The organism is Amycolatopsis sp. NPDC006131, from assembly GCF_040614175.1.
GTDB classification, from domain to species: Bacteria; Actinomycetota; Actinomycetes; order Mycobacteriales; family Pseudonocardiaceae; genus Amycolatopsis_E; species Amycolatopsis_E tucumanensis.
The window spans coordinates 1-55,736 of record NZ_JBEXTX010000014.1 but is presented as its reverse complement, the minus strand read 5'-3'; the positions used below and the strand labels follow the sequence as shown (position 1 = coordinate 55,736).

The window sequence follows — 55,736 nt, the reverse complement described above, 5'->3', positions numbered from 1 at the left end:
CTCCGGGAACCCGTGCAGCAGCAGGACCGGCGGGGCGTCGCGCGGGCCGTCGGCCAGCACGTGGAAGTCCAGCCCGTTCGCGGCGACCCGCAGGTGCTCAACCACGGTCGTCCTCCGGGAAGAACCGCTGCCCGCTCGGTTCCACGTGCTTGACCGCGTTCATGTCCTGCCGCAGTCGCGACAGCTGCTGGTAGACCTCCCGCCGCGCCCGGTTCTGGCTGCCCAGCGGCCGGTGCTCGGCGATGGTGTGCCACGGGTTGATCGACAGGCTGTCCGCCCGCGCGCGCTGCTCCCCCGGGTCGAGTTCCTGCCGGTCCAGCACCAGCGTCGCGACCCGCACCGGCGGCGACAACCGCTCCGGCCACACGATCGAGGCGTCCTCGACCGGCATCCGCCGCGGCTCGGTCTGCACCTGCAGGCACAGGTCGAACCCGGCCTGGCGCCGCGCGAGCGTGGCCCGCAGCGCCTCGGACAGGTAGTCGTCGGACGGGTTCCACGGCGCCCGCCCGCGCGCGCCCCGCGGCACGAACCGGTACTGCATCGCCCGTCCCCGGCCGAGCAGGTACGCCGCGCAGCTCCAGTACGGCGTGTCCAGCGGGCTGCTGTGCGTGCGGGCGTAGAGCCCCTGCATCACCAGGTCGGCGAGGTGGCTGTCCCGCGGGTTCACGAAGTACCACAGCGGCGAGTCGTTCCCGATCCGCCGCTGCAGCTTCGCGTTCTCCACCACGTCCGGTGTGGTGAACGTGGGCGCGCTGATGCCGGTGAGGTCCAGCGTGTGCCGCTCGTCGTCGAGCAGTTTCGGCCCCGGCACCCCGACGAGCTTGACACCGATGCTGAGCACCCCGTTGTCCTTCAGGTCGGGCGGGGCGAACGGCCCGGGACCGGCGAAGCGCACCCAGGCCGGGTAGGTCGCCGGGCGCGCGAACAGCCCGTGCCGCACCGGGAACGGCAGGCCGTCGTGGATCCGCAGCGAGCCGTGCACCACGCCGTAGGTCTTCGTGTTGCCTGCCCGCAGCGCGTGCCCGTGCGCGTAGTGCCGGTGCAGGAACCGGCTCATCAGGTCGACGATCTCGTCGGTGGCGGCGGCCTCCCCGGGCAGCGGCGTCTCCTCGGCGGGCACCGGCGAGCCGGGCACCCGGCCGCGGACCAGCGCGGCCTGCACGAGCGCCTGGACCGGCGGCCGGACCACGGCGTCGAAGGCCGGCCGCACCCACGGGTCGACCCGCCGCTCCGACGCGACCAGCCCGAGCACCGCGTCGTTGAGCAGTTTCAGCCAGTTCATCACGCCGCCAGGTACCGCAGTGCCGCCACGCCCGGCAGGAAGAAGTAGGCGCCGCCGCGGACCTGCACGAAGGACGGCAGCCCGCTGTGCCGCCGCCGCACCGGCGTGGCCTGCTCGGTGAACCGCGCGCCCCGCCCGTTCTTCGGCGCGACCAGCGGGTCGGCGTCGTCGTGCAGGCCGTTGAAGACCGGGCTGTTGATCCAGGTGTGCTGCACGAACTCGTACTGCCGGGCCAGGTTGGCGCTCAGGCACAGGAAGTGCAGCCCGCGTTCGTCCGGGCCGGAGCCGTCCGCGCCGGCGATGGTGTAGCTGCGGCCGCGGCGCAGCAGCCGGTGCCGGTTGTTGACCGCCACCGACTTCGGCGAGCCCGGGCCGGGGTCGAGCGAGTCGCGCGGGTTCGCGCGGCGCACGTGCGCGCCCAGCGGGCAGGACAGGCCGTGCGGATCCTCGGCGTGGTAGGCGAAGTCCTCTTCGGCGAGCGCGGGTTCGTCCCGCTCCGGGGCGAGGACGAGCGGCGCGCCGCTGGGCCACCGCCCCACCATCTTCGCCGCGAGCCGCCGGGCAGGCTGCTCGCCACCCGCCCGCTCGCGCAGGTGCGCCCAGAACCCGCCGACGTCCTGGCGCAACTGGCGGAACACCAGGTAGCTTCCGTCGCGGCCGAGGTCGGCGGCGCCGTCGGCGGTGCGCGGCAGCAGGCCACGCGGGTCGGCGTCGGCGGGCAGCAGCGGCCGCTCGGTGAGCCGCCCGTAGGCGTTGCGGTAGCCCAGGACGAACTCGCCGAGCTCGACGTCGCCGGGCGCGGCCTCCTCCCCCAGGCCGGACAGCTTCGGCTGGGACAGGCCGTCGCGGAAGCCGAACGGCTCGGTCGGGGTGAGCGGGTCGGTGGGCAGCGCGACGGTCAGGGACAGTCCCTCGCTTTCCCGTTTGATCTGGGCCACCCGCCGCCGCAGCGCGGTCGCGGTCGTCGCGTACACCAGGACCAGCAGGTGCACCGGCGCGGTGGACGGCCCGCCCCACGCCCACCGCCGCGGGTCGGCGTCGCCGGAGTCGCCGAGCAGGCGGCTGCGGTGCTCGGTGGTCATGCCCTCGGCGAAGGGCGCCGAGAACGAGTCGACGACCTCCGCGGGGACGCCGAGCGCGCGCATCCCGGCGGCGGTGAGGGCCACGTTGACCGCGGCCTCGGCCGGCTTGGCCGCCGCCGTGGACACCTGGGCGGCCAGGTTCCGCAGCGTCGCGCGTGCCGCCCGCTCGCCGGTGACCGCGAACAGCAGGAACGTGGCGTGCCGCAGCCCGCCGTAGCCGCGGACGAGCAGGCCCTGGGTGTCGCTGAAGTCGAGGGTCATCGCCGCCACCTCACAGCAGGGCCAGCCAGGACCGGGCCGCCTCCGCGTCGAGGTCGCGGGTGAGGCCGTCCCGGAGTGCGGAGTTGTCGTCGATGTTGCGTGCCGTCAGGTCGCCGTAGGCGGAGTACCAGACGGCGGGCAGCTGGTGGGCGCGCAGGTAGGACTTGAAGGCCTGCTCGTCCCGCGCCCCGCCCCACAGCAGCCACCGCGTGCGCGGGTAGCCGACGCCGTTGCTGAACACCGCGTTGAGCCCGGCGGACAGCTTGTCGATGAAGTCGTCCATGTAGCTTTCCAGGCTGCCGTCGTAGTTGCTGGCGAAGACGAGCCTGCGGCCGCCGTCGAGGTAGACCCACCGGGCGAAGTGGATGGTCCGCACCCCGGCCAGGCTGTCGGTGGCGTAGACGTGCCGGTTGAACCAGTCCAGTCCGAACAGGACGGTGCGCAGGGTGAAGTGCCGCACCGGCCCCGGTTTGACGTAGCCGGTGGCGGTGAACGGGTTCTGCACCCGGGTGTCCTCCTGCTGCGTCAGCTCCGCGAGCCGCGCCCGGGACACGGTCGCGCGTTCGGGTTCGTCGCGCAGCTCCTTGAGGCGGATCAGCACGGCCAGCGCCGGGACGACCGGCAGCAGCAGCGGCGCGACCGCGGGAACCGCGACCAGGTGCGCGGCCTCGCGCAGGCGGTGCCCCACCGCGGTGGGTGCCGCGGGCCGCAGCGCCCACGACAGGTCCGGTTGCTGCGCGACGAAGTCCCGGATCGCGCGGTGCACCGCCACCTCGCCGGTGCCCGTCCACTCCGGTTTCTCGTCGAGGAACTGCTCGATGCGTTCCCGCAGCCTCGCCTCGTCGCGGATCCGGGCCAGGCTCCGCCCGGTGCGGTGCACGTAGGTGGCGGCGGGCGGGATCTCGTGGTCGCGCAGCCACCGCACCCGGCCGCCCGCGGTGCGGGTTTCCGGGTACTCCTCGCACAGCCCGAGCAACGCGGACAGCGCGTCGCCGCGGGCGGCGGCGAGGTCGTGCAGGTGGGCCAGCACGGGCGTGTCCAGCTCGGCCATGTAGACCAGCGACTCGCGGCCGTCGCCGTCGGGCGGCAGCACGAACACCCGCGCGAAGTGCACCCCGGCCATGTCGCGGAACGGGCCGCCGTCGGAGTCGACGCCCTTGCGCAGCTCGTCGAGCAGCCCGGGCACGTCGCCCTCGTGGCCCTGCCGCAGCGGCGCCCGGATGGTGAGCGGGACCTGGTGCGGCGACGGGCGGGCCGCGGCGCCGGTGCCGGGCCTGCGCAGCAGGAACCAGCCGACCCGGCGCCGCCACAGCCACACCACGCCGAGGTAGAGGTCCTTGGCCACCAGCCGGATCTCGTCCCGCACCCCGCGGGCCACCAGCGAGGTCTTGGAGTAGTCGATGACGACGCACTCCCGGCCGTCCACCCAGCTGTGCCCGGGCGCGACGGCCGCCTTGATCGCGGTCACGCCGACCGGGCCGACGCGGTTCGCCAGGGTCCGGCCCGCGGGGTCGAAGACCTTGCCGCGCCAGGCGACCGAGCGGGCGAGGGCGGCGACCAGCCGGTTGACCGGCGTGCCCGGCGCGAGCACCGCGGTGCCGTCCATCGGCCCGTGCGGCACTTCGCCGGGCGGGCTGGCCCGGAACAGCCGGTCCAGCTCGTCGTGGGTCGCGCGCAGCAGCGCGGCCTCGTCCACGACGGTCATGTCCGCACCTCCCACGCGGCGAACGCGTTGTCCACCGTCGCGAGCACCGGCCGCAGGCCCGGGTAGTGCCGGGTGAGGACGGTGGCCATCGAGTTGTCCCGGATCCACGCCAGCCCGGCGTCGGAGTAGACCTGCGGCGTGTAGTACTCGGTGAAGAACCGGTCGCTGTTGAGCCGCCGCGACGCCATCAGGACGAAGATGCGGAACGCCGTGTCGCTGAACGCGAAGCCCTCCGGGCGGCGCTCGGCGAACATGCCGACCGTCAGGTCGACCTGCTCGATGTCGCCGTCGTAGGCGCGGCGGATCTCCTCGGCCCACTCCGGGTCGGCGGTCAGGTCGCGGAAGTCCCGCGCCGGCGGCAGGTGCAGCAGGCGGCGGAACTCGTTGTACCGCGGCACGCCGAGCTCCCGCGAGCGCAGGATGTCGGTGGCGGCGAGGTCCTGCAGGTGCCCGTCCGGGCGCTGGAACTGCTGCAGGTGCTTGGGGAAGTTGTGCAGCGTGACCAGGCCCGGCGGCAGGGTGCCGAAGGAGTACAGCAGATCGGTCATGCCGATGCTGTTGAGGACCTTGAGCGCGTTGGCGCCGGAGATGTCGGGGAACTCGCAGTCCAGGATCGTGGCGTCGTCCCCGGCCGAGCGCAGGCTCCAGGTGTCGCGCACCAGCGGGTGCATCCGGTACACCGCGACGAACTCCTCGGTCAGCGCGAACGGCACCCCGTAGTGGTCGGTCGCGCCGCCCGGGATCCCGCTGACCACCTCGCTGCCGCTGATGCGGCCGAACAGCCGGTGCACCCGCTCCCCTGCCAGGCCGAACCAGTTGGCCCGCAGCGCGGCCTTCGTGGTCGGGTGGCTGATCACCGCGGGCGTCCACTCCACGGTGTGGATCTTCGCCAGCAGCGCCGAGGTGACCAGGCGCGCGCGCTGGAACAGCTCCTCGTCCGGCCACGACGGGTACTCGGCGTGCAGCCGGTCGCAGATCGCGTTGTGCTCCAACGTGAACAGCGTGCGCAGCATCTCGGTGCCGAGCCAGAAGCCGGGGACCAGCGCGGGGTCGCGGGACGGGTCGTCGGGAATCGGCAGCAGGCCGTTGTCGAGCACCCGCAGCTTGCCCTGCTCGCCGCTGCGCAGCCAGCCCTGCTCCTCGCCGGTGACGCCGTAGATCTGCGAGCCGTCCCACCAGTGGGTGAGCACGTTGACGCGGGTCTGGGGCATCGACGCGCCCGGCGGGCGGGTCGGGTCGTCGGGCGTGCGCATGATGCGCATGGGCTTGTCCGGCCAGGTGTCGTCGTCGGCCAGCGGCACCACCCACGGGTTCTCCTTCGGGCTGGTGCCGTGGCTGAACCAGTCGCGGATCATGAACTGCAGCCACGCGGCCACCAGCGAGTTCACCGACGTGGCAGGCACGAACGTGGTGCGGGTCAGCAGTTTCCGGCTGATCTCGCGCGGGCTCGGCTTCAGCACGGCGTCCTCGGTGGCCGGGGTGATCTCGTCGAGCGGGATGTTGCGGCCGAACCGCGCGCCGGCCATGCCCATCGCGGGCTCGGTCAGGTCGTTGTGGCTGCCGTCGACGGACCGGCTCACCAGGTGATCGGGCGTGAGCGGCGGCACCGGCGGCGTGCCCATCGCCGGCAGGCGGCTCGTGTCGTGCAGGTTCTCCTGGCGCAGCCTGGTGCGCAGGCCGATCAGGTCGAGCAGGCCGAGCGGGACCGGCAGCCGGTCCCAGCCCACCACCCGGTCGACCATTCCGGTGATCATGGTGAAGGCCCGCCAGGGCAGGCTGGTGCGATATGTCCGGGTGGTGTTTTCTTGATCGGCCATCGCGGGTTCCCCCGTATTCGTCGGTTGCGCGAATGGACGTGCGAAGATCGGCGCCTTGCCTGCCAGCGTGCGTCGCGAAACGCCCAGCGTGGCACCGGATCACGCGCCCTGTCCAGTACCCGGATGGCCCAAGTGCGCGGGGCCGCTGCGAGAATTTCACCAACACCGGCGGCCGGGCGATCGCACATTTCCCGGGTAGCCTGAAAAAGGCCGGAATCGAATCTCCGCGGAATTGTCGTCGCCGGAGGTGGAAATGATGTCCACGACCACCGTCCCCGCCCGCGCCGCAGTTCCCCGCGCGGCCCTGCCCGACGCGCTGGCGGTCGGCGCGCTGGTGCTGGCGCCGAACCTGGCGCAGGGGCTGTTCGCGCGCAGGCCCGCCGTGGTCCGGGCGGCGGCGGCCGCCGGGGTGGACGGCGCGGCGGTGCGGCAGCTGTCGGCGATGGCCAGCCGGAGCACGCGGCCGGTGCGCGTCGGCGGGACCGTGCTGCTGCTCGACCCGCGCGACGCCGACCGGGTGCTCGAGGGGCCGGTCGACGTCTACGCGGGCGATCCGGATCCGAAACGCCGTGGCATGGCGCACTTCCAGCCCGGCGCGGTGACGATTTCGCGGGGCGAGGCGTGGCGGGAGCGGCGCCGGTTCACCGACGCGGTGCTCGCGTCGGCGCCCGCCCTCGCGCCGCGCGTGGCGGAGTGCGTGGCGGAGGAGATCGCCCGGCTGCCCGCGCGGACCGGGTGGCGGCCGTGGAACCGGGCGTTCCAGCGGATCGCACGCCGGATCGTGCTGGGCGACGAGGCCGCCGGCGACGACGCGCTGTCGGTGACGCTGGAGGGGATGATGGCCGAGGCGAACCGGTTGCCGCGCCGGCCGTCCCGGCGCCTGCCGGCCTTCCGCGCGAGCGTCGAGGGCCACCTGGAACGGGCCGAGCCGGGCAGTCTGGCCGCGGCGATCGCCGACACGCCGGCCGGTCCGGACACCGAGCCGTGCGCGCAGGTGACGCACTGGTTGTTCGCGCTCGGCGACACGCTGGCGGCCAACGCGCTGCGGGCGCTCGCGGTGCTCGGCCAGCGCCCGGCGGACGCCGAACGAGCCCTGGCGGAGGCGGACCACGCGGCGGCGTGCCTGCAGGAGACGATGCGGTTGTGGCCGACCACGCCGATGCTGTCCAGGGAGACGCGCGCCGAGGTGGTGTGGGACGACGGGACGGTCCTGCCTGCCGGGACGCGGATCCTGGTGGTGAACACGTTCTTCCACCGCGACCCGGCGCACGTGCCCGACGCGGACGCCTTCGTGCCGGAGCGGTGGCTGGAGGGCACGCCGGCGGGGGTGAACCACTTCAGCCGCGGCCCCCAACGCTGCGCCGGAGCAGACCTGGCTGTGCTCACCGGCCGCGAAGCGCTCCGGGCGGCGTTGATGCGGACCCTGACCATCCGCACCCCGCGGCTACCCCCGGAGCCGCCGATGCCGTACGCGCTCGACCACTTCCGCATCGAAGCCGTCCTCGCGTAGAGCCGCGTCACCGTCAGCCGGCCCGGGGGCGGTGGTTCGACAGCCCCAGGGTGAACCAGTTCAGCCGCGGCCCCCAGCGCCGCCCGCCGCGACCGGCTCGCCGCTCGGACCGAGAAGCTACAGCCGCGTCACGGTCAGGCGCACCGCGCCGGAGTTGCGGCCGTAGAAGCCCCACGCGTCGTTGGCGAAGGCGTAGAAGTACCCGGGCTCGGTGACCTCGTGGGCGGTGCCCGTGCCGATCGCGATCCGTTCGTGCTCCGGGTCCGCTCCGCTGCGGTCGCTGTCGTTGGCGACGTAGCCGACGAGGAACAGCCACGGCAGGTCCACCTCGCGCGGCGCCAGCGGGGCGTGCGCGCCGCGGGCGCCGCGCACGAGCCGGTACAGCCCGACCGCCTCGCCGACCGCGGTGCCCGCGAGCCGGCGCAGGCTCAGCCCCCGCAGCAGCGGGGTCCCGCGCGGCCCGCACCAGTCCACCCCGTCCGACCACTGCCCCGCCGCGGCGAAGGTGTACCGGCCGGGCTCCAGGTAGAGCCCGGTGTCGGTCCACAGCTCCTCCGCCGCGACCTCGACCGTCGCCTGCTGGCCGCTGCCCAGGATGCGCGTCCGCCGGTACGGGCCGCCCGTGATCGGCTGCGCCTGCTGCCGTTCGAGCGCCGACGGGTCCAGCGCCCCGCCAGGGCCGCCGGGCACGACGGCGGGCACCGCACGCGGCCGGTGGTGCAGGCCGACCTCCAGCAGCGGCTGCAGCAGCGGGTCCACCAGCGGCGGCGCGACCCCGAACACGCCGCGGTCGTCGTCGTGCAGCACGCCGGCCGGGTCCGGCGCGAGGCGGGCCAGCGCGGGCGGGTGGAAGGCGATGCCCGCGCACTTGGCCGCCTCGTCGGTCATCCACTGCAGCGAGATGTCGCTCAGCCCGGTCTCCCGGTGCCCGCCGCCGACGTCCATGTGGCTGCCGGGGAACCAGCGTTCCGCCATGTCGGTGCTGCCGTTGGGCGTCCACCGCGTCGGGGTGAAGGGCCGTCGCCACTCGTCCAGGGCCAGCGCGTGCCGCGCGTACGGGATGTGCGGGTTCAGCTCGACGTCGTGGAACCGGTAGCGCGAGCCCGGGGTCAGTTCGCTGAGCCCGGCGAAGTAGCCGGGCACGCCGAGCGCGCCCACGGTGTCCCACACGCCGATGAAGTCGATCGGGATGTCCGCGGCCCGCTCCGGGTCGAAGTGGAACCGCAGGCCGGCGCGCCACGTGTCGCCGGGCGAGCGGGTGCGGTAGTGCCGGTAGGCGCGGGCGGCCAGCAGCCCGCTGGTGCGCGAGTCGACCTCGCGCAGGTCGAGCAGGCCCGACTCCTTCACCAGCCCGGCGAGGCTGCGGGCGGTGAAGGCGCCGCGGCTGAACCCGAACAACGCGATCTGGTCGCCGGGGCGGTAGGTGGTGCACAGCCACAGGTAGGCGGACACGATGTCCTTCGGCAGACCGGCGCCGATCGCGCCCGCGGCGAGCCTGCTCAGCAGCCCGCCCCGCGTGCCGACCCCGCGCCGGTAGCTCGACAACTGCTCGCGGCCGCTGCTGTCGGCGGCGGCGAGCGCGTTGTGCAGGCGGCGCACGTTGGTGACCGCGTCCAGTTCGGGGTCGCACCAGGTGCCGTCGCAGCACACGATCAGCCTTCGGGACATGACCGTCCTCCCCGTCGAGGGCCTCCGCAGCGGTATAGCCAACCGCGGCCTAGGCCGCCTAGAGCCGAAGGTCACGATCTGCGCGCGGACCCTTGACCAGGCGCGCGCCGAGGTGCTTACTGCCCGGAAAGTCCGTATCGGGCTCGGAGGTGGTCATGGTCGGCGCATCCGGAAGGCCGGTACCCCCGGCCGCGGTCGGTGAGCACCATATCGGCGTCAGCAGGCCCCCGCTCACGGTGGACGACCTGCCGGAGCCGGAGGAGGTGTTCCGGGTCCGCCGGCTGGGGCCGGCGCAGGTCGTCCAGTTCGTGATCGGGCCGAGCCTGATCGCGCTGGGCATTTCCGTCGGCAGCGGCGAGTGGCTGCTGGGGCCGCAGGCGGTGGGCACGTTCGGGTTCGTCGGGGTCGGCTGGGTCATCACGGTCTCCGCGCTGTTGCAGACCTTCTACAACGTCGAGGTCTCCCGCTACGTGGTGGCCACCGGCGAGGTGCCGATCGTCGGGTTCGGGCGGGTGCCGCCGGGGGCCAAGCTGTGGATCCCGTTCTCCTTGCTGGTGCTGTACTTCGCGTTCATCTTCGGCGGCTGGGCGGCCGGCGCCGGCCAGGGGCTGTTCGCGCTCATCGCGGGCCGCCCGCACCGCTCCGGCGAACTGGAGTACGTCCGCCTGCTCGGCATCGGGCTGCTGCTGGTGGTCTTCCTGATCACGGTGCTGGCGCGCAAGATCTCCCGCAGCCTGGAGCTCGCGAACTGGCTGATGGTCGGCGCGATCATCGTCATCCTGCTGGTCGTGACGCTGGCGATCGTGCCGGGATCGGTGTGGTGGGACGGGATCCGCGGCCTCGTCACGCCCGCCGCACCGCCGGAGGGCATCACCGCGACCCAGCTGGGCGGGCTGGCCGGGTTCACCGCGCTGGCGTCCGGGCTGAACTGGTACGTGATGAACCACTACCGCGACAAGGGTTACGGCATGGGCTACCGCGTCGGGTTCATCGCGGGCCTGCGCGGGGAACGCAGCCAGCTCCGGCACGTCGGCGTCACCTTCCCCGACGACGCGGCGAACACGAGCCGCTGGCGGCGGTGGTACCGGCTGCTGCTGGTGGACCAGTGGGCGGTGTTCTTCGTCGGCGCGATGATCGGCATGCTGCTGCCGACGGTGCTGATGTCGCACATCGTGGCGACCAGCGGGCAGCGGCCGACGACGGCGAACGTCCCGACGTTCACCGCGACGCAGCTCGGCGCCGAGTACGGGACGTGGATGTTCTACCTGATGCTCGTCGTCGGCGTGCTGATCCTGTTCTCCACGCAGCTGGGCATCTTCGAAGCGCTGGTGCGCAACTTCACCGACGCCACGCACGCGTCGAGCCCGCGCATCCGCCGCCTGATCGAGGGCGACCCGCGCCGGTTCTACTTCCCGTTCATGCTGCTCGTGCTGGCGGTGATCGCCGGCGCGATGCACCTGGCGCTGCCTACGGACCTGGTCCAGACCTCGGCGAACATGTCGAACCTGGGCGCGCTGATCTTCCCGTTCGCGTTGATGTACCTCAACTCGCGGCTGCCGAAGGCGGCGCGGCCCCGGCCGTGGCACTACGTGATCCTGGTGCTGAACTTCCTGTTCTTCGGGTTCTTCTTCGTCAACTTCGTGTACGAGCTGTTCACCGGAGGCGCCCTGGTCAAGTTCTAGCGCGACGCCAGGCGGACCACCGTGATGTCGGGCGGGGCGCCGACCCGCACCGGTGGTCCCCACGCCCCCGCGCCGCGGGTGACGTAGAGCTGCGTGCCGCCGTGGCGGGTCAGCCCGGCCAGGGTGTGCTGGATGCCGGACACCACCAGGTGCCCCGGCCAGAACTGCCCGCCGTGCGTGTGGCCGGACAGCTGGAGGTCCACCCCGTGCGCCACCGCCTCACCGATCAGGATCGGCTGGTGCGCCAGCAACAGCGTGGTCCGCGCGGGATCCCGGCCGCCGAGCGCCTTCGCGAAGTCCGGGCCCTCGCCCTCGTCTGCGCTCACGTCGTTGACGCCGGCCAGGTCGAACCCGGGCAGCTCGACGCGCTCGTTGGCCAGCAGCCGCATGCCGAGGTTCCGCACGTGGTCCACCCACTGCCCGGCGCCGGAGATGTACTCGTGGTTGCCGGTCACGAAGAAGGTGCCGTGCCGCGAGCGCAGCCCGGCCAGCGGCGCCACCGCGGGCGCGAGGTCCTCCACGTCGCCGTCGACCAGGTCGCCCACGACGGCCACCAGGTCCGGCGCGGTCGCGTTGATCGTGTCCACCACGTGCTGCGCGAACCCACGGCCCAGCAGCGGGCCGACGTGGATGTCGCTGACCACCGCGATGCGGAACCCGTCCGCGCCGGGCGGCAGTTTCGCCAGCGGCACGGTCACGTCCAGCACGCGGGGCCCGCTGAACAGGCTGTGCACGCCGTAGCCGACGGTGCCCGCCACCGCGGCGACGGTCGCGCCGCCAACGACGCGAGACACGAACACCCGCCGCGTCACCGCCGTCTCCTCCGGCACCGGCCCGGTGTCGCGGCGGGCGAGCCGGCGGCGCAGCAGCGGGCGCACCACCTCGCCGGCCAGCAGGGCCAGCAGCAGGTAGACGCACACCGCCATCCAGACGAACCCGGGCCACGACACCACCTGGACCAGCCAGTACGGCGCGTCGGCGAACTCGCTCAGCGGCGCGGCCACCATGAGCACCGGCCCGGCCACGAGCGTCCCGGTCGCGACCCGCCGCCACCCCGAGCCACGCGGCAGCGCGTCGCGGACCAGGCGGCGCCAGGCCCACCAGTGGAACGCGGCCACCGCCGCCAGCCCGACGACGAGCACCACGGCGATGATCACGACCACGCGGCTCGCATCCCAGATCGGTCACGGAGTGTGTTCCGGATCACATTACCGCTACACTATCTGGCTACGCTTCCCGAGCCACCCCCACGGGGAGGAGTCGACAAATGAACGACTTCTTCGGTTCACGGCACACCAGGCGGGACGTGCTGCGCGCGGCGGCAGCCCTCACGCTGGGGTCGGCGGCGCTCGGCGCCTGCGCCTCGGAGGAGGACACCGGCGGTGTGGGCACCGCGCCGGGGCAGGCGCCGCAGGAGGTCTTCACCGAACCCACGGCGAGGCTCTCCGGCGATCTGCGGATCCTGCTGTGGAGCCACTTCGTGCCCAGCCACGACGAGTGGTTCGACCGGTTCGCGCGCGACTGGGGCTCCCGCGTCGGCGTCAACGTCACGGTCGACCACATCGACCAGGCCCAGATCCCGACCCGCATCGCGGCCGAGATCCAGGCCCGTCAGGGGCACGACCTGATCCAGTACATCGCGACGCTGTCCCAGTTCGAGCCGAGCGTGCTGGACATGAGGGACCTGGTCGCCGAGGCGAACCGGCGCTGGGGCCAGCAGCTGCCGCTGTGCGAGAAGTCCAGCCGCAACCCGGCGACCGGGAAGTTCTACGCCTACTCCCCCGGCTGGGTGCCCGACCCCGGCAACTACCGCCGCTCGCTGTGGGAGCCGGTCGGGATGCCGAACGGTCCGTCCACCTGGGACGAGCTGCTCACCGGGGCCGCGGAGATCAAGCGCAGCAAGGGCGTCCCGCTCGGCCTGGGCATGTCGCAGGAGATCGACTCGAACATGGTGCTGCGGGCCCTGATGTGGTCCTACGGCGCCTCGGTGCAGGACGAGAACGAGCGCGTGGTGATCAACTCGCCGGAGACGATCGCGGCCATCGAGTACATGACGCGGCTCTACCAGCAGGCGATGACGCCCGAGGTGTTCTCCTGGAACGCGGCCAGCAACAACCAGGGCCTGGTCGCGGGCAAGCTGTCCTACATCGTCAACTCGATCTCGGCGTGGCGCACCGCGGCGACCTCCAACCCGGACGTCGCCGACGACACCTTCTTCGTCCCGGCGCTGCGCGGGCCGCAGGCGGCGCTGGCCGCGCAGCACGTGCTCTACAACTGGATCGTCCCGCAGCACGCCACCGGCGCCGACGCGGCGAAGGAGTTCCTGCTGCACTACACCGCCAACTTCAAGGCGGCCACCTACGCGTCCAAGCTGTACGACTTCTGCGCGTGGTCCGGCCTCACGCCGGAGCTGCCCGGCTGGCTCGCCGCCGACCCGTTCGGCTCGAAACCGCCGGACAAGCTGAAGCTGCTGGCCGACGCGATCCCGTGGAGCGCCAACATCGGGCACCCCGGCCCCGCCAGCACCGCGATCGGCGAGGTGTTCAGCACGTTCGTCGTGCCCAACATGTTCGCCAGGGCGGCACGCGGCGAGATGACGCCGCAGCAGTCGGTGGCCGAGGCCGAGAACCAGGTCAACGCCATCTTCGCGAAGTGGCGCGCGGCCGGGCTCGTCGGCGGCTGAGTGCCATGGCGGTCGTCGAGGTCCGGGAACTGGTCAAGGAGTTCGACGGCGGGCGGGTGCACGCCATCGACGGGGTGAGCCTGGCCGCCGCGGCCGGCGAGTACCTGGTGCTGCTCGGCCCCTCCGGCTGCGGCAAGACGACGCTGCTGCGCACCATCGCCGGCCTGGAGCAGCCGACCAGCGGGGACGTGCTGATCGGCGGGCACGTGGTGACCGGGCTGCCGCCGCGGGCGCGGCAGATCGCGATGGTGTTCCAGAGCTACGCGCTCTACCCGCACAAGACGGTGCTCGCCAACATCGTCTTCCCGCTGCGCGCGGCCGGCATGGACCGCGAGGAGCGGGAACGCAAGGCGCGCTGGGCGGCCGGCCTGCTGGGCATCGAGCAGCTGCTGGACCGCAAGCCGCGGCAGCTGTCCGGCGGCGAGCGCCAGCGGGTCGCGCTGGCCCGCGCGATGGTGCGCGACCCGCAGGTGTTCCTGCTCGACGAGCCGCTGTCCAACCTGGACGCCAAGCTGCGGGCCAGCGCCCGGGACGAGCTGAAGCGCTTCCAGCAGGACCTGGGCACCACCACGATCTACGTGACCCACGACCAGGCCGAGGCGATGGGCCTCGGCGACCGGATCGCGGTGCTCAACGCGGGCCGGGTGTGCCAGGCGGGCCCGCCGGTGGAGGTCTACGACGACCCGGCCGACACGTTCGTCGCGACGTTCATCGGGTCGCCGCCGATGAACCTCATCCCGCACGACGGCAGGCTCGTCGGGTTCCGCCCGGAGCACCTGCTGCCCGCGGAGGTGGTCAGCGGCGAGCGGGTCACGGTGCCGCTGGAGGTGGACCGGATGGAGTACCTCTCCGGCGACCGGCACGTGTACGGCACGGTGTCCCGGATCGGCGAGCGGACCCGCGTCGTCGCCCGGCTGCCGGCCACTGTGGACACCCCCATCACGCCCGGGGAGACGCACTCCTTCGCCGTGCCCGCGCGGCGGTTGCGGTTCTTCGACTCCGCGACGGGGCAGCGGGCGGCCCCGGTGCGGCTGGACGGCTGACATGGCGACCACCGCGGACACCGCCACCCGGCCCGGGGTGACCACCGCGCGCCGCCGGATGGCCGACCGGGACGGCGTGCTGGCGTGGGCGTTCCTGGTGCCCAGCATCCTCTACATCGTCGCGCTGATCGGCGTGCCGTTCGTGCTCGCCATCGCGTTCGCGTTCTCCGACGTGAGCGCGGGCGACCCGTCGTTCGACTGGGTCGGGCTGCGCAACTTCGAGGCCGTGCTGGACGACCCGGTGTTCTGGCGGTCGCTGCGCAACACGTTCCTGTTCACGGCCGTGTCGATGGTGCTGATCGTGCTGCTGGGCAAGGTGCTGGCCAACATCCTGGTCGCCGACTTCCGCGGCAAGTGGGTGGTGCGGTTCCTCGTCCTGCTGCCGTGGACCACGCCGGTCGCGCTGTCGTCGATCTCGTGGCTGTGGCTGCTGGACTCGATCTACTCGCCGATCGACTGGGTGCTGCGGCAGTTCGGCGCGCTCGGCCCGGCGGAGAACGCGTACTGGCTCGGCCGGCCGGGCCTGGCGATGGGGTCGCTGATCGCGGTACACGTGTGGCGGCTGGTGCCGCTGGCCGCGGTGATCATGATGGCCGGGCTGATGTCGATCCCGAAGGACATCGACGAGGCGGCCCGCGTCGACGGGGCCGGGTACTGGCGCCGGATGTTCGAGATCACCGTGCCGCTGGTGCTGCCGGTGGCCGCGATCGCCGCGTTGTTCGGCGCGATCTTCACGTTCACCGACATGGCCGTGGTCCGGGTGCTCACCCGCGGTGGGCCGAACGACGCCACGCAGGTGCTCGCGAGCTGGGCGTTCTACCGCGGCATCGACGGCGGTGACGTGGCCCAGGGCGCGGTCATCGCGTTGTTCCTGTTCCCGCTGCTGCTCGCCGCCGCCGTGCTCATCCTGCGCGCGGTGCGCCGGATCGAGGTGCGATGACCACCATCGAGGAGGCTTCCCGGCAGCGGCGCCGCTACGCGCGGCGGCACACCTCGGCGCGGATCGGGCTGTACGTCGCGGCGATCCTGGCGGCCCTGATCTGCGCGGCGCCGTTCCTGTGGAGCCTGATCACCGCGTTCAAGCAGAACCGGGACCTGTACAACCCGGTGAACAACCCGTTCCTGTTCAACCGGCCGCCGACGCCCGACCACGTCACCTACCTGTTCACCGACACCGCGTTCGGCACGTTCGTGGTCAACACCCTGCTGGTCGGGGTGCTGGTCGTGCTGATCACGCTCGCGTTCGGGCTGCCCGCCGCGTACGCGCTGGCGCGGCTGGACCGCCCGTGGTCCGGGCCGATGGCGATCGGGATCTTCCTCGTCTACCTGGTGCCGCCGAGCCTGTTGTTCCTGGCGCTGTCGCGGATGGTGGTGGCGGTCGGGCTGCAGGACTCGACGTGGTCGCTGGTGCTGGTCTACCCGACCATCACGATCCCGGTGTCGACCTGGTTGCTCATGGGGTTCCTCAAGACGATCCCGAAGGACATCGAGGAACAGGCGATGGTCGACGGGTACAGCCGGGTGGGCGCGTTCCTGCGCGCGGTGGTGCCGCTGGCGTTCCCCGGCATCGTCGCGGTGATCGTGTTCGCGTTCACCCTGACCGCGAGCGAGTTCATCTACGCGCTGGCGTTCGTCGCGCCGACGGGCCAGATGCCGGTGAGCACCGGGGTGCCGACGCAGCTCATCCGGGGCGACGTGTTCTTCTGGCAGTCGCTGCAGGCCGCGACGGTGCTCGTGGCGGTGCCGATCGCGTTCGTCTTCAACTGGTTCCTGGACCGCTTCGTCGCCGGGTTCACCATGGGCGCGGTCAAGGAGTGATCAGCTCATCGTGCCGAGGATCTGCTCGTTCCACCAGTAGTAGAGGTGCTCCAGCTGCTCCGGGGTGACGGCGTCCGGCGAGGACAGGTTGCCGACGATCAGCGTGCGCGTGTCGACCCACCACAGCTGGCCGGCGCCCTGCGTGGTGAAGCAGGTGAGGAACTCACCGTCGAGCGGGCCGGCGGTGTCGCGGTAGTAGAGGCCGTAGATGTTCGAGCGGCTCAACGGGTCGCAGCCGCCGTGCCCGTCGTCGCGGCGCAGCTGGAACGTGGTGACGAGCTGCTGGAAGAAGGCGTCCTGCGCGGCGCGGTCGGCGAAGGAGTGGAAGTAGGCCTCCGCGGGCGGGCCCCAGCGCGGGTTCCAGGTGTTGGACTCGGTGCACATCACCGTGGCGAGCGCGCCCTCCTGGCGGTATTCGGCGCCGGTGCGGCAGCTGGCGTTGCCGCGGTAGGCGGTGGGGATCGCGGCGAGCAGGGCGGTCTCCGGGTCGGCGGCGGTGCTGGTCGCGGTCGTGGGTTCGCTGCTCGATGTCGTGGGCTCGGTGGTGGGTTGGCTGGTTGTGGGCTGGGTCGTGGTGGTGCCCGCGCCTGCCTGGCCGCCACCGCCGCGGTTGAGCAGCACGACGGTGACCACGGCCGCGATCACCAGGACCGCCGCGACCGCGGTGATCCACACCGCGCGGTGCGGGGGTCCGGTGTGGACGGATGCGCCCGCTCGTGGTGACGGGTGCGCGCCGGGAGTGCTCCACGCGGCCTGCGTCGTACCGGCGGGCGGGGTGCCCAGCGGCGGCCGGCCGCCGGGCGGTGTCCCCAGCGGCGGCCGGCCGGCGGGCGGTTTCCTGGCAGGCAGTGCACCGACGGGCGCTGTCCCGGCAGGCGGTGTCCCGGCAGGCGGTGTCCCGGCGGGCAGCGCTCCGGCGGGCAGCGCCCCGGCGGGCAGCGCCCCGGCAGGTGGCGTCGGGTGCGCGGCCCAGCCCGGCGCGGCGAGCGCCTGCCGGGCGGCGGCGATCAGCTGCCCGGCCGTGGCGAACCGCTCCGCCGGGTCCTTCGCCATGCCACGCAACAGCACGTCGTCCAGCGCGGGCGGCAGGTTCGCGAGCGCGGACGCACGCGGCGGCGGGTCCTGCAGGTGGGCGCGCACCTGGGCGAGCGGCTCGGCCGCGGGGAACGGCCGCCGCCCGGTGAGGCACTCGAACAGCACGCACGCCAGGGCGTACACGTCGACCCGGCCGTCGACGGGCGCGTCCCCGAACCGCTCCGGCGCCATGTAGTCGAGCGTGCCGATCACGGCGCCGGACTGCGTGATCGCGGTGGCGTCCGGTCCCGCGCTCCGGGCGATCCCGAAGTCCACCAGGTACACGAAATCGGCCGGCGTCACCAGGATGTTGGACGGCTTGACGTCGCGGTGCACGAGCCCGTCGGCGTGCGCCGCGTCGAGCGCGCCGGCCACCTGGGCGAGCAGCGCCAGCGCGCGGGCGGGAGGCATCGGGCCCGCCGCCAGCATTTCCTTGAGGTCGGTGCCCTCCACCAGCCGCATGTCGAGGTAGAGGCGGCCGTCGATCTCGCCGAACGCGTGGATCGGGATGACGTGCGGCTCCCGCAGCCGCGCCACGATCTGCGACTCGCGGCGGAACCGCGCGCGGTACGCCTCGTCGGCGACGAACGGTTCGCTGAGCCGTTTCAGCGCGACGACGCGGTCGTGGGCCGTGTCGTAGGCGCGGTGCACCTCGCCCATCCCGCCCCGGCCGAGCAGTTCCTCGATGCGGTACGGGCCGAACGTCTCGGCGGACATGGCGCTCCCGGGCAAGATCGGCGGACCAGCCGATCGTAGCCACGGCGGGGCGCGGGCGGGCGCGTTGCCGGGAAGCACCCGCCCGCGCCGGGAGTCAGAACTTTTCGACCGCCACGGCGTTGTAGGTGGTCTCCGGCGTCGGCGGGGTGGTGAAGCGGGCGTTGACGAGGTAGAAGCGCTTGCCCCACTCGGCGACGGTGGCCGGGACGTCGAAGCGCGGGTCGCTCCGCTGTTCGACGACGCGGGCGCTGGTGCCGTCGGCGGACAGCTCCAGCTTGGCCAGCAGGTTCAGGCGGTTCTGCACCGCGTACAGGGTGCGGCCCTCGCGCAGCAGGCCGTCGTTGTTCGGCAGGGCGGCCACGTCGACCTGAGTGGTGACACCGGTGGCCGGGTCGATGCGGAACAACAGGCCCGTGTTGGACTGCCCGGCGATCAGGGCCTTGCGGTCGGGTGTGGTGACGATGCCGTTGAGGTTGGTCTCGCCCGCCACGACCGCGAGGTCCCCGGTGAGCGGGACGTGGACCGCTTCGGCGGGGAGTTCGCCGTTCCGGCCCAGCGGCAGCTTGTAGAGCACCGGGCGGCGGGAGTCGGTGAACCACACGGCGTCCTTGGTGATCACCAGGTCGTTGACGAACGTGTCGGTGGTCTGGAACCGGTAGCTCGCGAGGCCCGCGCCGGTGCGGGCGTCGATCACGCGGGCGTCGCCGCCCGTGCCGCCCGCGACGAACAGCCGGGCGTGCCGCGAGTCGACCTTGATGCCCAGCGAGGGCGTGCCCGGCCCCGGCGACAGGAGGCTCCCCCGGCCGGTGCGGAGGTCGACCTGCTGGATGCGGCCGTCCACGCGGGAGCCGAAGTAGGCGGTCGGCCAGGCGCCGATCGCGATGCCCTCCGGCTGGAACCCGGCGGGCAGGGCCAGTTCGGCGGGGAACGCCCCGGGCCGGGCCGTCGCCGGCGCCACCGACAGGGCGCCGATCACCAGCAGGGACAGGACCAGTGTGCAGACGCGTCTCATCCGCGGACCTCCTCCGTGGTGCTGTGCCGTCTCCGGCCCAGTTTGTCCGGTACCCCGGGGTCCGACAATCTTAAGTGTTGACTTATATAAGCCACGACTGACAGACTGGGCGTGTGCACGCGTTCGATGTGCTGGGCGACCCGGTTCGCCGGCGGATCCTGGAGCTCCTGGCCGACGGGGAACAGGCGTCGGGGGCGATCGCCGCGGTCATCCGGGAGGAGTTCGGCATCTCCCAGCCGGGCGTCTCCCAGCACCTGCGCGTGCTGCGGGAAAGCGGTTTCACGACTGTGCGCGTGGCCGGGACGCGCCGGCTGTACGCGGTGAACTCCGAGCCGCTGCGGGAGGCCGGGGAGTGGCTGGAGCGGTTCCGCCACATCTGGGACCAGCCCCTCGACGCGCTCGCCACCGAACTGGCCCGCGGCAAGCGGGAACGACGACTCAGGCAGGAGAAGGACCATGCTCGACATCGCGAACCACCTGAAGGCGATCCACCGTGAGGTCCGCCGCGGCACGACGACCGGGGGCGAGACGGTCACCGTCCTGGTGCGGCGCCGCTACGACGCCACCGTCGAGGACGTGTGGGACGCCGTGACCGACCCGGCGCGGGTGCGCCGCTGGTTCATGCCGCTGACCGGCGACCTGCGTGAGGGCGGCTCGTTCCAGCTGGAGGGCAACGCCGGCGGCGAAATCCTGACCTGCGACGCGCCCCGGCTGCTGAGAGTGACCTTCGGCGGGCCGACCAGCGTGGTGGAGGTGCGCCTGACCGGCGACGGCGAGAGCACCGAGCTCGAGCTGGAGCACACGGTGCCGATCGAGATCGCCCAGAGCGGCGCGGGAGCGCTGTTCGTGGGCCCCGGCTGGGACGGCGCGCTGATGGCACTGGCGCTGTACTTCGCCGGGGAGGCGCCCGAGGACCCCGTGGCGGCCGCGAGTTCCCGCGAGGCGCAGGAGTTCTGCGCCGGTTCGGTGACCGAGTGGAGCACGGTGGTGGAGGACTCCGGGACGGCCACCGGGGAGGAGATCGCGGGCGCCGCGCAGATCTCGATGGCCCAGTTCGCACCCGACCTCACCGGCGAAGCCCAGTAGCGGCACCAGAAGACACCCGGGCGCAGCACCCGACGTGCCCGGCGGAACGTGGCATTCTGGACGGATGCGGCGCTGGCTCCTCCTGGTCCTGCTCGTGCTGGTCTTCGGGTTCCTCGGCGTCGCTCTCCCCTCCCTGCGCGCCGGGCACTTCGCGGTCAGCTGGGTCGCGCTGACCGCGATCCCCGTCGTGGTGGTCGTCTACTTCACGGTCTTCGGCGGCAGCCGCCAGCCGCCGGAGGGTGAGGACCGGTGAGCCCGGCACCGACACCGGTGCCGGGCCCTACGACTCACCACCGCGTTCCGGCCGGCTCCCTGATCGTCACGTTGATCCGGTTGAACAGGTTGGTCAGCGCGATCGTCAGGATCAGCCCGGACAGCTCCCGCTCGTCGAAGTGGTCGGCGGCGTCGTCCCAGACGGGGTCCGGCACGCCGTCGCCGGTGCGGTCCGCCAGGCGCGTCGCGGTTTCGGCCAGCGCCAGGGCGGCCCGCTCGGCGTCGCTGTAGAACGGGGCCTCCCGCCAGGCCGCGACGTTGTGGATGCGCTCCTCGCTCTCCCCCGCCTTCCGCGCCTCTTCGACGTGCCCGTGCACGCACGCCGCGCAGCCGTTGATCTGGCTGACCCGCAGCCCGGCGAACTCCCGCACCCCCGCGGGCAGCCCGCTCGCCTCGATGGCCTTCATCAGCCCGCCGATGCCCTTCATCGCCTCCGGCAGCACGTACGCCGGGTTCTTCATCCGTGTGGTCATGATTCCCTGACGGATCGGCGCCGGTCAGTGTGACCGCCCCAGCAGCTCGTCCAGCCGCCGCACGGCGAAATCCACCAGCGGCCGCGCCGCGAGGAGACGGCACCGCGCCCGGCCCACCTCCGCCTCCCGCACCCCGTGCACGCGCTCGAACTCGCGCCCCACCACCGGGAACAGCGTGCCGTTGTCGTTGGCCACGTCCAGCGTTTCGCACCAGATCCGCTCGCCGTCGACCAGCCGCGGGAACCGGCGCACCTTCAGCCGCCGGTGCCGCGCCAGGGTCTCCGCGTGGTGCAGGAAGCTGTTGCGGTCGTGCCCCACCCCGATCAGCAGGATCGACACGTCCAGGTCGTACAGCTTCGAAAACGGCGAGCCCGCACCGAGGGCGAAACCCAGCGGCTGCGCGGCGACGACCTCCCGTGCGTGCGCGCCGATCGCCGCCACCGAGGCCTGCGGATGCCGGCTGCGCACCGCGCCGGGCCACTGCCGCACCGCCTCCGCGACCGCCCCCATCTCCGACGGCGTCCCGGCGTCGAACAACGGCACCGCGTCACGCCGGGCGCGGATCGCGGTGTCCGGCGCCCCGCGGTGGTCCGGGTCGGGGTCGGCGATCCGCGGCGTGAACGCCGGAGCGGCCACCGTTCCCGCCTGTCCGGCCGCCGCCACCAGGCTCGCGACCACGGCGCGGGCGCCGCCGGGGACCGGCCCCAGGCTGGACAGCGACGCGTGCACGATCACCGCCGTCCCCTCGGCCAGCCCGAGCTCGCGCCAGCCCGCCACCAGATCGAGCCCCATGCCGCCACCCCTTCTCGCCGCGTCAAACCTTCCCCGGGGATCATTCACCCGAAGTCGTGGAAACCCGCCGGAATCCGGCGACCGGACCGGTTCAGCACCGCTAGGGTGCGGCCGTGGCACCGCTTCGCTCCACTTCCTCCGGTCTTCAGCGCCAGGCATGCTGGACCACCCTCGCCGCGCTCGCCCTCGTCGCCGGGTGGGCCGTTCTGGAAGCCGCGCCGGCCGAAACCGCCGCCGCGCCCGCGCCCCGCCCGGTTCCGCCGCCGATGCCGCTGTCCAGCGCCGCCGCGCCAGCCCCGCGCACCGAACTCTGCCCGGACACCGCGCGCGCCTGCGTCGACGAGGAGCGGCGCGTGAGCTGGCTCCAGCACGACGGCGAGATCACGCACGGCCCCGTCCCGATCATGCCCGGCGCCGCCGACGCACCGGACTCCGTCGCCACCCCGCGCGGCGTCTTCCGCGTCGAGTGGAAGGACGCCGAGCACACCAGCGCCGAGTTCGGCGACCCGATGAACCACTCGGTGTTCTTCGCCCCCGGCGGGATCGCCCTGCACGAGGGCAGCCTCGACGCACCCTCGCACGGGTGCGTCCACCTGTCGGCCAGGGACGCCGCCCTCTTCTACGACGCCCTGCCGGTGGGCGCCGAGATCGCCGTGTTCTGAAACGACCGGATCGATTTCCCGGTGCCGCCGTGTCACCATGAAGGCGATGCAGTCCCCCGGCAGCCCTCAGCCCGGCCCCGGCGCTCCCTTCGCCGTCACGGTTCAGGAGCGGGAGGCCGCCCTCGTCGTGCAGACCTCCGGCGAGCTCGACGCCTCCACCGTGCCGCGGCTCCGTGCGATCATGCGCGGCGTGCTGACCGGCGCGCCCGCGGTGCTGGTCGTCGACCTGTCCGGCGTGACGTTCCTCGGCTCGGCCGGGATGCACCTGCTGCTGGAGATCCAGGACCTCGCCGGGAACGCCGACGTGCGCTTCGTCGCGCAGGGGCGCGGCACCGTCAAACCGTTGCGCCTCACCAGGCTCGCCGACGTGCTCGACCTCTACCCCACCCTCGCGCAGGCGCTGCGTCCGGCGTGAGGCGTCACAGCCAGTCGCGCCGCTTGAACATCGCGTACAGCGCGCCGGACAGCGCCAGGATCACCGCGGTGGAGAGCCAGAACCCCCACGGCCGCTCGAATCCCGGGTAGGGCACGTTCTGCCCGTAGAAGCCGGTGATCGCCGTCGGCACCGCGATGATCGCCGCCCAGCTGGTCACCTTCTTCATGATCAGGTTGAGCCGGTTGCCCTGCAGGCTCAGCTGTGTCTCGCGGATCGTGGTGACGAGGTCCCGCAACGACTCCGTCCACTCCGACGCGCGCAGCACGTGGTCGTAGACGTCCTGGAAGTAGGGCATCAGCGTCTCGTCGACGAGGTGGTGGTCGCGGCGCATCAGCGAGTTCACCACCTCGCGCATCGGCAGCACGACCCGGCGCAGCGACACCAGGCTCTTGCGCAGCCGCAGCGACCGGCGCTGCATGTCGGTGTGGTCGACGTGCTCGGCGAACACCCCGTCCTCGAGCGACTCGATCTGGTCGTCCATCGCCTGCACCGCGTCGAAGTGGGTGTCCACGATGTAGTCGAGCAGGCCGTGCACGAGGAAACCGGTCCCGCCCTTGGCGAGGTCGGCGGAGGCGTCCCAGCGCTGCACGACCGCCTCGATGTCGAAGTGCTCGTCCTTGCGGACCGTCACCAGCGCGCGGTCGGTGAGGAACGCCGCCAGCTCGCTGTCGGTCAGCACGCCGGTCGCGGTGTCCAGCCGCACGGCGTAGGCGGTGAGGAACGCGTGAGTCTCGTACCGGTCGAGCTTGGGCCGCTGGTGCTCGTGCACGGCGTCCTCGACGGCGAGGCGGTGCAGGCCGAGCTCCTCGCTGATCGTGGCGAGGTCGGCTTCGGTGGGCTTGACGAAGTCGAGCCACACCACCGCCGCCGGGTCCTGGAGGTGGTCGGACAGTTCGGCCGCCGGGAAGTTCTCGGCTTCGAGAACTCCGTGGCGGTATACGCGGGTGCGAGCCATGCCCCAACGCTAGGCTGTGCGGCGGACGTCCGCGCAGCAACCGATCTGGGGGCTTTCCCGGTGGAACCACTTCGCATCGGCATTCTGGGCGCGGCCCGCATCGCCGGGACCGCCATCGCCGCGCCTGCCCGCGAGACCGGGCACCGGCTGGTCGCCGTCGCCGCGCGGGACCGCGGCCGCGCCGAGGCGTTCGCCGCCGAGCACGGGGTGGAACGGGTCGCCGCCGGCTACGCCGAGCTGCTCGCCGACGACGAGATCGACGTGGTGTACAACCCGCTGCCGAACGGGCTGCACGGGCCGTGGAACCTCGCGGCGGTGCGCGCCGGGAAGCACGTGCTGAGCGAGAAACCGTTCGCCGCCAACGCCGAGGAGGCCCGCGAGGTGGCCGCCGCGGCGGAGGCGGCCGGGGTGCGGGTCATGGAGGCCTTCCACTACCTCTACCACCCGGTCCTGCTGCGGCTGCACGAACTCCTGGCCTCCGGCGAACTGGGCGAACTCCGCGCCGCCGAGGCCGAACTGCTCATCCCCGCGCCCGCCGACAGCGATCCCCGGTGGTCGTTCGAGCTGGCGGGCGGGGCGCTGATGGACGTGGGCTGCTACGGCTTGCACGCGCTGCGCGGTCTCGCGCCGTGGGCGGGCGGCGAACCGGTGCTGGAGTCGGCGACCGGGACGGCGCGGCGGCCCGGGGTGGACCAGGCGGTGGACGCACGGCTGGCGTTCCCCGGCGGCGCGACCGGCATCGTGCGGTGCGACATGGCCGCCGCGGAGGTCCGCTTCCGCCTGCGGCTGACCGGCACGCGTGGCGAGGCGACCGCGGTGAACTTCGTGCGCCCGGACACCGACGACCGGGTCCTGGTCGGCGACCGGGTCGAGCACCTGGGCCGCCGCCCGTCGTACTCCTACCAGCTGGAGGCCTTCGCGGCGCACGTCCGCGACGGCGCGCCGCTGCGCAACGACCTCGCCGACGCCGTCGCCACGATGACGTTGATCGACGAGTGCTACCGCGCCGCCGGCTTCCCGGTGCGTCCCCGCTCACGTGTGGAACCGGTGCCGGGCGCCTGACCGGTAACGTCGGGTCGTGAGTTCTGTTCTGGACAACCCGGCCTTCGCGTCGCTGACCGGTCCGCACGCCCGGTTCGCCGAATCGCACGGAACCGCCGTGCGGTACGACCCGGAGGTCTCGCCGTGGGCGGGCATGCCGGACGACGCGGACGAAACGGCCTGGAAGGACCTGGCGGAGCTGGCCGGGCCGGGCGGGGTGCTGGCGCTGCCGGGGCCGCCGCTGCCGCCGCCCGCGGACTGGGCCGTGGAGTTCGGCGTGCCGGGCGTGCAGATGGTCGCCGAATCGGCTGAGACCGCGCCGGATCCGGAGGCGGTGCGGCTGACCGCGGCCGACGTGCCCGAGATGCTCGCGCTGGCCGAGCGGACCCGGCCGGGGCCGTTCCTGCCGCGCACCGTCGAACTGGGCACCTACCTCGGGTTCCGCCACGAGGGGCGGCTGGTCGCGATGGCCGGGGAGCGCATGCACCCGCCCGGGTTCACCGAGATCAGCGCGGTCTGCACGGACGCGGAGTTCCGCGGGCAGGGGCTGGGCACGCGGCTGGTGCTCGCGGTGGCGCACGGGATCCGCGAGCGCGGTGAGACGCCGTTCCTGCACGCCGCGGCGGACAACACCAGCGCCATCCGCCTCTACACCGCACTGGGCTTCCGGCTGCGCCGCGAGATCGACTTCGTCGGGGTGCGGGTGCCGGCCTGACCTCAGGGTGCCGGCCACGGCATCCGGGACCACGGCAGCGCCAGACCGGCCCGGGTCGCGGGCTCGACGGGCGCCAGTGACGTCACCGGGACCGCTTCGGCGTGGCGCGCGAACACCGTGTCCACGTACCGGTGCCCGGTGTCCGCGGCGATGAACAGCACCGTGCGGTCGGACCGGTCCCGTTCCCAGCGCGCGGCGAGGTAGGCGGCTCCGGTGGAGAGCCCGGCGAAGATCGCGTGCCTGCGCAACAGGTCGACGCTCCCGGACAGCGCCGCGCCGAACCCGACCCAGTGGATCGTGTCGTACAGCTCGTGCGCGACGTTGCCGAACGGGATGGAGCTGCCGATCCCGGCGATGATGATGTCCGGATCGGCGACGTGCTCGCTGCCGAACGTGACGCTCCCGAACGGCTGCACGCCGACCAGCCCCACGCCGGGCGCGGTGGTCCGCAGCCAGGTCGCGAGCGCCCCGGTGGAGGCGCCCGATCCGACGCCGCCCACCACGATCAGCCGGGACGGGTCCAGCTCGCGGGCGATCTGCCGGGCCACCGCCCGGTACCCGAGGTAGTGGACGCGGTCGTGGTACTGCCGCATCCAGTGCCAGTCCGGGTGCGCGCGCAGGATCTCCCCGATCCGCCGCACCCGCCGGTTCTGGTCCAGCTTGAGGTCGGCCTCCGGCGGCATCTGCTCGAGCGTCGCGCCCAGCACCGCCAGCTGCGTGCGCAGCGTGTGGTCCACTGTGGTCGATCCGACGATGTGGCAGCGCAGGCCGAACCGGTGGCACGCCAGCGCGAGCGCGTAGGCGTAGATCCCGCTGGAGCTGTCCACCAGGGTGTCGCCGGGGGCGATCACGCCGGTGCGCAGCAGGTGCCGCACGGCCTCCAGCGCGGAGACCACCTTCATCGTCTCAAACCGCAGGCAGACCAGCCGCTCGCCGGTCCGGACCAGGTCCGGCCGCGCGATCGCCTCCGCGATGTGGTCGTGCATCCGTCCCTTCCGTGGTGAACAGGCGGCTCGCGGGCAGTCCGGCGGCCCGCAGCGCGCGGACGCACCGGCGCAGGCGATCCGGGTCGCCGCGGGGGTCGAACAGCAGGCCGGCCACGTTGCCGCTGTGCGCGACCTGCACCCCGGCCGCGCCGGTGACGGCCGCGATCCGTTCCAGTTCGGGCAGTTCGTCCTTGACGAGCACGCGCTGGTTCAGCCGCGCGCTTGCGGTGCTCACGCGGCCGAGCAGCGCGACGTCACCGGTCACGATCGCCAGCCGCAGCATCCGCCGCAGCCGCTCGAAGGCGGCCACGTCGGCGACGGCGCCCAGCGCAAGCGTGTCGACCGGCGCCCCGCCGCCGGTCACGCACCCGACCACGACGACCGGCGGGAGCCGCGGGCCGAGCCGTTCCAGCACCCGGCCTTCCCGCTGCGCGAACAGCACCGCGCCGCCGCCGAGCATGATGGGGTCGCAGGCGCGCTCGGCCCGCACCGCGATCCGCGCGACGGCCTCCGGCGTGAGCACGACCCCGAAAGCGGCGGAGACGGCGCGGACGGTCGCCAGGATGTCGCTGGTGGACGATCCGAGCCCGAGCCCGACCGGCAGGCCGCCGTCCAGCCGGAGCGAGCCGCCCGCCGGGCGGCCGCACGCAGCGGCGGCCAGTTCGGCGGCGCGCCGCGCCTTGGCCCGGTCCGGCGGGGTCACCGTCAGCGGGCCCGGCCCCGGCACGAACTCGGCGCGTGTCACCGCGCCGGGCACCGGCAGCGTGACCAGCCCGCGGCAACGGCGGCCGCGGTCGCGGAAGACGCCCTGCAGGATCTCGCCGTGGTGCCCGGGCGCGTGCCCCACAGCGGTCACGCCGCCGCCCGGTACCGGTACAGCGCCGTGGGCGACGCGCTGAACTGCGAGAACGGGAACGGCTCCGCGGACAGCGCGCTGACCCCGTGACCGAGGAACGCGCGGGCCACCGCGCTGCCGGTCTGCGCGTAGACGACCAGCGGCACGGACCGCTCCCGGCACCGGCCGACGATCTCGTCGAACGTCCCGTTGCCCAGGGTCATGCCGGTCGCCACGACCGCGTCCGCCACGCCGAGCACCTCCCCCATTTCCGGCGTCACCGGATCGCCCCACTGGGTGCGGCGCAGGTTGAGGTCGCACGGCAGGCAGGTCCCGCCGCGCTCGCGGATCGCCGCGACGAGCGGGTTCACCACGCCGATGAGGGCGACCCGCGCGCCGGGGGCGATGTCCAGCAGCCCGGCGATCGCCGCGTCCCTGGCGTGTGCCCGGACCTCGGGGGTGCCGGCGGGCAGGACGACCGGCTCCGCCGCGGTCTGCGCCTCGTGCGGCGCGGCCGCCGACAGGTAGGCGTCCAGCGCGGCGATCCGCAGCGGCACGGACTCCTGGCGCAGCAACTCCGCCAGCGGCGCCCCGGAGTACTCGGCGCACACCTCCGGTGTCAGCTGCCCGGTCTCGAAGGCGCACGCGCCGAACGCGGCGCCCAGCCGCACCAGGACGTAGGAGTTGCGGTAGGTCACGTCCCCGCCGGCCAGCCGGGTGCCGTGGTGCAGCCAGAAGACGCTGGTGGCGGTCAGCTCCGCCGGGTCCGGGCCGTGCTTCCCGGCGAGGACTCCGGCGGTCAGCGCGGCGACGGTGGTCACGCCGCCTCCAGCCGGAACAGGTAGGTGAGCACGCCGTCCCCCCAGTCGTGGCGGTGCGCGACCTCGGTGGCGAACCCGTGCCCGGCGGCGTCCCGCACGATCGTGCGCAGGTCCGCGGTGTTGGACACGATGAGGAACACCTCGCCGCCGGGCGCGAGCAGGTGCCGTCCGGCCAGCTGCGCGAAGAACCGCTCCAGCAGCGGGGCGCCCACGCACACGTTGCGCACGACGTCCGGGTCGTCGCTCACCGTCTGGCTCACCGCGGGCGGGTTGAAGGTGATCACGTCCAGCCGCACGCCGTCCGGGAACCCGTCGAAGAGGTCGGCGACCACCGGCACGAACCGGGTGCCCGGCCGGGTGCCCACGATGCGTTCGTAGTGCCGCCGCGTGGTTTCGACGCTGTCCGGGTGCACGTCGATCGCGTGGATCTCGCGTGCCCCGCGCACGCCGGCGGCGACGGCTTCGACGCCGAGCCCGCTGCCCATCGCGGCGTAGACGCGGCCGCGGACCTCGATGGTGCCGTCCAGCACCCGTTCGTGGATCATCCGGCTGGTCGCGCCGGGCAGGAACACGCCCGGCGGCGCGGTGAACTCCCACCCGCGCCAGGTGTAGGGGCGGGTGGTGCGCAGGTCGCCCTTCGGCTGGTTGAGCGCGATGATCCGTTCGGCCGGCAGGGGTGGCGGGAGCCGGTCGATCAGTGCGGTGTCCACAGTGTCCATTTCGCTGTCCGTTCCGGTCTTTCGTCAGCGTCCGAGCGATCGCAGGTAGCCGGCCAGTTTTTCGGCGGCGTCGAGGTTGCGCGGGCCGCTCACGGCCTCGCCGTAGTCCAGCACGTGGAAGCGGTTCTCCCGCACGGCGGGGCTGTCCGCGAGCGGCGGGAAGGACTTCAGGAAGGCGATCTTGTCGGCGACCGGCCGGTCGCCGTAGTCGACGACGGCGATCACCTCGGGCTGGGCCCGCACGACCGGTTCCCAGCCGATCGTGGTCCAGCGGGCGTCCAGGTTCCCGGCGATGTTGCGGCCGCCCGCCAGCGACACGATGGTGTCCGGCGCGGCCTGGTTGCCGGAGGTGAACGGCTGATCGGTGCCGGAGTCGTAGATGAACACCCGCGCGGGCTCCCCCGCCGGCGCGTTCGCCCGCAGCGCCGCGGCGCGGGCCTGCAGGTCCGCGACGAGCGCTTCGGCCCGGTCGGTGACGTGGAAGATCTGCCCGATCTGGCGCAGGTCGGTGTAGAGCGCGTCCAGCGGCGGCACCTTGACCGGCCGGTCGCCGTAGTTGAAGCAGCTCTCGGTGTGCTGGTAGCTGCGGATGCCGACACCGTCCAGTTTGGCCGGTGTGATGCCGCGGGCCTCGCTGAAGCCGGAGTTCCAGCCCGCCAGGACCCAGTCGGCCTGCGCGCCGACCACGGTTTCGAAGCTGAGCACGTCGGTGCTCAGCGTCTCCACCGAGCGGTAGTCGGCGACGTACGGCGAGCGCGCCACGGCGGGTTCGGCGGTGCGCGGCATGACGATGCCGCGCATCCGGCCGGCCAGCCCGAGCGCGAACATCTTCTCGGTGCTGCTCATGTCGTAGGCGACCGCGCGCTGCGGCAACGGGTAGGTGATCGCGTGCCCGCAGTTCTCGACGGTCACCGGCGCCGGGCCGGTGTCACCGCCGGGCCGCACCTCGGCGCCGCACGCGGTGAGACCCAGCGCGACCGTCACGAGCACGGCTGTCCAACGCCCTCTCACGGGCTTCCTCCTCGATCGGTGAACGTCCAGAGCAGTTGCGGGGCCCCGGTGACCGGGTGGGTCACCAGGACCGGGGTCACGCCGAAGACCCGGCGCACGAGGTCCGGGGTGAGCACCTCGCCGGGCGGGCCCGCGGCCGCGAGCCGCCCGTCGTGCAGCACCGCCACGCGGTCGCAGGTGGCCGCGGCGAGGTTGAGGTCGTGCAGGGCGACCAGCACGGTCAGCCCGCAGGAACGCAGGAACGACAGCAGTTCGACCTGGTGCCGCACGTCGAGGTGGTTGGTCGGCTCGTCGAGTACCAGGATGCGCGGTTCCTGCGCGAGGGCGCGGGCGATGAGCACGCGCTGGCGTTCGCCGCCGGACAGCGACAGGATGCCGCGCCCGGCCAGGTGCGCGACGCCGGTCCGCTCCAGGCAGCGGTGGACGAGGTCGCGTTCGCGCTCGCTCAGCGCCCGGTTGCCGGGGTGGTGCGGGAACCGGCCCATCGCGACCACGTCGGCGACGGTGAAGTCCAGGTCGGTGCCCGCCTCCTGGGTGACCGCGGCGACCAGCCGCGCGCTGTCCCGGTTGGACAGTCCACTCAGGTCTGTGCCACCCACGAGGACGGCGCCGGCGCTGGGCGTCAGCGCCCGGTAGACGCACCGCAGCGCGGTGGACTTGCCGCTGCCGTTCGGGCCGACCAGCCCGACCACCTCGCCGTCGCCCGCCTTGACGCTGAGCGCGTCGACCAGTCTGCGTCCGGCGGCCTCGACGGTGACCGCATCGAGGGCGAGGTCCATCAGCGGCCCCCGAACAGGTAGCCGCGGCCACGCAGCAGGGCGACGAACACCGGCACCCCGATGAGCGCGGTGATCACCCCGAGCGGCAGCTCGCGCGGCGCGAACAGGGTGCGGGAGGCGAGGTCGACCCAGATCAGGAAGATCGCCCCGGCCAGTGGCGCGAGCACGAGCACCCGCCGGTGCCCCGGTCCGGCCACCATCCGCACCAGGTGCGGCAGGACCAGACCGACGAAGCCGACCGCGCCGCTGACCGCGACCAGCGCGCCGGTCACGACCGCGGTGAGCAGGAACAGCTCCCGCCGCAGGGCGTCGGCGTCGAGACCGAGGCTCGCGGCGGACTCGTCGCCCAGCGCCAGCACGTCCAGCGCCCGGCTGCGCCGCAGCAGCACCACCACGGCCAGCGCGACCGCGGCCACCGCGACCGGCAGCGCGCCCCAGGTGGCGCCACCGAGGCTGCCGAGCAGCCAGAACAGCACCGAGCGGGCGGCCTCGCCGAACGGCGCGAAGAACACGATCACGCTCATCACCGCCTGGAACCCGTAGGCGAGCGCGACACCGGTGAGCACGAGCCGCAGCGGGGTGAGCCCGGCGCGGCCACGGGCGGCGACGTACACCAGCACCGACGCGGCGAGCGCGCCGAGGAACGCCGCCGCCGACAACGCGTACACGCCGAGCGCGCCGAACAACCCGAAGGACACCACCGCGCTGGCGCCGACCGACGCGCCGGAGGAGACGCCCAGCACGAACGGGTCGGCGAGCGCGTTGCGGACCATCGCCTGCACCGCCACCCCGATCACGGACAGCCCGGCGCCGACGACGGCGGCCAGCAGCACGCGCGGCGTGCGGACCTGCCACACGATCGAGTAGCCGGTCACCTCGTCCGCGCCGATTTCGCCGCCGGTCAACGCCGCCGCGAGGTACCGCAGGGTGTCCGGGAGCGGCACCACGGTCGGTCCGAACGCGACTCCGGCCACGACGGACACCACGAGCACGACGACCAGCACGGGCACCGCGAGCGCACCCGTCACGGCACGGGCCGGCGGCGAACCGGTCACGGCGACCGTCACGAGTACCCCCCCCTTGTCGTTACCACCGGCGGAGGACGGAGGCCCGAGCAGCTGACTCTCCGTGAACCGGACCCGATATTACAAACGATAATCATTTTCGTCTAGAGTTCGATGCCGGACATCCAGCGCGACCGAGGAGGAACTCCCCCGCCGTGACCACTCCCGTCCTGCGTGACCCCGCGTTCCTGCGCCTGTGGTGCGGCACCACGGCCTCCGGGCTGGCGACCTGGGCGCTGCCGTTCGTCCTGGGCCTGGCCGTCCTGGACTCCTCGCTCACCCCGGCCGGACTGGGCGTGCTCCTCGCCGCGCGCACGATCGGGTTCCTCGCGGCCGTGCCGGTCGGCGGTGTGCTGGCGGACCGGTTCCCGCGACGGCGGGTGGTCGCCGTCGCCGGAGCCGCGGCGGCCGTGGCGAGCCCGCTCATCGGGGCCGGGCTGCACGGATCCCTCGCCGTGGCCGTCGTGGCGGCCGCGGTCGCCGGGGCCGGGCAGGGCGCGTGCCGCCCGGCGTTCCAGGCGCTGACCGCCGAAGTGGTCGCCGAGGCGGGACGGCAGCGCGCCAACGCCGCGATCACGCTGTCCGTGCGCGTGACCACCCTGGTCGCGCCGAGCCTGACCGCGCTGCTGGCGACCGTGCTGCCCGTGCCGGTCCTGCTGTGGGGCACCGGGCTGCTGTGGCTGGCCGCCGCGCTCGTCCCGCCCGCCGGGCGCCCGCTCACGGCGGTCCCCACCGCCCGCGCCTCGTTCGTCACCGAGTTCGCCGACGGGATCCGCGAAGCCCGCCGCCACCCGTGGTTCGTCGCCGGGCTGTTCGCGCTCACCGCGGTGATCGCCACCGGCTACTCGGCGACCGGGGTCGCACTGCCACTGGTCAGCCGCGACCGGTACGGCTCGGAAGCCGTGCTCGCCGCCGCCACGACCGCCTACACGCTCGGCGCGCTGGGCGGCGCGCTGCTGCTCGCGCGGTGGACGCCCCGGGCGGCGGGCCGCACGGCGCTGGCCGGACTGGCCGCCTACGCCGTCGCCCCGCTGAGCCTGCTGCTGCCGGTGCACCCGGCGGTGGTCGTCGCGGCCTACGCGGTCGCCGGTGTGGGCATCGAACTGTTCAACGTCCCGTGGTTCACCGCGATCCAGCGCGAGGTCGAGCCCGGCAAGCTCGCCCGGGTGTCCGCTTTGGACTTCCTGCTGTCCTACGGTCTGGCGCCGGTCGGTCTCGCGCTCATCGCGCCTGCGATGGCGGAATTCGGCGCCGGGCCGGTGCTCGGCGTGTGCGCGCTGGTCTGCCTGCTCGCGCCCGCGGCGGCCGCGCTGGCGCCCGGGACGCGACATTTCGCCCAGCCGCGTGACCGTCTCTGAACTGGTGCTCGTCGTGCGGGGATGATTACCCTACGAGAAGAAGCCAGGCCAGACAGGGCTGACGGGGAGGAGAGTCATGAGCCACCCGGCGCGCAACTCCACCGGTGCCGTGAGCACGGCCGTTCGCCGCGGGGCCCGGGTCCCCGCGCAACGGGCCGCGCCCGGAGCCCTCCGGCTGCAGGTGTTCTGGCCCCTGCCGGGGATCGCCGTGCTGAAGGTCGCCGGCGACATCGACGTGGCCACCGCGGCTCCGCTCAACCGCGCGCTGGAGGAACTGACCGCGCACCGGCCACGCGTCGTGGTGGTCGACCTCGGCGGGGTGGACTTCCTCGGCTCCGCCGGCCTGGCCGCGCTCGCCCAGGCGGGTGAACACGCCGAGATCCGGGTGGTCGCCCCGACGCGGCAGACCGCCCGGCCGCTGGCGATCACCGGTCTGGACCAGCGGCTGCCGGTCTACACCACCCGCGACGAGGCGCTCACCGGCTGCTGAACCGCGTGCGGGCCCGCAGCTCGCGCTCGGCCCACAGCACCCCGCGCGGTCCGGTGCCCCACCGGGTGCTGATCGCGTCGAGCACCCCGGTGCCGATGCCCGGCTCCGGCGCCCCGCCCACCCCGTCGACCTCCACCCGCAGCACGTCCCCGGTGCGGCTCAGCCGGACTTCGAACGGCGGGAACCCGGTGGCGCACGCCGACGCGGCCAGCTCGTCGACGAGGAGCACCACGTCGATCACGACCGTCGACGGGCAGTCGGCGAGCATCGCGCGCACCCGCCTGCGCAGCGGCGCCAGCCCTTCCGGGCCGCCGAGCCGCACGGCCGTGGCCGGCGTGCGCTCGTCCAGTGAGTCGGTCAAGGACCCGGACACCTCCGCTGTCTCGTCAACGGCCGCCGTCGCTACCCACGCGCGGATTCATCAAACCTTGGACCGAATGAAATCACGCGGCCGGGCCGCGCGCACCACACGGACGGGCGCACTCGGCCACCCGGACGGGGGATCGCGGCTCTACGAGCGGTGGATGTCAGGCCGGCGCGGGCGGCTCCGGGTCCGGCGGTCCGAGGGCGTCGTCGATGGCCTGTTCCACGATCGTGTCCATGGTGCCGAGGTAGGTCGCGCCGACGTGGTTGTCGTCGAGGTAGACCAGCACGTTGCCGATCACCGGCGGGCAGACGGCCTCGTCGCAGTAGTAGTCGCTGAAGTCCAGGAACGACACGTTCGGGGGAACGTCGTCGAGGAACAGCCAGGGCGGCTCGTCGGCGTAGAAGTCGGCGCGCGGCGGGTTGCACTCCGGGGCGTCCGCGCCGCGCAGCTCCACGCACTCCGACGGCGCGTAGTCGTAGCGCGGGTTGTCGCGCACCGCGAGCACCGGGATCCCGGCCGCCTCGATCTTCCGCCACTGCGCGACGAACCCCGGCGGCGTCCGCTCGGTCAGGCCGGCCCGCACGTCCCGGGTGGCGGTGGTGAACACCGCGTCCGGCCGCAGGTCCAGGATCTCGTCGGCGGCCGCGGCGTTCCAGTCCCGGCACGCCTGGTCGTCCGGCTCGATCTCGGACTCGGTGGAGAACGGGCACCCGCCCCGCGACATCACCACCAGCTGCCAGTTCCGCCGCTGCGCCACCGGTTCCAGCGCCGCGATGAACTGGGTGGGGTGCGAGTCGCCGACGATGACCAGGGTCTTCTCCGGCGGGCCGTCCGGCGTCGTGGCGCACACCAGCAGTTCGCTGCCGCGCGGCGACTCCGTGCAGTCGTCGATCCAGGCCCAGTCGCCGGGCAGCTCGACCGGCGACGGCACGGGCGCCACGTCGGCAGCGCCGCGGTAGACGAAACCGGGGGTCCGGGCCAGCGCGCCCGGGTGGTCGAGACCACCAGCGGCGGGCGTCCCGGACCGGGCGAGGCCGGCGATCTGCCAGGCGCCCGCGGCGGCCAGCACGGGGATCATCGCCAGCACGGCGAACCGGTAGGCGCCGCGCACGGCCAGCTGGGACCGGCGCACCGGCGCCTCGACCAGGTGGTGGGTCGCCACCGCGAGCGCGAGCGACAGACCGATGACGAACGCGCCGCCGAGCAGGCCGACCTCGGTCCGCCCGCGGTACACCAGGTAGAGCACCAGCACCGGCCAGTGCCACAGGTAGAGCGGGAAGCTGAGCTTGCCGAGCCAGGTCAGCGGCCGCGCGGTCAGCAGCCGGTCCGCGCCGGCGGGACTGCCGGTGGCGCCGGCGAGCAGCACGAACGCCGCCGAGGCGACCGGCCACAGCGCGGCGAAGCCCGGGAACACGGTGCCGACCTGCAACACGAGCCCGCAGGCGACGAGCCCGGCGACGCCCAGCCAGCCGAGCGCGATCCGCAGCGCGCGGGGCAGCGTGACCGCGTCGACGACCAGCGCGAGCAGCCCGCCGAGCCCGAACTCCCAGATCCTGGTGAGCGCGGAGAAGTACGCCAGCGGCTGGTTCGCCGCGGTCAGCCACACCGAGTACGCCAGCGACACGGCGGTCAGGACCAGCAGCGTGCCGGTCAGGGCGGCGCGCAGGCGTCTGCGCGCGGCGTAGGCGAGCGCGGCCACCAGCAGCGGCCACACCAGGTAGAACTGGCCCTGGATGGACAGCGACCAGAAGTGCTGCACCACGCTGGCGTCACTGTGCCGGGCGAAGTAGTCCGCCGAGTTCGCGGCGAGCTGCCAGTTCTCCAGGTACAGCGAGGCGGCGACGACCTCGCGGATGGTGGCGAACCAGCGGGCCTGCGGCAGCACCAGCGCGGCGGCCACGACCACCACGAGCAGCACGGTGAGCGCGGCCGGGAACAGCCGCGTGATCGTGCGGCCCCACAGCGCGCGGACGTCGATGCGGCCGCGCCGCCCGGCGCGGAACAGCTGGCCGGTGATCAGGAAGCCGGTCAGGAAGAAGAACACGTCGACGCCGCCGGAGATCCGGCCCAGCCACACGTGGTAGACGACCACCAGGACGCAGGCGAGCGCACGCAGGCCTTCGATCTCGGGGCGATACCGCTTTTCGGGGATGGACCGGGTGCGCGGGTGGGGCGGGGTCATCGGCACCTTTCCTCACTCGGCGTCCCGGGCGAGACCGAGGTTACCCATGGCCGTTCCCGGCTCCGGCTAGGGTCGGCAGGATGCGGACCGACGTGATCGAGACCTTCCCGCGGGTGGCCGTGCCGCTGGACGGGCGGCGCGCGGCGGCGGTCGCGATCGTGGTGTCGGGCAGCGAACCGGTGATCTGGCTGACGCGGCGCGCGACCGGGATGCGCGCCCACCCCGGGCAGTTCGCGCTGCCCGGCGGCCGGGTCGATCCGGGCGAGGACGCGGTCGGCGCGGCGCTGCGGGAGCTGGAGGAGGAACTCGGCGTCACCGCGACCCGCGCGGACTGCGTCGGCCTGCTCGACGACTACCCGACCCGCTCGGGTTACGTGATCACGCCGGTGGTCGTGCGGCTGCCCGGCGAGGTGCCGCTGCGGCCGAACCCGGACGAGGTGGCGCACGTGCACGTGATCCCCGTGCCGGACCTCGCGGTCGAGCCGCGGTTCCTGACGATCCCCGAGTCGGACCGGCCGGTGATCCAGCTGCCGCTGGCCGGGCACCTCGTGCACGCGCCGACGGCCGCGGTGCTCTACCAGTTCCGGGAGGCGGCGCTGTACGGCCGCGCCACCCGTGTCGCCCACTTCGAGCAACCCGTGTTCGCCTGGCGGTGACGTCCCGTTTCCGCGCGCCGCGGCCGGGTACGCCGCGGGGGACGGAGGGAGAGCGACGTGCGGATCGGGTACAAGCTGGCCGCCGAAGCGTTCGGGCCGAAGGAGCTGGTCCGGCAGGCGGTGGCCGCGGAGCAGGCGGGCTTCGACTTCGTGGAGATCAGCGACCACTTCCACCCGTGGCTGGACAACCAGGGGCACTCGCCGTTCGCGTGGACCGTGCTGGGCACGATCGCGGCGAAGACCGAACGGATCGGGCTGGCGACCGGGGTGACCTGCCCGACGGTGCGATACCACCCGGCGATCATCGCGCAGGCCGCGGCGACTCTCGCACTCGTGTCCGACGGCCGGTTCACGCTCGGTGTCGGCGCGGGCGAGCGGCTCAACGAGCACGTGGTGGGGCCGGGTTTCCCGGAGACGGTGCCCGGGCGCCACGAGCGGCTGCGGGAGGCGCTGGAGATCATCCGGCTGCTGTGGCGGGGCGGCTACCAGTCCTACGAGGGCAAGCACCTCACCCTGGCCGACGCGCGGGTGTTCGACCTGCCCGACGAGCTGCCGCCGATCGCGGTCGCCGCGAGCGGCAAGGAGTCGGCCGAACTGGCGGGCGAGCTGGGTGACGGGCTGTTCGCGACCGAGCCGAAGGCGCACGTCGTCTCGCACTACACCGCGGCGGGCGGCGACGGCCCGCGGTACGCGGAGGTGCCGATGGCGTGGGCGGAGGACCCGCACACGGCCGCGCGAGCCGCGCTGGAGACGTCGCGGTGGGCGCTGACCGGGTGGAAGGTGATGAGCGAACTGCCGAACCCGGTGAACTTCGCGGCCGCCTCGGCGACCGTGCGCGAGGAGGACGTGCTGGGCAAGTTCGCGTGCGGCAACGACGTCGACCGGTACGTGGAGGTGGCGCAGCCGTTCGTCGACGCCGGGTTCGACCACCTGGTGATGCAGAACGCGGGGCCCGACCCGGACGGGTTCCTGGAGTTCTTCCAGCGTGAGCTGGGCAAGCGGATCCGGTCGCTGACGCCGGGCTGACCGGCGTCCGGTGGGGGCTGCCGGGCCCCCACCGGATGTGCCTCAGTTCCGGTTCGCGGGCTCCGCGATGCTCACCGCGCCCGGCTCCTCGGCGCCGGCCTCGCGGACCTGCCACTTGTCCAGCCCGCCGCCGAGCCGGTCGGCGTAGTGCTCCGCCGCCGCCTGGGTCGGGAACCGGATCTCCTGTGCGCGTGACACGTGCGTGATCTTGTAGGCCATCACTACTCCCCTGCCCCTGTCGTCCTGGTGCGGCCCGTCACTCCCCGACCAGCCGCGTCCAACACTAGAACACCTGTTCGAGTGCACGCAAGCCGACACGCCGGGGAACGCGCCGGAAAATTCGATCGTCTATTGTGGACGGTCGGTTCAGCGGAATAGTGGCTGGCCAACGGCATCGCACCCGGCGAACTCCTGGAGAGTCTCACCCGTGGGGGTCATCACCCTGGCGGTGAGGGCGTCGCGGTAGTGCCGCTCGAGGGCCAGCTCCTTGCGCGCGGCCGCGAAGCCGCACAGCCGGAGCAGCCGGTCGCCGATCTCGGTCGCGGTCTCCGCCCCGGCGAGCCTCGCCTGCGCGGCGGCGCGCACCCGGGCGTCCCCCCGGCCTCCGGCGACCGCCGCGACGGTGTCGTCGCAGAACACGCGCAGCAGGTCGGCCCTGGCGCGCAGCGCGGCGAGCTCCCGGCTCGCCGGCACGCGCCCGGCCGTGTCGGCGAGCATCGCCTCGGTCAGGCCGAGCGAGAACGCGGCGCCGAGCACGAGGAAGACCGGGAGCGCGTGGTCCAGGCCCTCGGTCACCACGGCGTCGGCGGGGACCTCGACGCGGTCCGCGGTCATCGACGTGGCCGCGCAGCCCCGCAGACCGAGACCGTCGAACGGAGCGCCGGCCCGCAGACCCGGCGTGTCGGCAGCGACCAGCGCGGCGGCCGAGCCGTAGCACCACACGTAGCTGTCCGCCTCGCCCGCCGCCGTGACCCACGTCTTGGTGCCGTCCAGCACGACGGCGCCGCCGGTCCTCGTCACGGCGCACCGGTCGCCCGGCTCGCCGAGCGCGAGCGTCGCCAGGTGCTCGCCGCGGGCGATGGCGCCACGCAGCGACGGCGGGCCGTGCGCCTCCACCACGGCCGTGGCCGCGTAGTGCGTCAGCAGGACCATCGCGGTCGAGCCGCACACGCCGGCCAGCCGCTCGATCACGCGCGCGGTCTCCGCGAGACCCGCTCCCCCGCCGCCGACCGCGGTCGCGCTGGCCAGTCCCAGCAGCCCGATCTCGCCGAGCGCGGTCACCGCGGAGCGCGGGAACCGCCCGGCGCGGTCCACCTGGTCGGCCTGCGGGGCGATCGTGGACTCGAGGACCGAGCCGAGCAGGACGGTGTGGTCGAGCGCCACCGGCCACCACCTAGCGTGCGGAATCGGGAACAGCGCGTTACTACCCCGCAGGCCCGGCCGGAAACGCCGCGCGGGCGGTCAGCCGCCGTCGACGGTCACCGGCGTCAGGTGCCTCCGGAACCAGTCCCTGGCCAGGCACGCGGCTTCGTCCAGTGCGCCGGGCTCCTCGAACAGGTGGGTGGCCCCGGGCACGACCGCGAGGTGCGCCTCGCCGCGGAGCTGGGCGCGCGCCTTCCGGTTCAGCTCCAGCACACCGGTGTCGAAGGCGCCCGCGATGAGCATGGTCGGGGTCCGGACCCAGCCGAGGCGCTTCGCGGCGAGGTCGGGCCGCCCGCCGCGCGCCACGACCGCCGCCACCTCGACCCGGTAGTCGGTGGCCGCCAGCAGCGCCGCCGCGGCCCCGGTGCCCGTGCCGAAGTAGCCGACCGGCAGCCCGGTCCGCGCGCGCACCCACCGCGTCACCTCGACCAGCCGGCTGGCCAGCAGCTCGACGGCGAACACGCGTGCCCGGTCGGCCTCCTCGCTCGGGGTCAGCAGGTCGACCAGCAGCGTGGCGATGCCGGCGCGGTGCAGGGGCTCCGCGGCCGAGCGCGCCCGCGGGCTGTACCGGCCGCTGCCGCTGCCGTGCGCGAACACGACGATCCCCGCCGCGCGCTCCGGCACCGTCAGCCGCCCGCCGAGCGGCACCGCCCCGGCGAAGACGGTGACCTCCTCGTCGCCCGTCACCGGATCCGGGTCCCCGGTTTCGCCTGCCAGCAGCCGCGCGACCTCCTCGTCCGGGGTCTGCGTGAAGTCCTCGTACCACTGCCCCACCGCGGTGAACGCCGCCGGGCACTCCAGGCACACCACGTCGTCGGCGTCCTCGCGCAGGGCCTCCACCGCCTGGCGAGCGCCGACCGGCACCGCGACCACGACCCACGCCGCGCCCGCCGCCCGCGCGGCCGCCACCGCGACGCGCGCGCTCGAGCCGGTGGCCACCCCGTCGTCGACGACGATCGCGGTCCGGCCCGCCAGCGGCGTCCGCGTCCGCCCGGACCGGAAGCGCGCGGCGCGACGGTCCAGTTCGGACCGTTCCGCGGCCTCCACCGCGGCCAGTTCCGCCTCACTGATCCCGAACCGCCGCACCAGCACGGGGTTCACCAGGCGCAGCCCGCCCTCGCCGATCGCGCCCACCGCCAGTTCCGGCTGGAACGGCAGGCCGAGCTTGCGCACCAGAAGCACGTCGAGCGGCGCGCCGAGCGCCCGCGCCACCTCAGCCGCGACCGGCACGCCCCCGCGCGGCAGCCCCAGCACCACCGCGTCGCTGCCTCGCCACCGGACCAGCCGTGCCCCGAGGCGACGGCCGGCGTCCCTCCGGTCGGTGAACGGCATCGGAGCACCTCCTCCGCGAAGTTCTCCGGCGACCGTAGCGGCGCCCCCGCCCCGCGGCGAGAGTCGTAGGACCTCACTGGGCCGAACGGCGGCCCCGGAGCGGCCGGGCACGTTCCGTGGTCAGTGGGTGGGCTCGCGCCGGGGTTCTCGCACCGGCGGCCGGGCGGAACGGCGGTGCGTGGTGGCAGCCGAGCTGCACTGCCCTACCTCGCCGCCGGATGCCCCGGATGGGTGCCATCGTCGGGTGGCCCCTCCGGAAGCGACCATTCCCGGCCCAGTGGACTGGCGCCAGGGCCGCGCACCGTAGCAACGCGGCGCGCGACCGCGGCGCGGGCGAGGGGCAGCAGCGGCAACCAAGCCGCACCGGTCCCCCGAGACGGGCGGCACCAGCGAGCGGCCAGCCCAGAGGCGACCATCCGCCGCCCAGTGGCCCGCGCCGCCACCGCCCGCCGGAGCTCTCGCACCGGCAGCCGAGCGGGCGCAACGGCGGTGCGCGGCCGAGCGGCAGCAGCGGCAACCAAGCCAACCCGGTCGTCTGTGCCCCCGGACGAGTGTCGGAGGCGACCGTCCTCGGCCGGGCTGAACACCCCTCCTGAGGCGCTCGCGGCGAAATCCGCTCCGCGATCATCCACTGCGGCCCGCGGTTACAGTTGTGGTGTGGACACCGTGGTGGCCGCCGGTGGCGGCAAGCTTCGCGGATTCGTCACGGCCGACGGCCTTGCCGAGTTCCGCGGCGTCCCGTTCGCGCGCGCGGCCCGGTTCGCCCCGCCGGCGCCCGTCGAGCCGTGGACCGGCATCCGCGACGCCACCCGCCACGGCCCGGTCAGCCCGCAGCCGCCGGTGCGGCCGGACGGCGTCATGGGCGTCCCGGCGGACGTGCCGGACCAGGACGAGGACTGCCTCAACCTGACGGTTCTCACGCCCGCCGCCGACGACCGCAAGCGGCCGGTCATGGTGTGGCTGCACGGCGGCGCCTACGTGACCGGCGCGAACTCGTTCGGGTTCTACGGCGGACACCGGCTCGTCACCGAGGGCGACGTCGTGTTCGTGGCGCCCAACTACCGGCTCGGCGCGCTCGGCTACCTGCGCCTGCCCGGGGTCTCGCCGGGCAACCTCGGCCTGCTGGACCAGCTCGCCGCGCTGCGGTGGGTGCGGGAGAACGCGGCGGCCTTCGGCGGGGACCCGGACGACGTCACCGTGTTCGGGCAGTCCGCGGGCGCGCACTCGATCGCGTGCCTGATGGCGCTGCCGGAGTCACGCGGCCTGTTCCGGCGGGCGATCCTGCAGAGCGCGCCGCTGGGCCTGCGCCTGGCCGGCGCCCGCACCGCGGCGCGCACCGCGCGGTTGTTCACCGCCGCGCTGGGCGCCGATCCGCGGACCGCCCCGGTGACGGAAGTCCTGCGCGCGCAGAACGAGACGATCGTGAAGGCCGCCGGCCCGGGCGGGCTGTACTCGGTGCCGCCGTTCTGCCCGGTCGCCGACGCGCCGCCGCTGCCGAGCGTCGCGCACTGGATGTCGCAGCGGGCGCGGTTCGCCCCGGACGTCGACGTGCTGATCGGCACCACGGCGGCGGAGATGAACTCGTTCCTCACCGGCAAACCGGGAATCGCGCAGCTGGAACGGTTCCCGGTCAGCGCGCGCGGGGTGGCCGCGCTGAAGGCCGGTGTGACGCGGTGGATGTTCGCGGCGCCGTCGCGGGCGTTCGCCGACCAGCTCGCCGCACGCGGCGGGCGGGTGTACAGCTACGTGTTCGACTGGGGCGCGCCGTCCTCGCCCTACGGCGCCGGGCACTGCGTGGACCTGCCGTTCCTGCTGGGCGACGAGCCGGCGTGGCGGAACGCGCCCATGCTGGCCGGCGCCGAGTGGAGCGCGCTGACCGAGCTGGGCCGCGAACTGCGCGCGGCGTGGCTGTCGTTCGCCAAGACCGGCACGCCGTCCCCGGGATGGCCGCGGCACACGCCGAAGCGGGCGCCGCACCGCCTCCCCTGAGGACATCCAGCGGAAATCCACCACAGGCTGCGCGGGTGGGTGGCCGGCGCACCGCCGACCACCCGCGCAGCCGGGGTCAGTCCCGCCGGTCCTGCTCCGCCAGGAAGCGTTCGAACTCCGCGCCCAGCTCCTCCGCGGTCGGCATCGCGGACTCGTCGGCCAGCAGCGTCTTCTTCTCGTCCATCGCCTCGACGAACAGGTCGTACTGCCGCTCCAGCGCGTGCACCACGTCGGCCACCTCGTCGGATTCGGCCACCTGCCGGGCGATCTCCGCGTCGGTGCGGCGGGAAGCCGCGCGCAGCGCCTCGTCCGGCAGGGACAGCCCCGCCAGCCGCGTGATCGAGCCCAGCACGGTCAGCGCCGCCGCCGGGTAGCGGGACTGCGCGAGGTAGTGCGGCACGTGCGCGGCGAACCCGACGGCGTCGTGCCCGGCCTCGCCGAGCCGGAACTCCGTCAGGTTCAGCGCGCTGCCCGGCACCTCCAGCCGGTTGAGCACCGGGTCGTAGTCGCCGATCAGCTCGCGCCGCGTGGCGTGTGCGGTCACCCCGAGGGGGCGCGTGTGCGGCGCGCCCATCGGGATCCCGTGGAACGACACGGTCATCCGCACGTCCCACCGCTCCACGAGCGTCCGCACCGCGGCCGCGTAGCGCTCCCACAGCCCGTCCGGCTCCGGCCCGCTCAGCAACAGGAACGGCGTGCCGACCTCGTCGTGGAACAGCCGCACCGCCAGCTCGGGTGTGTCGTAGCTCTCCCAGTGGTCGGTGTCGAACGTCATCACCGGCCGCCGCGCGCGGTAGTCGATCAGCCGGTCCACATCGAACCGGGCCACCACCCGGTTGTCCCAGTTCGCCTTGAGGTGCTCGCTCACCAGCGCGCCGGCGTGGCCGGCGTCCATGAAGCCGTCGAGCTGGTGCAACAGCACCGCCCCGCTCAACTCCGGGAGCTCCGAGTCCACCTCGTAGAGATCCGTCGGATCGAACACCACAGCCTCCAGCCTGTTCCGGGCACCTCTCTCCTCGACACTCAACGTAGCGAGGGCTGCGATCCATCCCGTCGAAGGGCTTACTTCCACCGGGTTACTGCGCCACTCGGGCGAAACCGGTTAAGAACAATGTTCAGGGATGCTAAGTTGGATCTCTCCGTCACGGCCGGTACACCGAGCGTGATCAACGTCGCCGCTGGACCACGAGGACCGCCCATGACCGCCGACCTGGCCGAGCACGCGCACCACCTGCTGCGCGCCATGGTCACCGACCCCTTCGGGGATTTCTCCCCGTCGGTGTACGAAACCGCCCGCGTCGTGGCGCTCCTGCCCGACCTGGCCGGGCACGCCGACCGCATCGCGTTCCTGCTGGACCAGCAGGCGGCCGACGGCGGCTGGGGCGGACCGGACGGCTACGGCCTGCTCCCCACGCTCAGCGCCACGGAGGCGCTGCTGACGGAGTTCCGCCGCACCGGCGCGCCGTCCATCGCGGCCGCCGCGGAACACGGGCTGCAGGCGCTGACCACCCGGTGGGGCCGGGATCTGCGGGTGGGACTGCCGGACACGGTCGCGGTGGAGATCCTGGTGCCGTCGCTGGTGTCGGCGCTCAACGCGCACCTGGACGCGCTCGAGGCCGAGGAGATCGTGCCGGACCGCAGCCGCCTGCCGCACCCCGAAGGCACTCACCCGGCGCTGCTGCACGGGATGCGCCGCCTGGTCGAGGACGGCCAGGCGCTGCCGGACAAGGTCCTGCACTCGCTGGAGGCGCTGGGCCCGGCCGCGCGCGGCGTCGGCTTCGCCCGTCCCGGCGACGACGGGCTCGGCTGCTCCCCCGCCGCGACCGCCGCGTGGTTCGGCACCGACGGCGCACGCGACCATCCCGGCGTGCGGTACCTGGAGAACGTCCAGGCGCGCCACGGCGGAGCGGTGCCGGTGGCCGCGCCGCTCACGGTGTTCGAACGGTCCTGGGTGGTCTCCACGTTCGCCGACGCCGGCCTGGCCGTCGACGTCCCGGGCGAGGTGCTGGACGAGCTGGCCGCGGAGATCGGCCCGCACGGCGCGCCCGGCGGCGCCGGGCTGCCGCCGGACGCCGACGACACCGCCACCGTGCTCTACGCGCTGGCCACGCAGGGCCGCCCGCACCCGCTGGACTGCCTGCGGGAGTACCACGTGGACGGTCACTTCTGCACCTATCCGGAGGAGCGCACCCCGTCGGTCACCACCAACGCCCACGTGCTGCAGGCGCTCTGCGCGCACGGACAGTCCGAAGTGGCCGGACGGGTGGCCGCGTGGATCGCGGCCCAGCAGCACCCGGACGGCAGCTGGACCGACAAGTGGCACGCCTCCCCGTACTACGCGACGGCGCGGTGCTTCCTGGCGCTGGCCGCCAGCGGGCACGGGGCCGCCGCCCGCGCGCGGGCGCTGCGGTGGATCGCGCGGACGCAGAACCCGGACGGCTCGTGGGGCCGCTGGCAGGGCACGTTCGAGGAAACCGCCTACGCCGTCCAGGTACTGGTGCGTGCCGGGGAACCGTGGGCGGACGAAGCCGCCGCGCGCGGATGTGCGTTCCTGCTGTCCTGGGCGGACGCCGCGCACCCCCCGCTGTGGCACGACAAGGACCTGTACACGCCGGGCCGGATCGTGCGCGCGGAGGGCATCGCCGCGCTGCACCTGGCCGCCGCCCGGCCGCGGGTCGCGGCTCTGCTGACGCGGCTGGAGCCGGCGCCCGCCGAGCGGACGGGCTGAATGAACCGGGTCGAACTGGCGCTCGCCGTCGCCCCGCTGCCCTTCCTCGACGCGCACGCGGACGACCCGGCGGCGATGCTGGACGTGCGGGGCGGGCCGGCGCCGAAGATCCTGGTGTGGCACCACGAAACGCTCGCTTCGCTGTTCCGGCAGGACTCGCGCCTGCGGCACCCGGGCAGCCGCTCGCTCGGCCCGCTGCTCGGGCCGAAGTCGATGCTGTGGGCCGACGGCGCACGCCACGCGGCATACCGGAAGCTGCTCGGTTCTCCACTGCGCGGGCGGCGGCTGGAGGCCTACCACAGCCTCATCACCCAGGCCACCGCGTCGGCGATCGACTCGCTGGGCACGGGCGCGGTGTTCGGACTCGCCGCGTGGACGCGGCGGCTGGCCCTGGACATCGTCGCGCGGATCGTCCTCGGCGATGCGGATCCGGTGCTGCTGCGGGACGTCACGGTGTGGCTGGACCGCGCGCTGGGGTCGCGCCACCGCACGCTCGCCTACCGGCTCCTGCGCGGCGGGCTGCCCGTATCGGGCGCGGAGCTGGACGCGCGGCTGGTCGCCGCCGCGAAGTCGGGCCGGGAGCCGCGGAGCCTGGTTTCGCCCCTGCTGACCGGGAACGGCCCGCTCGGCCCGGTGCCGGACGACGAGCTGCGCGACCAGGTGGTGTCGCTGCTGTTCGCCGGCCACGAGACCACCGCGTCGGCCACCGCGTGGACCCTGTACTGGCTGACCACGCGACCCGACCTGCGGGACGCCGTGCTGTCCGAACTGGACGCCACCACCGGCGACGGCTCCGATCCGGCGGAGGTCCCCGTGCTGCAGGCGGTGATCGCCGAGGCGCTGCGGCTGCACCCGCCGGTCGAGGTCGCGGGCAACCGGGCCCTGCCGGAAGCGGTGGACCTGCACGGCCGCACGCTGCCCGCCGGGACGGTGCTCACCCCCGCGATCTACCTGGCGCACCACCGATCCGAGTACTTCCCGTCCCCGCACGCCTTCGACCCCGGCCGGTTCCTGGGCCGCCGCGGCTTCCCCGAGGGGTACCTGCCCTTCGGCGGCGGCGCCCGGTTCTGCCTCGGCAGCCAGCTGGGGCAGCTGGAGATCCGCATGATCACCGCGGCCGTGCTGCGCCGCCGGGTCCTGCGGTGCGTCAACCCGCGGACCGGGGTGGCGAAGCTGCGCGGGCACGCGATGGCGCCGTCGGCCCGGCTGCGCCTGGAAGTGGTGGCGTGCCGGGACTGACCGGGTGGCGCGACGTGGTCGTCGTGCACCGCCTGCGCTTCCCACTGCCGTTGAGCTATCTGGCCTACGCGTGCTGGGGCGCGGCGTTCGCCGATCCGCGGCACCTGCTCAGCGGCCCGGTGCTGGTCACCGTGGCGGCGACGCTGCTGGTGCTGCTGGCCGCGCTGGCGCTGAACACGGCGGCCGATCTGCGCACCGACGAGCAGGACCGGGACAAGGCGGACCTGGCGGGCGCGGCGCGGCGCCTGGGCAGCAGGCGGATCTTCGGCTGGGCGGCGGCCGAGGCGACCGCGGCGCTCGCGCTGGCCGCGGCGGTGGCGGTGTGGCTGGGCCGCTGGGCAGCGCTGCTGGTGGTGGCGTCGGCGTTGTGCGCGCACCTGCTGTACAACCTGGAGCCGGTGCGGCTGAAGCGGCGCGGGTTCGCCGGCCCGGCCGTGTTCGGGGCCGGATTCCTCGCGGTGCCCGGGCTCGCGTCGTACTTCGCGGTGCGGCCGGCCCTGGAGCGGTCGATGGTGCCGGTGCTGGCGGGGCTGTGCGTGCTCGCGTTCGGCCGCACGGCCTGGTTCTCCGCGCCGGATCACGCCGCCGACGCGCGGACGGGTGTCCGCACCCCGGGCGCGCGGTACGGTCCACGACGGACGCTGGCCGTCTCGTGCGGCGTCGTCGTGGCCGGGCTCACGCTGCTCGGCGTGGGGTTGTGGTGGCGGTACGGACCGGGCTGGGCCGTCGCCGGGGTGCTCGCGGAAGGCGCTTTCCTCAGCGGGATGATCGCGTTGACCGGCCCGGGCGGTTCGTTGTCGCGCATGCGGAAAGTCGCCACCCCGGTCGTGCTGGCCGGCGACCTCACCCTCGTGGCGATCCCGTTCCTGGCCTGACGGCCGCGGCGAGCGCGGCGATGTCGTCCGGGCCCACCCGGCAGCAGCCGCCCACGTACGCGACGCCGGCGGCGAGCCAATCCCAGACCAGGTCCGGCGAGAACCGCGGATCGCCGGCCCAGCCGCGTGCCCGCGCGTCCCAGGTCTCGCCGCTGTTGGGGTAGGCGATCACCGGTTTCCCGCTCGCCTCGTGCGCGATCTCCGCCGCCGCCGCGACGTCGCGGGGGTGGCAGCAGTTCACGCCCACCGCCACGATCTGGTCGTTGCCGCGCGCCACGGCGAAGGCCTCGGTCAGGGGCTGGCCGGCGCGCGTGCTCTCGCCCTCCACCGTGTACGACAGCCATGCCGGGACGTCCAGTCCTTCGATGGCGAGCAGCATCGCCTCGGCTTCGTCCACATCGGGCACGGTCTCGCAGGCGAGCAGGTCCGGCCCGGCCGCGGCGAGGATCTCCGCGCGGGGCCGGTGGAACGTGGCCAGTTCCGCGACGCTCATTCCGTAGTGGCCGCGGTACTCCGACCCGTCGGCGAGCGTGGCGCCGTACGGCCCGATCGAGGCGGCGACCAGTTCGTCGCCGGTCACCCTCGCCTCACGGGCGAGCTCGACGCTCAGCTGCAGCAGCCGCACGGCTTCGTCCCGGTCCAGGCCCAGTTCGGCGAACCCGGCCAGGCTCGCCTGGTAGCTCGCGGTGGTCGCGACCGTCGCCCCGGCGCGGAAGAACGCCCGGTGCGCGGCGACGATCGCGGCCGGGTCGTCGGCGAGCAGCCGGGCGGACCACAGCTCGCCGGACAGGTCGTGCCCGCGCGCCTCCAGTTCGGTGGCCAGGCCACCGTCGAGCACGACGGTCACGGGCCCGCGCGCAGGAAGGTCAGCTCGCGCCACCACACGTCGGCGAGCACGTCCAGCGCCAGTTCGCGGTCGTGCCCGACCCCGCGGATCAGCCAGTGGTAGCAGGCCTGTTCCAGTTGCAGCACCAGCAACAGCGCGCGGGTCAGCCCGGCCTGCTCGTGCTCGCCGGTCCACTGTGCCAGGTACGGCGACAGCTCGCGGGCGGCGTCCACACCCCACTGGTAGTGCCGCGCCGCGACGCGCGGGTCGTCGGCGACCGCCTGCGTCAGGACGTCGATCTCCACCGCGTAGCGCGCCCAGAACGCCAGCACGTGCTCGTCCAGCCAGGCACGCACGCGGTCGCGCGTCAGTTCCGGGAACCGGGCGAGCATGCGGTAGAGCGCGGCGGTGTCCGGCAGGATCCGCTCGAACAACGCCGCCGCGATGTCGGCCTTGTCGCGGAAGTGCGCGTAGAAGGTGGCCCGGCTGCCGTTGGCGGCCGCCACGATGTCGGCGACCGTGGCGGCGTGGTAGCCGAGACGGGCGAAGACCTCGCGGGCGCACTCGAGGTAACGGTCGTGCGCTTCCCGCCACTGCTGCTCGCGGAACGTGTTCCGGGCAGGCGTGGAGATGCCGGTCATCACCCCATCGTAGTGCGCCCGCCGGGGGACGACACCTCCGCGCGTGCGGTTTCCCCTGCGGCTGCGCGGGATCCGCCTCCGGAGGCCGGGACGGGCGCGCGTCCCGCGGGCACGTGGAGCGCGCCCGCCCCGGCGAGGGGGAGGGTTGGAGCGGCACCCGGCGCCGGGGATCGGCCCGGGACAAAGGAGTCATCCCGGCGACGAGTGCCTCGCTCTAGACTGAACGAGCGAACTCGTGACGGAAACGAACCACCGTTGCACTTTCGGTGTACTTGCCGGGCCACGATGTGGTTACCCTGATCGTGTGGCCGCCGGGACGAACTCTCCGGGAGCCGCGACCGCCCACCAGTGGACGGGGCGGGAGGCGCGGCTGCTGCGGCACGCCCTCCGCCTGTCCGTGCGGGGGTTCGCGGCCTACCTCGGCGTCGCGGCGCGCACCGTCGCCAAGTGGGAGAGCGGCGGGACCTCCACGGTGCCGCGGCCGGACACCCAGGCGATCCTGGACACCGCGCTGGCCAGGGCCGACGACGGCGCCCGCACCCGGTTCGAAGTGCTGGTGACCGAGGCGCGCGAAACCGATCGCCGGCCGGAACCGGCCCCCCGCTACGACTACGAGGCCTGGACCGACGACCTGGACCGCACGGTGGCGTGCCTGGGGCGCCAGGAGTTCCGGCTCGCGCGCACGCTGCTGGACCGGTGGCTGGGCCGCTTCGAGCCGAACAGCTCGGACCGGCAGGGCATGTACCTCTACGGCCGGTCGCTGCGGCTGCTCGGCGAGGTGCGGCAGGACCAGGGCGCGCTGCGCGGGCCGCTGTCGGCCGAGCACGTCTACCGGCAGGCGCTGCGGGTGTTCACCGAGCTGGAGTCGCCGCGCCGGGTGGCCCAGCTGGAACTGCAGCTGGTCGTGATCGACGAGATGTCCGGTCAGCTGGAGTCGGCCGCGGCCCGGTACCAGAGCCTGACCGACGACGAGCGGCTCAGCCCGCACGACCGCACGCGCGCGCGGCTGTGGGTGGGCACGGCGCTGAGCAAGGGCGGCCTGCACGAGACGGCGACCGAGCACATCGTGCCCGCGATCCGCGAGTTCGAAGCGCTGGAGGAGCCCGCGGACTGGTCGATCGCGCACCAGAAACTCGCGCTGGCCCACCGTGGCGCGGGCGATCTCACCGCCGCCGGCCGCGCCATCGACGTGGCCCTGTCCAACCGCGTCGACGACACGCCGCTGCAGCAGGTGCGGCTGGACACCGCGCACGCGCACATCCTGCTCTCCGACACCGCCACCGCGGATTCCGGGCTCGCCATTCTGGAGCGGACCGCGCGCATTTCCACCCGCTACGGGCTCATGCACCAATTGCGCAGCATCGACGGCATTCGCCGCGGTTTCGAGTCCCGGTAAGAAGCCGATGCGGAAAGTGCTGCTCGACCGGGTGTGGGCCGACGCCGAACTGGTCTGGGAGTTCCACCGGCTGCGCCACCGCCCGAAGCCGTGCTCGGCCGCCGTGGCGCTGGGCTGCAACGACCTCGGCGTCGCCGCGCACGCGGCCGAACTGTACCACCGCGGTCTGTTCCCGGTCGTGGTGTTCACCGGTGGCAACAGCCGCGAGACCGTGCGCGCGTTCCCGCGCGGCGAGGGCGTGCACTACCGGGAGCGGGCCCTGGAACTCGGGGTGCCCGACGACGCGATCCTGGTGGAGCCGAACGCGACCAACACCGGCGAGAACATCGCGCTGTCGCGGGAGGTCCTCGCCGCCGCCGGGGTCGAGGTGTCGTCGTTGATGCTGGTCTCGATGCCGTACATGGAGCGGCGGGCGTTCGCGACGACGCGGAAGGTGTGGCCGGAGGTGGAACCGGTGTGCGCGTCGGCCCCGGTGTCGCTGACCGAGTACGCGCTGCGGACCCAGCACGGCACCGAGCTCATCGACATGATCGTGGGCGATTTCCAGCGCCTGATCGAGTATCCCCGAAAGGGTTTCGCGATTCCGCAGAAAATTCCTCCGATCGTGTATTCGGCGTATCGGCGACTGGTGGCCGCCGGATTCCGCAGCCGCATGCTGTGATTCCATACGGGCCGTGCCCGAGACGCTTTCCTGCGCCGTCCATCAACCGAATCTCTTCCCCCGACTGTCCACACTGGCCAAACTGGCCCGCGCCGACGTGTGGGTCGTGCTCGACGACGTCCAGTTCAACGCCCGCGACTACCAGCACCGCGCCCGCCTCGCCGCGGCCGCCGACCCCGAGGCCCAGCGCTGGCTGACCGTGCCGGTGCACCGGCCGCGCGGCCGGGACAGCCGGATCGGCGAGCTGCGTCTCGCCGACCCGGCCGCGACGCACCGCACGATGTCCCGCCTGGTGCGGCAGTACTACGGCCGCTGCGCGCACTGGGCGGAGACCGGCGAGATCGTCGAGGAGGTGCTCGCCGCGCTGGCGCTGAACGAGCACCTGGCGGTCGTGGCCGAGGTGTCGGTGCGCGCCATGCTGCACCGCCTCGGCTGGCGGGGCGACGTGCTGCGCAGCAGCGAGCTGCCCGCACGCGACGGGCGGTCCGAGCGGCTGGCCGACCTGACCGCCGCGGTCGGCGCGAGCACCTACCTGTGCGGGCCGGGCGGCGCGAAGTACCTGTCGGAGCGCCCGTTCCTGGACCGCGGGCTCCAGGTGCGCTACCCGCCGCCGCCCCCGCTGAGCCGCGCACCCGGGATGCGCACCGCGAGCGCGCTGTGGGCGTTCGCCGCGCGCGGCCCCGCCGGGGTCCGGGACGCGCTCGCGACCGACTGCGTGCCCGCGCGCTGACCCAAGACCCCTTCTACACAAGGTAAAGACGATTCCGGCAACCGGGCCTTCACGGCGGCCCGGTTACCCTCGCCTCCCGTGCGCCCGTCTCGTGCCCTCCCCCGGTTCCTCGCCTTCTGCGCTGTCGCGGGTGTTCTCGTCGCCGGGGTCGTCGCGCCCGTCGCCCTGGGCGCGGGTGTGCTGTCCAATCAGGTCGCCGACGCGGTGGACGGGATCTCCGCGACGCTCGCGAACAGCGAGCAGCCGCTGGTGACCACAGTGACCGACCGCGACGGCACCCCGATCGCGACGTTGTTCGACCAGTACCGGCTCCCGGTCACCGCGGACGGGATCGCACCGGCGATGAAGGCCGCGATCGTGTCGATCGAGGACCGCCGCTTCTACGACGAGGGCGGCGTCGACGTGAAGGGCATGGTGCGCGCCGCGCTGCACGACTCCTCCGGCGGCAGCACGCAGGGCGGGTCGACGATCACCCAGCAGTACGTCAAGAACTACCTCATCAACGTCGTCGACCGGAACGACCGGGCGGCGCAGCTGGCCGACCAGGCCGACACGATCGCCCGCAAGCTGCGCGAGGCCAAGATCGCCGTCCAGCTCGGACAGACGGTGTCCAAGGAGGACATCCTGACCGGCTACCTGGACGTGGTGGAGTTCACCGGCAACGTATACGGGGTGGGGGCCGCCGCGCACGCCTACTTCGGCACCACACCGGACAAGCTGACCGTGCCGCAGGCCGCGCTGCTCGCCGGGATGGTGAACAACCCCAACCTCTACAACCCCTACACCCACCCGGACCAGGCCCTGAAGCGGCGCAACCTGGTGATCGACGCGATGGTCAGCACGAAGACCCTCACCCCGGCCGACGGCGCCACCGCGAAGGCCGCGCCGCTCGGCGTCCTGCCGGACGGCCCGGACATCCCGTCGAGCACCTGCTTCGGCGCGGCGCCGGACGCCGGGTTCTTCTGCCAGTACGCGGAGAGCTACCTCATCCAGGCCGGGTTCACCGCCGACCAGCTGGAGACCGGCGGGTACACGATCCGCACGACGCTGGACCCGGTGGTGAGCCGGATCGCGAAGGACGCCGTGGACGCCAACGTGCCGACCAGGCAGGACGGCGTGGCGAACACGTTCGCGGTCGTCCGGCCCGGCCAGGCCGGCCACGAGGTGCTCGCGATGGTCGCCAACCGCAACTACGGCACCGACCCCGCGCGGGGCGAGACGTCGACCAACATCGTGGCGGGCGCGAGCAACGTGTTCGGCGCCGGCTCGTCGTTCAAGATCTTCACCTCGGCCGCGGCGCTGGAGAGCGGGAAGGCGGGCCTGGACACCCCGCTGCCCAACCAGGCCGGCCAGTGCTTCACCCAGCCCGGCGCGAACCGGTACACGCAGCCGTACTGCGTGCAGAACGACGGGGTGGGCTACCCGGACCCGATCTCGCTGCGGGACGGGCTGGCCACCTCGCCCAACGTCGCCTTCGTCAACCTGGAGCAGCAGGTCGGCATGCCGGCCGTGCTGGACATGGCGCGGCGGCTGGGCCTGCGCAACACGCTGGCGACGAACGACGCGGGCGCGAAACTCGATCCGTCGTCGTCGAACCCGCAGTACAGCCAGCCGCAGTCGCAGTACTTCCAGGACAAGCTGTCGTTCACGCTCGGCAACAGCCCGGTGAGCCCGCTGGAGATGGCGAACGTGTCGGCGACGCTGATGAGCGGCGGCACGTGGTGCCCGCCCAACCCCGTGCTGTCGGTCACCGACCGGTACGGGCACGACGTGCCGGTGCGGCAGCAGGCGTGCGAGCAGGTGGTGCCGCCGGGGCTGGCGGACTCGCTGCTGAACGGGCTGAGCCAGGACACGGTGTCGGGCACCTCCGCGGCGGCGGCTTCGGCGGCCGGGTGGCACCACGCGGACTTCGGCAAGACGGGCACGACGCAGCAGAGCGAGTCGGTCGCGTTCGTCGGCGGGGTCGACGACTACGCCGTGTCGTCCATGGTCTTCGCCGACGGCCCGCACCCGGCCGAGATCTGCCCCGGCACGCCCGTGCACCTGGGCTCGTGCGGACACGGCGCGTTCGGCGGCACGGTGGCGGCGCCGCCGTACTTCCGCGCCATGAACCAGATCCTGGGCAGCCGCCCGGACATCCCGATCCCGGCGGCCGATCCGGCATACCTGCAGGCCCGCTCGTAGCCGGCGCGGGAGGCCGATCGTCCGGCCTCCCGCTTCCCCGCCGAGCGTGATCACTGGTCAGCCCGCGGGGTCCTGGCTCAGCAACCCGTCGTCGGCCATGGCGGTCCCCGTGCCCGGTCCGCCGACGAGCAGCGTCGTGTCGAGCCGCCCGGTGACCGCCGCCAGCCGCCGGGCCCCGGTCAACCTCCTTCGCATCGTGGCGGACAGGCCTGGACACAACCTAGCCACGCACCGGGACCGTGTCGTAACCTCGCGTGAGTGGGCTTCGCGGAGGAGGCGCCGTCCGGCGGCGGGCTCGAGCCGGGTGAGCTGGTCGCCGGGCAGTACGAGGTCGACAGGTGCTTCGCCCGCGGTGCGTTCGGCTTCGTCTACCTCGCCCGCGACCGCAACCTGCAGGGCAAGCAGGTGGTGCTCAAGGGCCTGACCCGCCCGCACGACACGGCCGCGATCAAGCTCGCCGCGCACGAGAGCCGCGTCCTCACCGCGCTCGAACACCCCAGCATCGTGCGGATCTTCAACGTCGTCACCCACCGCGGCCTCAGCTACCTGGTGATGGACCACGTCGACGGGCCGACCCTGCGCAGCGTGCGCGACGCGGGCGGGCTGACGATCGCCGACGCGCTCGCCTGCGCCGTCGACGTGCTGGGCGCGCTGGGCTACCTGCACCGGCAGGGCCTGCTGTACTGCGACATGAAGCCGGACAACGTGATCCGCGCCGGCGAGTCGGTCAAACTGGTCGACTTCGGCGCGATCCGCCGCACCGGCGACCGGGAGAGCCCGGTCCTGGGCACCCCGCCGTACCTGGTCGGCCACACCGAGATTCGCGAGCACGGGCTGACCGAGCGGGCCGACATCCACGCCGTCGGCGTCATGCTGGACGAACTCGTCGAGTGCGACGCGGGCGAACCGGGCGCGGAGTCCTTCCGCCGCCTGGTCGCCCGCGCGACCGCGGACTTCGACCGGCGCTTCGCCGACGTGCCGGAGATGCTGAACCAGGTGCGCGGCGTGCTGCGCGAGGTGCGCTGCCTCGCCGACGGCAGACCGCGGCCCGCCCGCTCGGCGGTGTTCGCCGAATCCGCGGCGCTGCTGGACGACGGGCTCAGCCTGGCCCCGCCGCTGGCCGCGTGGACCGGCGACGGCGGCGGCGCACTGGCCGACGGGCGGCCCTCCCCCGCGGACGTGGCGGCAGGCCTGCCCGTGCCGTTCCCCGACCCGGCCGATCCGCGGACCCCGCTGCTGCACAGCGTGCGGGCGCCGGACCCACGGCGGTTGCTCACCAAGCTCGCGAGCGTCCCGGCGTCGGTCGAGGTGGACTTCCACCGGGCCCGCGCGAACCTGGAGGCGGGCGACCTGGCCGCGGCCGGGCACTGCCTGCGGTCGGCGGAGCGGCAGCTGGGCTGGCGGGCGCACCACGACTGGCGGGCGAGCTGGCACCGCGGGCTCCTCGCCCTGGCCGAGGGCCGGGTGGGCGCGGCCGCCGAGCTGTTCGACGACGTCTACCGATCCGTGCCTGGTGAGCCGGCGCCGAAGCTGGCGCTCGGGTTCTGCGCCGAGCACCTGTCGCGGCCGGACACCGCGGCCCGGTTCTACGAGGCGGTGTGGGGGGTGGGGGGGGGGGTGTTGGGGGGGGGG

General features: G+C 73.7%; 54 protein-coding genes (1 of these 54 running past the window's edge). 26 read left to right on the top strand and 28 right to left on the bottom strand.

All coding sequences use genetic code 11. From position 1 onward, the window contains the following. The 5 genes in view from ABZ215_RS10675 to ABZ215_RS10655 are tightly spaced (at most 10 nt apart) and all read right to left on the bottom strand, a layout consistent with a single transcriptional unit that may run on beyond the window. On the bottom strand, positions 1–105 hold the 5' portion of the coding sequence (locus ABZ215_RS10675; RefSeq protein WP_354949330.1) for an alpha/beta hydrolase. 783 nt of this gene lie to the left of the window's left edge; the window shows 105 of its 888 coding nt (coding positions 1–105); it begins with the start codon at positions 103–105; its stop codon lies beyond the left edge, outside the window. After that, positions 98–1,282: a hypothetical protein gene (locus ABZ215_RS10670; protein ID WP_354949328.1), complete on the bottom strand. Its 1,185-nt coding sequence runs from the start codon at positions 1,280–1,282 to the stop codon at positions 98–100. The genes ABZ215_RS10675 and ABZ215_RS10670 overlap by 8 nt, the downstream gene beginning before the upstream one ends. Beyond that, positions 1,282–2,625, bottom strand: coding sequence for a Dyp-type peroxidase (locus ABZ215_RS10665; protein WP_354949326.1), 1,344 nt, complete (start codon positions 2,623–2,625; stop codon positions 1,282–1,284). The genes ABZ215_RS10670 and ABZ215_RS10665 overlap by 1 nt, the downstream gene beginning before the upstream one ends. Positions 2,626–2,635: 10 nt before the next feature. Further along, positions 2,636–4,330 (bottom strand): hypothetical protein, encoded by a 1,695-nt coding sequence (locus tag ABZ215_RS10660; RefSeq protein ID WP_354949324.1) that lies wholly within the window; start codon positions 4,328–4,330, stop codon positions 2,636–2,638. Next, a complete protein-coding gene (locus ABZ215_RS10655) occupies positions 4,327–6,147 on the bottom strand; it encodes a peroxidase family protein (protein ID WP_354949322.1) in 1,821 nt (606 codons plus the stop codon). The genes ABZ215_RS10660 and ABZ215_RS10655 overlap by 4 nt, the downstream gene beginning before the upstream one ends. A gap of 253 nt (positions 6,148–6,400) precedes the next feature. Here ABZ215_RS10655 and ABZ215_RS10650 point away from each other — a divergent pair, with 253 nt between their 5' ends. Continuing rightward, positions 6,401–7,657 carry a cytochrome P450 gene (locus ABZ215_RS10650; protein ID WP_354949320.1) on the top strand — a complete coding sequence of 419 codons (1,257 nt, stop codon included), beginning with the start codon at positions 6,401–6,403 and terminating at the stop codon, positions 7,655–7,657. A gap of 117 nt (positions 7,658–7,774) precedes the next feature. On the opposite strand, the gene ABZ215_RS10645 is transcribed toward ABZ215_RS10650, so the two are convergent. Continuing rightward, positions 7,775–9,325 (bottom strand): DUF2235 domain-containing protein, encoded by a 1,551-nt coding sequence (locus tag ABZ215_RS10645; protein WP_354949318.1) that lies wholly within the window; start codon positions 9,323–9,325, stop codon positions 7,775–7,777. A 236-nt stretch (positions 9,326–9,561) separates the two neighbouring features. Here ABZ215_RS10645 and ABZ215_RS10640 point away from each other — a divergent pair, with 236 nt between their 5' ends. After that, positions 9,562–11,007 carry an Nramp family divalent metal transporter gene (locus tag ABZ215_RS10640; protein ID WP_354949316.1) on the top strand — a complete coding sequence of 482 codons (1,446 nt, stop codon included), beginning with the start codon at positions 9,562–9,564 and terminating at the stop codon, positions 11,005–11,007. On the opposite strand, the gene ABZ215_RS10635 is transcribed toward ABZ215_RS10640, so the two are convergent. Continuing rightward, the gene (locus ABZ215_RS10635) at positions 11,004–12,170 is read right to left on the bottom strand and encodes a metallophosphoesterase (protein ID WP_354949314.1); all 1,167 of its coding nucleotides are present in this window, start codon (positions 12,168–12,170) and stop codon (positions 11,004–11,006) included. The genes ABZ215_RS10640 and ABZ215_RS10635 overlap by 4 nt on opposite strands. Positions 12,171–12,274: 104 nt before the next feature. Between ABZ215_RS10635 and ABZ215_RS10630 the strand changes: the two genes are divergently transcribed. The 4 genes from ABZ215_RS10630 to ABZ215_RS10615 are packed head-to-tail and all read left to right on the top strand — an operon-like array spanning position 12,275 to position 16,551. Continuing rightward, the gene (locus ABZ215_RS10630; RefSeq protein ID WP_354714412.1) at positions 12,275–13,690 is read left to right on the top strand and encodes an extracellular solute-binding protein; all 1,416 of its coding nucleotides are present in this window, start codon (positions 12,275–12,277) and stop codon (positions 13,688–13,690) included. Positions 13,691–13,695: 5 nt separating this feature from the next. Further along, a complete protein-coding gene (locus tag ABZ215_RS10625; protein ID WP_354714410.1) occupies positions 13,696–14,733 on the top strand; it encodes an ABC transporter ATP-binding protein in 1,038 nt (345 codons plus the stop codon). Position 14,734: 1 nt separating this feature from the next. Beyond that, the gene (locus ABZ215_RS10620; protein ID WP_020418584.1) at positions 14,735–15,673 is read left to right on the top strand and encodes a sugar ABC transporter permease; all 939 of its coding nucleotides are present in this window, start codon (positions 14,735–14,737) and stop codon (positions 15,671–15,673) included. Further along, complete coding sequence (locus ABZ215_RS10615; protein ID WP_354949312.1) at positions 15,670–16,551, top strand: carbohydrate ABC transporter permease; 882 nt, start codon at positions 15,670–15,672, stop codon at positions 16,549–16,551. Before ABZ215_RS10620 ends, ABZ215_RS10615 begins: the two co-directional genes overlap by 4 nt. Here ABZ215_RS10615 and ABZ215_RS10610 read toward each other — a convergent pair whose 3' ends face one another. Both ABZ215_RS10610 and ABZ215_RS10605 read right to left on the bottom strand, forming a co-directional pair. Continuing rightward, positions 16,552–18,342, bottom strand: coding sequence for a protein kinase (locus ABZ215_RS10610; RefSeq protein WP_354949310.1), 1,791 nt, complete (start codon positions 18,340–18,342; stop codon positions 16,552–16,554). A 94-nt stretch (positions 18,343–18,436) separates the two neighbouring features. Then, positions 18,437–19,354 (bottom strand): superoxide dismutase, encoded by a 918-nt coding sequence (locus ABZ215_RS10605; RefSeq protein WP_354949308.1) that lies wholly within the window; start codon positions 19,352–19,354, stop codon positions 18,437–18,439. A gap of 113 nt (positions 19,355–19,467) precedes the next feature. Here ABZ215_RS10605 and ABZ215_RS10600 point away from each other — a divergent pair, with 113 nt between their 5' ends. The 3 genes from ABZ215_RS10600 (at position 19,468) to ABZ215_RS10590 (ending at position 20,693) form a co-directional block, all read left to right on the top strand. Beyond that, positions 19,468–19,851 carry a metalloregulator ArsR/SmtB family transcription factor gene (locus ABZ215_RS10600; RefSeq protein ID WP_354714306.1) on the top strand — a complete coding sequence of 128 codons (384 nt, stop codon included), beginning with the start codon at positions 19,468–19,470 and terminating at the stop codon, positions 19,849–19,851. Further along, positions 19,811–20,440 carry an SRPBCC family protein gene (locus ABZ215_RS10595; protein WP_354949306.1) on the top strand — a complete coding sequence of 210 codons (630 nt, stop codon included), beginning with the start codon at positions 19,811–19,813 and terminating at the stop codon, positions 20,438–20,440. The genes ABZ215_RS10600 and ABZ215_RS10595 overlap by 41 nt, the downstream gene beginning before the upstream one ends. A 64-nt stretch (positions 20,441–20,504) precedes the next feature. Then, positions 20,505–20,693: a hypothetical protein gene (locus ABZ215_RS10590; RefSeq protein ID WP_354949304.1), complete on the top strand. Its 189-nt coding sequence runs from the start codon at positions 20,505–20,507 to the stop codon at positions 20,691–20,693. A gap of 34 nt (positions 20,694–20,727) precedes the next feature. Here the strand turns inward: ABZ215_RS10590 and ABZ215_RS10585 are convergent, their stop codons facing one another. Together ABZ215_RS10585 and ABZ215_RS10580 are read right to left on the bottom strand one after the other, a co-directional pair. Beyond that, positions 20,728–21,186, bottom strand: a complete 459-nt coding sequence (locus ABZ215_RS10585; protein ID WP_354949302.1) for a carboxymuconolactone decarboxylase family protein — start codon at positions 21,184–21,186, stop codon at positions 20,728–20,730. Positions 21,187–21,210: 24 nt separating this feature from the next. Continuing rightward, on the bottom strand, positions 21,211–21,978 hold the full coding sequence (locus ABZ215_RS10580) for an AAC(3) family N-acetyltransferase (protein WP_354949300.1): 768 nt from the start codon (positions 21,976–21,978) through the stop codon (positions 21,211–21,213). A 113-nt stretch (positions 21,979–22,091) separates the two neighbouring features. Between ABZ215_RS10580 and ABZ215_RS10575 the strand changes: the two genes are divergently transcribed. Beyond that, positions 22,092–22,640 (top strand): L,D-transpeptidase, encoded by a 549-nt coding sequence (locus ABZ215_RS10575; RefSeq protein WP_157358877.1) that lies wholly within the window; start codon positions 22,092–22,094, stop codon positions 22,638–22,640. Positions 22,641–22,686: 46 nt separating this feature from the next. Continuing rightward, entirely contained in the window at positions 22,687–23,055 is a 369-nt protein-coding gene (locus tag ABZ215_RS10570; protein ID WP_237335699.1) for an STAS domain-containing protein, read from the top strand. A gap of 4 nt (positions 23,056–23,059) precedes the next feature. Here ABZ215_RS10570 and corA read toward each other — a convergent pair whose 3' ends face one another. Beyond that, positions 23,060–24,031 carry a magnesium/cobalt transporter CorA gene (corA, locus tag ABZ215_RS10565; RefSeq protein ID WP_237335698.1) on the bottom strand — a complete coding sequence of 324 codons (972 nt, stop codon included), beginning with the start codon at positions 24,029–24,031 and terminating at the stop codon, positions 23,060–23,062. A gap of 60 nt (positions 24,032–24,091) precedes the next feature. Here corA and ABZ215_RS10560 point away from each other — a divergent pair, with 60 nt between their 5' ends. Beyond that, the gene (locus ABZ215_RS10560; RefSeq protein WP_354949298.1) at positions 24,092–25,093 is read left to right on the top strand and encodes a Gfo/Idh/MocA family oxidoreductase; all 1,002 of its coding nucleotides are present in this window, start codon (positions 24,092–24,094) and stop codon (positions 25,091–25,093) included. A 16-nt stretch (positions 25,094–25,109) separates the two neighbouring features. Then, positions 25,110–25,787 carry a GNAT family N-acetyltransferase gene (locus ABZ215_RS10555; RefSeq protein ID WP_354949296.1) on the top strand — a complete coding sequence of 226 codons (678 nt, stop codon included), beginning with the start codon at positions 25,110–25,112 and terminating at the stop codon, positions 25,785–25,787. Between the two features lie 2 nt (positions 25,788–25,789). Here ABZ215_RS10555 and ABZ215_RS10550 read toward each other — a convergent pair whose 3' ends face one another. From ABZ215_RS10550 to ABZ215_RS10520, 7 genes are read right to left on the bottom strand one after another with little or no spacing between them, the layout of a single operon-like run. Next, positions 25,790–26,773: a pyridoxal-phosphate dependent enzyme gene (locus ABZ215_RS10550; RefSeq protein WP_354949294.1), complete on the bottom strand. Its 984-nt coding sequence runs from the start codon at positions 26,771–26,773 to the stop codon at positions 25,790–25,792. After that, a complete protein-coding gene (locus ABZ215_RS10545; RefSeq protein WP_354949292.1) occupies positions 26,694–27,629 on the bottom strand; it encodes a GHMP kinase in 936 nt (311 codons plus the stop codon). The genes ABZ215_RS10550 and ABZ215_RS10545 overlap by 80 nt, the downstream gene beginning before the upstream one ends. Next, positions 27,626–28,429, bottom strand: coding sequence for a DUF364 domain-containing protein (locus tag ABZ215_RS10540; RefSeq protein ID WP_354949290.1), 804 nt, complete (start codon positions 28,427–28,429; stop codon positions 27,626–27,628). Before ABZ215_RS10540 ends, ABZ215_RS10545 begins: the two co-directional genes overlap by 4 nt. After that, positions 28,426–29,148: a methyltransferase gene (locus ABZ215_RS10535; protein WP_237335692.1), complete on the bottom strand. Its 723-nt coding sequence runs from the start codon at positions 29,146–29,148 to the stop codon at positions 28,426–28,428. The genes ABZ215_RS10540 and ABZ215_RS10535 overlap by 4 nt, the downstream gene beginning before the upstream one ends. Before the next feature lie 24 nt (positions 29,149–29,172). Further along, the gene (locus ABZ215_RS10530; RefSeq protein WP_354949386.1) at positions 29,173–30,138 is read right to left on the bottom strand and encodes an ABC transporter substrate-binding protein; all 966 of its coding nucleotides are present in this window, start codon (positions 30,136–30,138) and stop codon (positions 29,173–29,175) included. Between the two features lie 17 nt (positions 30,139–30,155). Beyond that, positions 30,156–30,938: an ABC transporter ATP-binding protein gene (locus ABZ215_RS10525; protein ID WP_237335691.1), complete on the bottom strand. Its 783-nt coding sequence runs from the start codon at positions 30,936–30,938 to the stop codon at positions 30,156–30,158. Continuing rightward, positions 30,938–32,005, bottom strand: a complete 1,068-nt coding sequence (locus ABZ215_RS10520; protein WP_020420666.1) for an iron ABC transporter permease — start codon at positions 32,003–32,005, stop codon at positions 30,938–30,940. The genes ABZ215_RS10525 and ABZ215_RS10520 overlap by 1 nt, the downstream gene beginning before the upstream one ends. A gap of 152 nt (positions 32,006–32,157) precedes the next feature. On the opposite strand from ABZ215_RS10520, the gene ABZ215_RS10515 reads away from it, so the two are divergent. Further along, on the top strand, positions 32,158–33,360 hold the full coding sequence (locus ABZ215_RS10515) for an MFS transporter (protein WP_354949288.1): 1,203 nt from the start codon (positions 32,158–32,160) through the stop codon (positions 33,358–33,360). Positions 33,361–33,436: 76 nt separating this feature from the next. Beyond that, entirely contained in the window at positions 33,437–33,850 is a 414-nt protein-coding gene (locus ABZ215_RS10510; protein ID WP_020420668.1) for an anti-sigma factor antagonist, read from the top strand. On the opposite strand, the gene ABZ215_RS10505 is transcribed toward ABZ215_RS10510, so the two are convergent. Together ABZ215_RS10505 and ABZ215_RS10500 are read right to left on the bottom strand one after the other, a co-directional pair. Next, complete coding sequence (locus tag ABZ215_RS10505) at positions 33,837–34,211, bottom strand: hypothetical protein (protein ID WP_354949286.1); 375 nt, start codon at positions 34,209–34,211, stop codon at positions 33,837–33,839. The two genes, ABZ215_RS10510 and ABZ215_RS10505, sit on opposite strands and share 14 nt — an antisense overlap. Positions 34,212–34,377: 166 nt before the next feature. Continuing rightward, complete coding sequence (locus ABZ215_RS10500) at positions 34,378–36,399, bottom strand: acyltransferase family protein (RefSeq protein WP_354949284.1); 2,022 nt, start codon at positions 36,397–36,399, stop codon at positions 34,378–34,380. 80 nt (positions 36,400–36,479) lie between these two features. Here ABZ215_RS10500 and ABZ215_RS10495 point away from each other — a divergent pair, with 80 nt between their 5' ends. After that, positions 36,480–37,055, top strand: coding sequence for a CoA pyrophosphatase (locus ABZ215_RS10495; RefSeq protein WP_354949282.1), 576 nt, complete (start codon positions 36,480–36,482; stop codon positions 37,053–37,055). Positions 37,056–37,112: 57 nt separating this feature from the next. Next, positions 37,113–38,081 (top strand): TIGR03557 family F420-dependent LLM class oxidoreductase, encoded by a 969-nt coding sequence (locus ABZ215_RS10490; protein WP_020420672.1) that lies wholly within the window; start codon positions 37,113–37,115, stop codon positions 38,079–38,081. A gap of 42 nt (positions 38,082–38,123) precedes the next feature. On the opposite strand, the gene ABZ215_RS10485 is transcribed toward ABZ215_RS10490, so the two are convergent. The 3 genes from ABZ215_RS10485 to ABZ215_RS10475 form a co-directional block, all read right to left on the bottom strand. Beyond that, a complete protein-coding gene (locus ABZ215_RS10485) occupies positions 38,124–38,300 on the bottom strand; it encodes a hypothetical protein (RefSeq protein ID WP_020420673.1) in 177 nt (58 codons plus the stop codon). A 147-nt stretch (positions 38,301–38,447) separates the two neighbouring features. Then, positions 38,448–39,464, bottom strand: a complete 1,017-nt coding sequence (locus ABZ215_RS10480) for an acyl-CoA dehydrogenase family protein (RefSeq protein WP_354949279.1) — start codon at positions 39,462–39,464, stop codon at positions 38,448–38,450. Between the two features lie 78 nt (positions 39,465–39,542). Next, a complete protein-coding gene (locus ABZ215_RS10475) occupies positions 39,543–40,835 on the bottom strand; it encodes a phosphoribosyltransferase family protein (RefSeq protein WP_354949277.1) in 1,293 nt (430 codons plus the stop codon). 657 nt (positions 40,836–41,492) lie between these two features. On the opposite strand from ABZ215_RS10475, the gene ABZ215_RS10470 reads away from it, so the two are divergent. Then, positions 41,493–42,824 carry a carboxylesterase family protein gene (locus ABZ215_RS10470; protein WP_354949275.1) on the top strand — a complete coding sequence of 444 codons (1,332 nt, stop codon included), beginning with the start codon at positions 41,493–41,495 and terminating at the stop codon, positions 42,822–42,824. Between the two features lie 76 nt (positions 42,825–42,900). Here ABZ215_RS10470 and ABZ215_RS10465 read toward each other — a convergent pair whose 3' ends face one another. Continuing rightward, the gene (locus tag ABZ215_RS10465) at positions 42,901–43,809 is read right to left on the bottom strand and encodes a PAC2 family protein (RefSeq protein WP_354949273.1); all 909 of its coding nucleotides are present in this window, start codon (positions 43,807–43,809) and stop codon (positions 42,901–42,903) included. Positions 43,810–44,022: 213 nt separating this feature from the next. Here ABZ215_RS10465 and ABZ215_RS10460 point away from each other — a divergent pair, with 213 nt between their 5' ends. From ABZ215_RS10460 to ABZ215_RS10450, 3 genes are read left to right on the top strand one after another with little or no spacing between them, the layout of a single operon-like run. Then, complete coding sequence (locus ABZ215_RS10460) at positions 44,023–45,552, top strand: prenyltransferase/squalene oxidase repeat-containing protein (protein ID WP_354949271.1); 1,530 nt, start codon at positions 44,023–44,025, stop codon at positions 45,550–45,552. Next, on the top strand, positions 45,553–46,791 hold the full coding sequence (locus ABZ215_RS10455) for a cytochrome P450 (protein ID WP_354949269.1): 1,239 nt from the start codon (positions 45,553–45,555) through the stop codon (positions 46,789–46,791). It begins immediately after the preceding gene. Further along, complete coding sequence (locus ABZ215_RS10450; RefSeq protein WP_354949267.1) at positions 46,779–47,666, top strand: UbiA family prenyltransferase; 888 nt, start codon at positions 46,779–46,781, stop codon at positions 47,664–47,666. Before ABZ215_RS10455 ends, ABZ215_RS10450 begins: the two co-directional genes overlap by 13 nt. Here the strand turns inward: ABZ215_RS10450 and mmuM are convergent. Further along, positions 47,635–48,513 (bottom strand): homocysteine S-methyltransferase, encoded by an 879-nt coding sequence (gene mmuM, locus ABZ215_RS10445; protein WP_354949265.1) that lies wholly within the window; start codon positions 48,511–48,513, stop codon positions 47,635–47,637. The genes ABZ215_RS10450 and mmuM overlap by 32 nt on opposite strands. Further along, a complete protein-coding gene (locus ABZ215_RS10440) occupies positions 48,510–49,133 on the bottom strand; it encodes a TetR/AcrR family transcriptional regulator (protein WP_020420682.1) in 624 nt (207 codons plus the stop codon). Before ABZ215_RS10440 ends, mmuM begins: the two co-directional genes overlap by 4 nt. 304 nt (positions 49,134–49,437) lie before the next feature. On the opposite strand from ABZ215_RS10440, the gene ABZ215_RS10435 reads away from it, so the two are divergent. The 4 genes from ABZ215_RS10435 to ABZ215_RS10420 all read left to right on the top strand — a co-directional run bounded on the left by ABZ215_RS10435 (position 49,438) and on the right by ABZ215_RS10420 (position 54,104). Continuing rightward, entirely contained in the window at positions 49,438–50,529 is a 1,092-nt protein-coding gene (locus ABZ215_RS10435; protein ID WP_020420683.1) for a transcriptional regulator, read from the top strand. 7 nt (positions 50,530–50,536) lie between these two features. Next, entirely contained in the window at positions 50,537–51,190 is a 654-nt protein-coding gene (locus tag ABZ215_RS10430) for a YdcF family protein (protein WP_237335680.1), read from the top strand. Positions 51,191–51,203: 13 nt separating this feature from the next. Further along, positions 51,204–51,920, top strand: a complete 717-nt coding sequence (locus tag ABZ215_RS10425; RefSeq protein WP_084506165.1) for a WbqC family protein — start codon at positions 51,204–51,206, stop codon at positions 51,918–51,920. A 78-nt stretch (positions 51,921–51,998) separates the two neighbouring features. Continuing rightward, complete coding sequence (locus tag ABZ215_RS10420) at positions 51,999–54,104, top strand: transglycosylase domain-containing protein (protein WP_354949262.1); 2,106 nt, start codon at positions 51,999–52,001, stop codon at positions 54,102–54,104. Positions 54,105–54,161: 57 nt separating this feature from the next. Here ABZ215_RS10420 and ABZ215_RS10415 read toward each other — a convergent pair whose 3' ends face one another. Beyond that, entirely contained in the window at positions 54,162–54,287 is a 126-nt protein-coding gene (locus tag ABZ215_RS10415; protein WP_354949260.1) for a hypothetical protein, read from the bottom strand. Positions 54,288–54,362: 75 nt separating this feature from the next. Here ABZ215_RS10415 and ABZ215_RS10410 point away from each other — a divergent pair. Further along, positions 54,363–55,736, top strand: a 1,374-nt coding sequence (locus ABZ215_RS10410) for a tetratricopeptide repeat protein (protein WP_354949258.1), incomplete at its 3' end; no start/stop codon positions are given.

What these genes read in the sequence shown, in the direction of transcription:
- ABZ215_RS10595 (WP_354949306.1), top strand. Translation starts at nt 19,811, where the DNA reads ATGCTCGACATCGCGAACCACCTGAAGGCGATCCACCGTGAGGTCCGC.
- ABZ215_RS10610 (WP_354949310.1), bottom strand. Translation starts at nt 18,342, where the DNA reads ATGTCCGCCGAGACGTTCGGCCCGTACCGCATCGAGGAACTGCTCGGC.
- ABZ215_RS10510 (WP_020420668.1), top strand. Translation starts at nt 33,437, where the DNA reads ATGAGCCACCCGGCGCGCAACTCCACCGGTGCCGTGAGCACGGCCGTT.
- ABZ215_RS10665 (WP_354949326.1), bottom strand. Translation starts at nt 2,625, where the DNA reads ATGACCCTCGACTTCAGCGACACCCAGGGCCTGCTCGTCCGCGGCTAC.
- ABZ215_RS10630 (WP_354714412.1), top strand. Translation starts at nt 12,275, where the DNA reads ATGAACGACTTCTTCGGTTCACGGCACACCAGGCGGGACGTGCTGCGC.
- ABZ215_RS10570 (WP_237335699.1), top strand. Translation starts at nt 22,687, where the DNA reads ATGCAGTCCCCCGGCAGCCCTCAGCCCGGCCCCGGCGCTCCCTTCGCC.
- ABZ215_RS10650 (WP_354949320.1), top strand. Translation starts at nt 6,401, where the DNA reads ATGATGTCCACGACCACCGTCCCCGCCCGCGCCGCAGTTCCCCGCGCG.
- ABZ215_RS10495 (WP_354949282.1), top strand. Translation starts at nt 36,480, where the DNA reads ATGCGGACCGACGTGATCGAGACCTTCCCGCGGGTGGCCGTGCCGCTG.
- ABZ215_RS10660 (WP_354949324.1), bottom strand. Translation starts at nt 4,330, where the DNA reads ATGACCGTCGTGGACGAGGCCGCGCTGCTGCGCGCGACCCACGACGAG.
- ABZ215_RS10580 (WP_354949300.1), bottom strand. Translation starts at nt 21,978, where the DNA reads ATGGGGCTCGATCTGGTGGCGGGCTGGCGCGAGCTCGGGCTGGCCGAG.
- ABZ215_RS10525 (WP_237335691.1), bottom strand. Translation starts at nt 30,938, where the DNA reads ATGGACCTCGCCCTCGATGCGGTCACCGTCGAGGCCGCCGGACGCAGA.
- ABZ215_RS10655 (WP_354949322.1), bottom strand. Translation starts at nt 6,147, where the DNA reads ATGGCCGATCAAGAAAACACCACCCGGACATATCGCACCAGCCTGCCC.
- ABZ215_RS10485 (WP_020420673.1), bottom strand. Translation starts at nt 38,300, where the DNA reads ATGGCCTACAAGATCACGCACGTGTCACGCGCACAGGAGATCCGGTTC.
- ABZ215_RS10645 (WP_354949318.1), bottom strand. Translation starts at nt 9,325, where the DNA reads ATGTCCCGAAGGCTGATCGTGTGCTGCGACGGCACCTGGTGCGACCCC.
- ABZ215_RS10460 (WP_354949271.1), top strand. Translation starts at nt 44,023, where the DNA reads ATGACCGCCGACCTGGCCGAGCACGCGCACCACCTGCTGCGCGCCATG.
- ABZ215_RS10605 (WP_354949308.1), bottom strand. Translation starts at nt 19,354, where the DNA reads ATGAGACGCGTCTGCACACTGGTCCTGTCCCTGCTGGTGATCGGCGCC.
- ABZ215_RS10615 (WP_354949312.1), top strand. Translation starts at nt 15,670, where the DNA reads ATGACCACCATCGAGGAGGCTTCCCGGCAGCGGCGCCGCTACGCGCGG.
- ABZ215_RS10475 (WP_354949277.1), bottom strand. Translation starts at nt 40,835, where the DNA reads ATGCCGTTCACCGACCGGAGGGACGCCGGCCGTCGCCTCGGGGCACGG.
- ABZ215_RS10430 (WP_237335680.1), top strand. Translation starts at nt 50,537, where the DNA reads ATGCGGAAAGTGCTGCTCGACCGGGTGTGGGCCGACGCCGAACTGGTC.
- ABZ215_RS10455 (WP_354949269.1), top strand. Translation starts at nt 45,553, where the DNA reads ATGAACCGGGTCGAACTGGCGCTCGCCGTCGCCCCGCTGCCCTTCCTC.
- corA (WP_237335698.1), bottom strand. Translation starts at nt 24,031, where the DNA reads ATGGCTCGCACCCGCGTATACCGCCACGGAGTTCTCGAAGCCGAGAAC.
- ABZ215_RS10440 (WP_020420682.1), bottom strand. Translation starts at nt 49,133, where the DNA reads ATGACCGGCATCTCCACGCCTGCCCGGAACACGTTCCGCGAGCAGCAG.
- ABZ215_RS10585 (WP_354949302.1), bottom strand. Translation starts at nt 21,186, where the DNA reads ATGACCACACGGATGAAGAACCCGGCGTACGTGCTGCCGGAGGCGATG.
- ABZ215_RS10590 (WP_354949304.1), top strand. Translation starts at nt 20,505, where the DNA reads ATGCGGCGCTGGCTCCTCCTGGTCCTGCTCGTGCTGGTCTTCGGGTTC.
- ABZ215_RS10500 (WP_354949284.1), bottom strand. Translation starts at nt 36,399, where the DNA reads ATGACCCCGCCCCACCCGCGCACCCGGTCCATCCCCGAAAAGCGGTAT.
- ABZ215_RS10535 (WP_237335692.1), bottom strand. Translation starts at nt 29,148, where the DNA reads ATGGACACTGTGGACACCGCACTGATCGACCGGCTCCCGCCACCCCTG.
- ABZ215_RS10625 (WP_354714410.1), top strand. Translation starts at nt 13,696, where the DNA reads ATGGCGGTCGTCGAGGTCCGGGAACTGGTCAAGGAGTTCGACGGCGGG.
- ABZ215_RS10550 (WP_354949294.1), bottom strand. Translation starts at nt 26,773, where the DNA reads ATGCACGACCACATCGCGGAGGCGATCGCGCGGCCGGACCTGGTCCGG.
- ABZ215_RS10620 (WP_020418584.1), top strand. Translation starts at nt 14,735, where the DNA reads ATGGCGACCACCGCGGACACCGCCACCCGGCCCGGGGTGACCACCGCG.
- ABZ215_RS10670 (WP_354949328.1), bottom strand. Translation starts at nt 1,282, where the DNA reads ATGAACTGGCTGAAACTGCTCAACGACGCGGTGCTCGGGCTGGTCGCG.